The sequence below is a fragment of the Janthinobacterium sp. genome (assembly GCF_009923995.1).
Classification (GTDB): domain Bacteria; phylum Pseudomonadota; class Gammaproteobacteria; order Burkholderiales; family Burkholderiaceae_D; genus Janthinobacterium.
In genome coordinates this window covers 1-57,220 of record NZ_RFSK01000025.1, presented here as the reverse complement: position 1 = coordinate 57,220, position 57,220 = coordinate 1, and the positions used below count along the sequence as shown (strand labels likewise).

General features: G+C 63.0%; 51 protein-coding genes, 1 tRNA gene and 1 pseudogene (1 of these 53 cut by a window edge). 36 read left to right on the top strand and 17 right to left on the bottom strand.

Going from position 1 to position 57,220, the window contains the following annotated elements:
- From EBS11_RS14310 to EBS11_RS14295, 4 genes are all read right to left on the bottom strand, one after another.
- Positions 1 to 972, bottom strand: partial view of a dipeptidase gene (locus EBS11_RS14310; RefSeq protein WP_290603652.1) — the 5' portion only. The gene continues 192 nt to the left of window position 1, outside the view; 972 of the gene's 1,164 nt are visible here — the first part of the coding sequence; it begins with the start codon at positions 970 to 972; its stop codon lies off the left edge, out of view.
- A gap of 11 nt (positions 973 to 983) precedes the next feature.
- Positions 984 to 1,406 (bottom strand): VOC family protein, encoded by a 423-nt coding sequence (locus tag EBS11_RS14305; protein WP_290603650.1) that lies wholly within the window; start codon positions 1,404 to 1,406, stop codon positions 984 to 986.
- A gap of 144 nt (positions 1,407 to 1,550) precedes the next feature.
- On the bottom strand, positions 1,551 to 1,823 hold the full coding sequence (locus EBS11_RS14300; RefSeq protein WP_290603648.1) for a hypothetical protein: 273 nt from the start codon (positions 1,821 to 1,823) through the stop codon (positions 1,551 to 1,553).
- 146 nt (positions 1,824 to 1,969) lie between these two features.
- Positions 1,970 to 2,452 carry a hypothetical protein gene (locus tag EBS11_RS14295; RefSeq protein WP_290603646.1) on the bottom strand — a complete coding sequence of 161 codons (483 nt, stop codon included), beginning with the start codon at positions 2,450 to 2,452 and terminating at the stop codon, positions 1,970 to 1,972.
- A gap of 285 nt (positions 2,453 to 2,737) precedes the next feature.
- Here EBS11_RS14295 and EBS11_RS14290 point away from each other — a divergent pair, with 285 nt between their 5' ends.
- Positions 2,738 to 3,673 carry an FxDxF family PEP-CTERM protein gene (locus EBS11_RS14290; RefSeq protein ID WP_290603644.1) on the top strand — a complete coding sequence of 312 codons (936 nt, stop codon included), beginning with the start codon at positions 2,738 to 2,740 and terminating at the stop codon, positions 3,671 to 3,673.
- 51 nt (positions 3,674 to 3,724) lie between these two features.
- Here the strand turns inward: EBS11_RS14290 and EBS11_RS14285 are convergent, their stop codons facing one another.
- Entirely contained in the window at positions 3,725 to 4,381 is a 657-nt protein-coding gene (locus tag EBS11_RS14285) for a TetR/AcrR family transcriptional regulator (protein ID WP_290603642.1), read from the bottom strand.
- Between the two features lie 10 nt (positions 4,382 to 4,391).
- Positions 4,392 to 5,849: a PLP-dependent aminotransferase family protein gene (locus EBS11_RS14280; RefSeq protein ID WP_290603640.1), complete on the bottom strand. Its 1,458-nt coding sequence runs from the start codon at positions 5,847 to 5,849 to the stop codon at positions 4,392 to 4,394.
- 200 nt (positions 5,850 to 6,049) lie between these two features.
- Between EBS11_RS14280 and EBS11_RS14275 the strand changes: the two genes are divergently transcribed.
- The 7 genes from EBS11_RS14275 to EBS11_RS14245 all read left to right on the top strand — a co-directional run bounded on the left by EBS11_RS14275 (position 6,050) and on the right by EBS11_RS14245 (position 15,954).
- On the top strand, positions 6,050 to 7,366 hold the full coding sequence (locus tag EBS11_RS14275) for an aspartate aminotransferase family protein (protein ID WP_290603638.1): 1,317 nt from the start codon (positions 6,050 to 6,052) through the stop codon (positions 7,364 to 7,366).
- A gap of 99 nt (positions 7,367 to 7,465) precedes the next feature.
- Complete coding sequence (locus EBS11_RS14270; protein WP_290603636.1) at positions 7,466 to 8,968, top strand: CoA-acylating methylmalonate-semialdehyde dehydrogenase; 1,503 nt, start codon at positions 7,466 to 7,468, stop codon at positions 8,966 to 8,968.
- A gap of 47 nt (positions 8,969 to 9,015) precedes the next feature.
- The gene (locus EBS11_RS14265; RefSeq protein ID WP_290603634.1) at positions 9,016 to 10,383 is read left to right on the top strand and encodes an NAD(P)-dependent oxidoreductase; all 1,368 of its coding nucleotides are present in this window, start codon (positions 9,016 to 9,018) and stop codon (positions 10,381 to 10,383) included.
- Complete coding sequence (gene preA / locus EBS11_RS14260) at positions 10,383 to 11,663, top strand: NAD-dependent dihydropyrimidine dehydrogenase subunit PreA (protein ID WP_290603632.1); 1,281 nt, start codon at positions 10,383 to 10,385, stop codon at positions 11,661 to 11,663. Before EBS11_RS14265 ends, preA begins: the two co-directional genes overlap by 1 nt.
- Positions 11,664 to 11,806: 143 nt before the next feature.
- Positions 11,807 to 13,291 (top strand): NCS1 family nucleobase:cation symporter-1, encoded by a 1,485-nt coding sequence (locus EBS11_RS14255; RefSeq protein ID WP_290603630.1) that lies wholly within the window; start codon positions 11,807 to 11,809, stop codon positions 13,289 to 13,291.
- Positions 13,292 to 13,316: 25 nt separating this feature from the next.
- Positions 13,317 to 14,708 (top strand): dihydropyrimidinase, encoded by a 1,392-nt coding sequence (gene hydA / locus EBS11_RS14250; RefSeq protein ID WP_290603628.1) that lies wholly within the window; start codon positions 13,317 to 13,319, stop codon positions 14,706 to 14,708.
- Between the two features lie 10 nt (positions 14,709 to 14,718).
- Positions 14,719 to 15,954 carry a Zn-dependent hydrolase gene (locus tag EBS11_RS14245; RefSeq protein WP_290603626.1) on the top strand — a complete coding sequence of 412 codons (1,236 nt, stop codon included), beginning with the start codon at positions 14,719 to 14,721 and terminating at the stop codon, positions 15,952 to 15,954.
- Between the two features lie 3 nt (positions 15,955 to 15,957).
- On the opposite strand, the gene EBS11_RS14240 is transcribed toward EBS11_RS14245, so the two are convergent.
- The 3 genes from EBS11_RS14240 to EBS11_RS14230 form a co-directional block, all read right to left on the bottom strand.
- Complete coding sequence (locus EBS11_RS14240; protein WP_290603624.1) at positions 15,958 to 17,232, bottom strand: DUF445 domain-containing protein; 1,275 nt, start codon at positions 17,230 to 17,232, stop codon at positions 15,958 to 15,960.
- 4 nt (positions 17,233 to 17,236) lie between these two features.
- Complete coding sequence (locus EBS11_RS14235) at positions 17,237 to 19,000, bottom strand: allantoate amidohydrolase (RefSeq protein ID WP_290603622.1); 1,764 nt, start codon at positions 18,998 to 19,000, stop codon at positions 17,237 to 17,239.
- Between the two features lie 72 nt (positions 19,001 to 19,072).
- A complete protein-coding gene (locus tag EBS11_RS14230; protein WP_034754583.1) occupies positions 19,073 to 20,011 on the bottom strand; it encodes a LysR family transcriptional regulator in 939 nt (312 codons plus the stop codon).
- 131 nt (positions 20,012 to 20,142) lie between these two features.
- Between EBS11_RS14230 and EBS11_RS14225 the strand changes: the two genes are divergently transcribed.
- The 13 genes from EBS11_RS14225 (at position 20,143) to EBS11_RS14165 (ending at position 35,572) form a co-directional block, all read left to right on the top strand.
- Positions 20,143 to 21,375, top strand: a complete 1,233-nt coding sequence (locus tag EBS11_RS14225) for a urate hydroxylase PuuD (RefSeq protein ID WP_290603615.1) — start codon at positions 20,143 to 20,145, stop codon at positions 21,373 to 21,375.
- Positions 21,372 to 22,607, top strand: a complete 1,236-nt coding sequence (locus EBS11_RS14220) for a M20/M25/M40 family metallo-hydrolase (protein ID WP_290603614.1) — start codon at positions 21,372 to 21,374, stop codon at positions 22,605 to 22,607. Before EBS11_RS14225 ends, EBS11_RS14220 begins: the two co-directional genes overlap by 4 nt.
- Positions 22,608 to 22,676: 69 nt before the next feature.
- Positions 22,677 to 23,603, top strand: coding sequence for a LysR family transcriptional regulator (locus EBS11_RS14215; RefSeq protein ID WP_290603613.1), 927 nt, complete (start codon positions 22,677 to 22,679; stop codon positions 23,601 to 23,603).
- A 146-nt stretch (positions 23,604 to 23,749) separates the two neighbouring features.
- Positions 23,750 to 24,424: a DUF4286 family protein gene (locus tag EBS11_RS14210; RefSeq protein ID WP_290603612.1), complete on the top strand. Its 675-nt coding sequence runs from the start codon at positions 23,750 to 23,752 to the stop codon at positions 24,422 to 24,424.
- A gap of 108 nt (positions 24,425 to 24,532) precedes the next feature.
- On the top strand, positions 24,533 to 25,879 hold the full coding sequence (locus tag EBS11_RS14205; RefSeq protein WP_290603611.1) for an MFS transporter: 1,347 nt from the start codon (positions 24,533 to 24,535) through the stop codon (positions 25,877 to 25,879).
- Between the two features lie 8 nt (positions 25,880 to 25,887).
- Positions 25,888 to 26,565, top strand: a complete 678-nt coding sequence (locus EBS11_RS14200; RefSeq protein ID WP_290603610.1) for a DUF2848 domain-containing protein — start codon at positions 25,888 to 25,890, stop codon at positions 26,563 to 26,565.
- Positions 26,566 to 26,569: 4 nt separating this feature from the next.
- On the top strand, positions 26,570 to 27,913 hold the full coding sequence (locus EBS11_RS14195; protein WP_290603609.1) for an amidase: 1,344 nt from the start codon (positions 26,570 to 26,572) through the stop codon (positions 27,911 to 27,913).
- 94 nt (positions 27,914 to 28,007) lie between these two features.
- Entirely contained in the window at positions 28,008 to 29,354 is a 1,347-nt protein-coding gene (locus EBS11_RS14190; RefSeq protein WP_290603608.1) for a paraquat-inducible protein A, read from the top strand.
- Positions 29,347 to 30,978: an MlaD family protein gene (locus EBS11_RS14185; RefSeq protein WP_290603606.1), complete on the top strand. Its 1,632-nt coding sequence runs from the start codon at positions 29,347 to 29,349 to the stop codon at positions 30,976 to 30,978. The genes EBS11_RS14190 and EBS11_RS14185 overlap by 8 nt, the downstream gene beginning before the upstream one ends.
- On the top strand, positions 30,975 to 31,571 hold the full coding sequence (locus tag EBS11_RS14180; protein WP_290603604.1) for a PqiC family protein: 597 nt from the start codon (positions 30,975 to 30,977) through the stop codon (positions 31,569 to 31,571). Before EBS11_RS14185 ends, EBS11_RS14180 begins: the two co-directional genes overlap by 4 nt.
- Before the next feature lie 47 nt (positions 31,572 to 31,618).
- The gene (locus tag EBS11_RS14175; RefSeq protein ID WP_290603602.1) at positions 31,619 to 32,017 is read left to right on the top strand and encodes a DUF2946 domain-containing protein; all 399 of its coding nucleotides are present in this window, start codon (positions 31,619 to 31,621) and stop codon (positions 32,015 to 32,017) included.
- Between the two features lie 76 nt (positions 32,018 to 32,093).
- A complete protein-coding gene (locus tag EBS11_RS14170; protein ID WP_290603600.1) occupies positions 32,094 to 34,217 on the top strand; it encodes a TonB-dependent receptor in 2,124 nt (707 codons plus the stop codon).
- An 8-nt stretch (positions 34,218 to 34,225) separates the two neighbouring features.
- Complete coding sequence (locus tag EBS11_RS14165) at positions 34,226 to 35,572, top strand: PepSY-associated TM helix domain-containing protein (RefSeq protein ID WP_290603599.1); 1,347 nt, start codon at positions 34,226 to 34,228, stop codon at positions 35,570 to 35,572.
- Here EBS11_RS14165 and EBS11_RS14160 read toward each other — a convergent pair.
- Together EBS11_RS14160 and EBS11_RS14155 are read right to left on the bottom strand one after the other, a co-directional pair.
- Positions 35,556 to 36,953 carry a hypothetical protein gene (locus EBS11_RS14160; protein ID WP_290603598.1) on the bottom strand — a complete coding sequence of 466 codons (1,398 nt, stop codon included), beginning with the start codon at positions 36,951 to 36,953 and terminating at the stop codon, positions 35,556 to 35,558. The two genes, EBS11_RS14165 and EBS11_RS14160, sit on opposite strands and share 17 nt — an antisense overlap.
- Complete coding sequence (locus EBS11_RS14155) at positions 36,950 to 37,369, bottom strand: hypothetical protein (protein WP_290603596.1); 420 nt, start codon at positions 37,367 to 37,369, stop codon at positions 36,950 to 36,952. Before EBS11_RS14155 ends, EBS11_RS14160 begins: the two co-directional genes overlap by 4 nt.
- A gap of 150 nt (positions 37,370 to 37,519) precedes the next feature.
- Between EBS11_RS14155 and EBS11_RS14150 the strand changes: the two genes are divergently transcribed.
- Both EBS11_RS14150 and EBS11_RS14145 read left to right on the top strand, forming a co-directional pair.
- Complete coding sequence (locus tag EBS11_RS14150) at positions 37,520 to 38,698, top strand: hypothetical protein (RefSeq protein ID WP_290603594.1); 1,179 nt, start codon at positions 37,520 to 37,522, stop codon at positions 38,696 to 38,698.
- A gap of 74 nt (positions 38,699 to 38,772) precedes the next feature.
- A complete protein-coding gene (locus EBS11_RS14145) occupies positions 38,773 to 39,159 on the top strand; it encodes a hypothetical protein (protein ID WP_290603593.1) in 387 nt (128 codons plus the stop codon).
- 11 nt (positions 39,160 to 39,170) lie between these two features.
- Here EBS11_RS14145 and EBS11_RS14140 read toward each other — a convergent pair whose 3' ends face one another.
- Positions 39,171 to 40,085, bottom strand: coding sequence for a LysR family transcriptional regulator (locus EBS11_RS14140; RefSeq protein WP_290603591.1), 915 nt, complete (start codon positions 40,083 to 40,085; stop codon positions 39,171 to 39,173).
- Positions 40,086 to 40,187: 102 nt separating this feature from the next.
- Between EBS11_RS14140 and EBS11_RS14135 the strand changes: the two genes are divergently transcribed.
- From EBS11_RS14135 to EBS11_RS14120, 4 genes are all read left to right on the top strand, one after another.
- A complete protein-coding gene (locus tag EBS11_RS14135; RefSeq protein WP_290603589.1) occupies positions 40,188 to 41,297 on the top strand; it encodes a muconate/chloromuconate family cycloisomerase in 1,110 nt (369 codons plus the stop codon).
- Between the two features lie 11 nt (positions 41,298 to 41,308).
- On the top strand, positions 41,309 to 41,599 hold the full coding sequence (catC, locus tag EBS11_RS14130; RefSeq protein WP_290603588.1) for a muconolactone Delta-isomerase: 291 nt from the start codon (positions 41,309 to 41,311) through the stop codon (positions 41,597 to 41,599).
- Positions 41,600 to 41,632: 33 nt separating this feature from the next.
- Positions 41,633 to 42,436, top strand: coding sequence for a 3-oxoadipate enol-lactonase (gene pcaD, locus EBS11_RS14125; protein ID WP_290603586.1), 804 nt, complete (start codon positions 41,633 to 41,635; stop codon positions 42,434 to 42,436).
- 137 nt (positions 42,437 to 42,573) lie between these two features.
- The gene (locus EBS11_RS14120) at positions 42,574 to 43,977 is read left to right on the top strand and encodes a sodium:solute symporter family protein (RefSeq protein ID WP_290603584.1); all 1,404 of its coding nucleotides are present in this window, start codon (positions 42,574 to 42,576) and stop codon (positions 43,975 to 43,977) included.
- A 174-nt stretch (positions 43,978 to 44,151) separates the two neighbouring features.
- Here EBS11_RS14120 and EBS11_RS14115 read toward each other — a convergent pair whose 3' ends face one another.
- On the bottom strand, positions 44,152 to 45,546 hold the full coding sequence (locus EBS11_RS14115; RefSeq protein ID WP_290603582.1) for a GntP family permease: 1,395 nt from the start codon (positions 45,544 to 45,546) through the stop codon (positions 44,152 to 44,154).
- A gap of 595 nt (positions 45,547 to 46,141) precedes the next feature.
- On the opposite strand from EBS11_RS14115, the gene EBS11_RS14110 reads away from it, so the two are divergent.
- Positions 46,142 to 48,184, top strand: a complete 2,043-nt coding sequence (locus EBS11_RS14110) for a hypothetical protein (RefSeq protein ID WP_290603581.1) — start codon at positions 46,142 to 46,144, stop codon at positions 48,182 to 48,184.
- 204 nt (positions 48,185 to 48,388) lie between these two features.
- Here the strand turns inward: EBS11_RS14110 and EBS11_RS14105 are convergent.
- A tRNA-Pro gene (locus tag EBS11_RS14105) sits at positions 48,389 to 48,465 on the bottom strand.
- A 54-nt stretch (positions 48,466 to 48,519) separates the two neighbouring features.
- Complete coding sequence (locus EBS11_RS14100; protein WP_290603580.1) at positions 48,520 to 50,613, bottom strand: AsmA family protein; 2,094 nt, start codon at positions 50,611 to 50,613, stop codon at positions 48,520 to 48,522.
- Positions 50,614 to 50,776: 163 nt separating this feature from the next.
- Here EBS11_RS14100 and EBS11_RS14095 point away from each other — a divergent pair, with 163 nt between their 5' ends.
- Genes EBS11_RS14095 through arsH form a run of 3 tightly spaced genes read left to right on the top strand, consistent with a single transcriptional unit; the run spans position 50,777 to position 52,269 of the window.
- Positions 50,777 to 51,112, top strand: a complete 336-nt coding sequence (locus tag EBS11_RS14095; RefSeq protein ID WP_290603678.1) for a metalloregulator ArsR/SmtB family transcription factor — start codon at positions 50,777 to 50,779, stop codon at positions 51,110 to 51,112.
- A complete protein-coding gene (gene arsC / locus EBS11_RS14090) occupies positions 51,109 to 51,531 on the top strand; it encodes an arsenate reductase (glutaredoxin) (RefSeq protein ID WP_290603579.1) in 423 nt (140 codons plus the stop codon). Before EBS11_RS14095 ends, arsC begins: the two co-directional genes overlap by 4 nt.
- Positions 51,532 to 52,269: an arsenical resistance protein ArsH gene (arsH, locus tag EBS11_RS14085; RefSeq protein ID WP_290603578.1), complete on the top strand. Its 738-nt coding sequence runs from the start codon at positions 51,532 to 51,534 to the stop codon at positions 52,267 to 52,269.
- Positions 52,270 to 52,335: 66 nt separating this feature from the next.
- Here arsH and ispB read toward each other — a convergent pair whose 3' ends face one another.
- Entirely contained in the window at positions 52,336 to 53,325 is a 990-nt protein-coding gene (ispB, locus tag EBS11_RS14080) for an octaprenyl diphosphate synthase (RefSeq protein WP_365955432.1), read from the bottom strand.
- Positions 53,326 to 53,629: 304 nt separating this feature from the next.
- Here ispB and rplU point away from each other — a divergent pair, with 304 nt between their 5' ends.
- The 5 genes from rplU to proB all read left to right on the top strand — a co-directional run bounded on the left by rplU (position 53,630) and on the right by proB (position 57,041).
- Entirely contained in the window at positions 53,630 to 53,941 is a 312-nt protein-coding gene (gene rplU, locus EBS11_RS14075; RefSeq protein WP_038500602.1) for a 50S ribosomal protein L21, read from the top strand.
- Between the two features lie 40 nt (positions 53,942 to 53,981).
- Positions 53,982 to 54,254, top strand: a complete 273-nt coding sequence (rpmA, locus tag EBS11_RS14070; RefSeq protein WP_070219281.1) for a 50S ribosomal protein L27 — start codon at positions 53,982 to 53,984, stop codon at positions 54,252 to 54,254.
- A gap of 108 nt (positions 54,255 to 54,362) precedes the next feature.
- Positions 54,363 to 55,472 (top strand): GTPase ObgE, encoded by a 1,110-nt coding sequence (gene obgE / locus EBS11_RS14065; protein ID WP_290603574.1) that lies wholly within the window; start codon positions 54,363 to 54,365, stop codon positions 55,470 to 55,472.
- 12 nt (positions 55,473 to 55,484) lie between these two features.
- Entirely contained in the window at positions 55,485 to 55,895 is a 411-nt protein-coding gene (locus tag EBS11_RS14060) for a DUF4345 family protein (RefSeq protein ID WP_290603572.1), read from the top strand.
- 27 nt (positions 55,896 to 55,922) lie between these two features.
- On the top strand, positions 55,923 to 57,041 hold the full coding sequence (gene proB / locus EBS11_RS14055) for a glutamate 5-kinase (RefSeq protein ID WP_290603570.1): 1,119 nt from the start codon (positions 55,923 to 55,925) through the stop codon (positions 57,039 to 57,041).
- Positions 57,042 to 57,094: 53 nt separating this feature from the next.
- On the opposite strand, the pseudogene EBS11_RS14050 reads toward proB, so the two are convergent.
- Positions 57,095 to 57,220: pseudogene (locus EBS11_RS14050) on the bottom strand (IS1595 family transposase); the annotation flags it as partial.

Sequence of the window (57,220 nt, the reverse complement as noted above, 5' to 3'; positions counted from 1 at the left end):
CAGCTTGACCGTGTAGGCGATGGCACGCGCGATGGACGCCACGTCCTTGCCGCAAACGGCCGTGTTCCAGAAACCGATGCCCACGAGGCCACCCTGGGCGGCGATGCGTTTCAATTGTGCGTCGCTGAGGTTGCGCCCGTTGGCGCAGGTGCCGCGCACGCCCGTGTGCGACACCATCACGGGGCGTGTCGCCAGGCTCAGGACGTCGTCGATGGTGGCCGGCGAGGCATGCGCCAGGTCGACGATCATCTTGCGCTGCTCCATGGCGCGCAGCCATTGCCTGCCCAGCGGTGTCAGGCCGCCTTTGTTCAGGCCATGCTGGGAGCCGGAGAGTTCCGTATCGAAGAAATGCGTGGGCGCGGCCATGCGGAAGCCGGCCCGGTACAAGGTATCGAGGTTGTCCAGCTTGCCTTCGAGCGCATGCGCGCCTTCCAGCGTCAGCCAGCCGGCCACCAGGCGGTGATCCTTGTCGCGCGCGGCGATGAAGCTGCGCAGCTGTGCGCGGCTGCCGATGACGCGTACCTTGCCATGGCTGCCGGCCGCTTGCTGGCGCAGCTCGTCGGCCTGGTAGGTGGCGCGCGCCAGCAGGCTGTTCCAGGTGGCGGGCGGCAAGCCTTGCGCCACGACCAGGGGCGTGATGTTGTCCGTGTCGCTGCCATTGCGCTCGATATTCATCTTGCGCGGCGTCTTCGTGACGACGGAAAAGGCTTGCAGTGCCACATTGCCCCGTTGCAGGCGGGGAAAGTCCACGTGGCCGCGCTGGCTGTCGCGGTTCAGCTTGCGCTGCCACAGCAGGCTGTCCGCATGCAGGTCGGCGATCCACAGGCTCTCGTGTAGGGCCATGGTGGCCGCCGCCGGCGTCTTGCCTGACGGGGGATGGACGCGGTTGAGGTGCTCGTCGACGAGGATGGGAGCGGACAGGAAGCCGCCAACCAGCGCGAGGCTGGCGGCGGCAACGGTACTGATGATCATTGTTCTCCGTTTCACCATGGGTCGTAGGTGCCCAGGCTCCAGATGTGGCCTTCCGGATCGCGGCACGTGAAGCCGCGTCCGCCGTATTCTTCATCCTTGATATCGAGCACGATGTCGGCGCCAGCCTCGCGCGCGCTACGGTAGACGGCATCGGCGTCGTGGACGACCAGGTAGCAGCTTTGCGTGTTGGCATTGCCTATGTCGCCCGGCTGCTTCATCAGGCGGCCATACTCGCTGTCGACCACGGAGCCGAGCATGATCATGCCGTTGCCATAACTGAGCTGGGCATGGGCGATGCCGCCGTCGCTGTCGGGGACGACCAGCTGTTTTTCGAACCCGAATGCCTTGCATAGCCAGTCGATGGCCGCCGGTGCATCGTGATAACGCAGGCAGGGAATGGTGGTGGCCCTGGTGTCTTTTGCTGTCGTGGTCATATGGAAACTCCTGTAGGGGGATGGAGTAGTTTCGATCATGAATGGTGCGCAGCGTTCACCAGGACGGGTATTCAAGGTTGTGGTGTTGATACCTGTCATGGCCGCGCTTCACTATAGGCCACTCCCGTCCCCCCTACAAGGGCGTCACGCCTGAGGGGGCTGTTCCGGTTGGGCTGCTTTTTTTTCCCAGCTGAAGCCGCCCGCATTGCCCGCCCACTTCAGCAGCACGAAGATGACGAACAGGGTGATCGCCAGCGGCAGGATGGTGATGACGAAGGCCAGGCCGATGGCACAGGCCAGCAGCATGGGCCAGGACATGGCCGACAGGGCTTCCAGGCCCTGGCGCGCATACGCGCACAGTTCGCTCCAGAAGGCGGTAAAGGATGTGTTGCCCGGGGCCGAATTGATGTCTTTCATGGTGCTCTCCTGTCGTCGTTGAGTGCCGTTGCCGTCGTGATGGCCTGGCGATGACTGCACTATAGCCAGGCGCTTGCAGGCGTGCATCGGCTCTGCGACGAACGGCAGGAATGGCAGGCCGAACGGCGACATGCCTGGACGAACGGCTAGTCGAAGACCTTGAGTTTCAACTGGAAGCTGAGGGCGCCATACAGCCGGTCCTTGTAGGATGGCACGATGGCGAGATTCACGCCCACGCGCTGGTATTCATAGCTGATGGTGGGCACGAGGGCGGGGAACCAGCCGCCGTCACGCATCTTTGGATAGCCGCTGAAGCCGCCGACGACGGCACCTACGCGGAACGGCCCCATCTGGATAGGCTGGTAGTACACGCCCAGGTAGTTCGAATAGGCGCGGTCGCTATTGTAGAAACGGCCGGCCGTGGCCGAGGCGACGGTGGAAAAGCGGTACTCGGCGCCTAGGCCAGGGTTGCTGTCGTTCAGGCCCTTGTCGCGCTGAAAATGATACGAATAAAAGCCGGCATTGAGCCAGGTCTCGCTGAGCGGCTGGTTCTCGATCATGTTGAAGACATCGGCTTGCGCGCCGCAGGCATACGCCAGCATCAGTGCGCCTAATGACAATCGTTTCATGCGTGCATCATCCTTTAACTTGTGAGCTGTTCTTGCCTGGTCTGGCGCAGCCGCGATCGTATCACCAAGTTGGCATGGGCTATAAGCACTATTACAAGGCGGCGCTGCCGCCGCCCAACCCGGAGGATGGAGACAGGTGGCGGATCGCGGCTGTTGAATAATTCCAAATTGGAAACTATGTTTTCATTATTGTTATAAAAGTTGTTGGTTTGCGACATCTCAAGATCAATGAATGTGATAACCTGTCGTCAAGTTAATTTTCTTTTTGGAAATAAAATGTCAAGCATGCCTAAATTGCCACTCCTCTTCGTTCTGTCAACCGTGTTGACTGCCGGCGCCGCGCAAGCCGGTGTGGTCGATCTGGGGATCGGCGGCGCCAATTTATATTCGCTGAGCAACTTCAGCGCGTCCGGCAGCGATGTCGAAGGCGGCGTGTTGGTTGCCGGCAACCTCAACGCATCGAGCTATTCGATCAATGAGAAGAACAAGGATGCCTACGTTACGCATGGCAATACGGGGTATGCACTGGTCGTCGGCGGCAACCTGAACTACAGCTCCGGTTCGATCAAGAACGGCAATTACTACGTGGGCGGCACGACGACGACGAGCAGCGTGGGCCTGAATACGGCCACCAAGACCACGACGTCGCCCGTATCGTTCGCCGCGACGTCGGCGCAGCTGAAAAATACCTCGACCTCGCTGGCGAAAGTGGCGGCCACGGGCAGCAGCTCGGTAGCCTACGGCGGCATGACCCTCACGGGCGGCACGGGCAATGTGCAAGTGTTCGACCTGACGGCGGCTGCGCTGGGTTCGGTGAACAATTTTAAATTCAGCAACCTGCACACGAACGACACCCTGATCCTCAATATCAGCGGCACGAATGTGAATCTGTCCGGCGGCTATGGCGATTTCAGCAAGTACAACGTGCTGTATAACTTCTATGAGGCGCAGAACGTGACGCTGAACGGCGTAGGCCTGTACGGCAGCGTGCTGGCGCCCCTGGCGACCCTGGCGGGCGGCAATGGCCAGATCAACGGCAACGTGGTGGTGGGGAGCTGGGCCTCGAACATCCAGGTCAATGCCAACCATTATTTCAGCGCCACCAACGTGGCCGGTTATGTGTCGGCCGTGCCGGAACCGGAAACCTATGCGATGCTGCTGGCAGGCCTGGGCCTGGTCGGCTTCATGGCGCGCCGCCGCAAGGGCAAGACCGTGGCCTGAGCGCCGTGAGCATGCAAGAAACCGCCAGCACGGCGGTTTTTTTTCGTCTCCTTACACCTTGACGGCGGCCAGCACCATTTGCACGACCATTGTGTCGGCGTCCTCGTAGTCCTTGCGCGTAAGCTCCTTGCGGTCCAGCACCAGCGCCATCTGCGCTGAAAAATCCGCATACGATTGCGTCATGGCCCAGATGGCGAACATCAGGTGCGTGGCGTTCACGGGAGCGATCCTGCCGGCCGCGATCCACTGCTCAAATACGGCGATATCCTTGCGCAGCAGGGGCACGACCCGGTCGCGTATCTGCGCGCCATACAGGGGCGCACCGTTGATCACTTCCAGCGCATAGACGCGCGACGCCCACGGCTGTTCGCGCGAAAAGCGCAACTTGGCGCCGATATACGCGCGCAGCACGTCGCGCGGTTCATCGTGCTCATTGGCCAGCATGTCCATGCGCGCCAGCCAGTCGTCGAGCACGTCGTCGAGCACGCGCTGGTACAGCAGCTGCTTGGACGGGAAGTAGTACATCAGGTTCTGCTTCGACAGGCCCGCCCGCTCGGCGATGGTGGCGATCGATGCGCCCTCGTAGCCGTTTTCCGCGAACACGCGCACGGCCTGCTCGAGAATGTCCGCTTCCAGGCGGTCGCGGTTCTGCAAACGCCGTCCACTGGCATTCTTCATGGACGGGGGGGAGGATTTGTCGCTGGCCATGGTGGGTTCTTTAGCGTGGACGGATCGATTGCAGGAAGGCTTGCAGCACCGGGGTATCGGTGTAGGCCACGTTGAAGCGGAACCATACCGTCTCTGGCGCGCGCAGCATGAAGAATTCGTTGGGCGACAGCAGGATGCCGGCCTTCAATGCCATGTCGGCGACGAACTTGCCGTTCCATTCCGGCGTCTGGATATCGGGCCAGCCGGCGCTGACGAACATGCCGCCACGGGGACGCGCCACGGGCGCCATGCCCGCCTGCCCCAGGCAGTCGATGCTGCGCTCGCGGGCCGCGTCAAGCTGCGCCACCAGCCGCTCGACCATGCGCTTGTAGGGCCGCGCGGAGATGGCGTGGTAGACGGCGCGCTCGTTGATTTCCGACGTCGTCAGCCCCGCCAGCATCTTCACGCGCACCAGCTCGGCCACCAGCGATGGCGAGGCGCAGATCGAGCCCACGCGCAGCACGGGCGACAGGGTCTTGGAAAAGCTGCCCACGCGGATCACGCGGCGCAAGCCATCCATGGCGGCGAGCGACGCTTCGCCGCGCGCCGCCAGTTCGCGGTAGATATCGTCTTCCACCAGCCAGAAATCGAACTGTTCGGCCAGTGCGAGCAGGCGGTGGGTCTGCGCCTGGCTGAGCGAGGTGCCCAGCGGATTTTGCAGCACCGTGTTGACGAACATCAGCTTCGGTTGCGTGCGGGCCGCTTCGAAGGCCAGCGCCTCGAGATCGAGGCCTGCCTCGCCGCGCGCTATGCCCACGGGGATGCAGCCGTGGTGGCGTATCAGCGACTGCAAATTGCTGTAGCCGGGGTCTTCCACCAGCACCGTGTCGCCCGGCTTGGTCAGGCTGCGCAGGATCAAGTCAAACGCGTGCGTGGCGCCATGCGTCAGCAGGACCTGGTCCGGCTCGACCTGGAACAGGTCTTCCGACAGGCTGGCCGCCAGGTGCTGGCGCAGCGAAGGAAAGCCCAGCGGGTGGCCATAGCCGCGCAGGCGGCTGGCGGGAATGCGCATGGCCTGGCGCACGGCCTCGAGCACCGTCGCTTCGCCATACATTTCCGGCGGCAGCCAGCCCGCGCCCACGGGCAACGCCTCCGAGACGCCCGAATACAGGTCCGGCGTGAGGGCGTCGATGGCCGTGGGACTGGCGTGGATGGCAGCCTGCGGCGAGGCGGCGACATCATGGCGCGCGACGAAATAGCCGGAGCCGCGCCGCGAGGACAGCAGGCCGAGATTGACCAGGCGGTCATACGATTCGACGACGGTAAAGGTCGATACGCCATTGCACCTGGCAAACTGGCGCACGGACGGCATCCGCGTGCCGATGCGTAGGGCGCGGCTGCCCACCATGACGCTGATGGCGATGACGATCTGCTCGACCAGGCCGCCCTTTTTCTGGCGGTCAATGTCCAGCACGGGCCAGCCACTGGCGTTACCTTCGCCTTCGTCCTGCTTCACGCTGTGCGTCACCGGTGGCTCCTTATGCTGCCTTGCACAAAACTGTAGTGTTTTTTCGACCTGTACGGTTGGGATACTTTGCCGTTTGTGTATCTGTGCCATTGGGGATGGCCTGTCTATTATTACATCAGCTTTTTGCCAACTGGTAAATTATTTTGCGCTTCGTCAAAAACGATCTTGGCGCCGCGGCAGCCCATTCCAAGGAGAAGGTCATGAACGAAACAAGGCCGGAATCGATGTCGGCATTCTGGATGCCGTTTACGAACAACCGCGATTTCAAGGCCCATCCGCGCCTGCTGGTGTCGGCCGAAGGCATGTACTACAAGGATGTCGATGGCAATGCCATCCTCGATGGCACGGCCGGCCTGTGGTGCGTGCCGTGCGGCCATGCGCAGCCGAAGATCGTCGGTGCCATCCGCGAAATGGTGGGCCAGCTCGACTTCGCGCCCACCTTCCAGATGGGCCATCCGGCCGCCTTCGATCTGGCGGAAAAACTGATGGACTACACGGGCCACAAGTTCGGCCACGTCTTCTACACCAACTCCGGTTCCGAAGCCGTCGACACGGCCCTGAAGATCGCTCTGGCCTATCACCGGGCGCGCGGCGAGGGGGCGCGCACGCGGCTGATCGGCCGCGAACGCGGCTACCACGGCGTGGGTTTCGGCGGCATTTCCGTAGGCGGCATCGGCGGCAACCGCAAGACCTTCGGCCCCTTGCTGCCGGGCGTGGACCACCTGCCGCACACGCATAACCTCGACAAGAACGCCTACACGGTGGGCGAGCCGGAATACGGCACGCACCTGGCCGATGAACTGGAGCGCATCGTCGCCCTGCACGATGCCTCCACCATTGCCGCCGTCATCGTCGAACCCGTGGCCGGTTCCACGGGCGTGCTGATCCCGCCGAAAGGCTACCTGAAACGCTTGCGCGACCTGTGCACCAAGCACGGCATCCTGCTCATCTTCGATGAAGTCATCACGGGTTTCGGCCGCATGACGACGCCGTTCGCGGCCGACTATTTCGACGTCGAGCCGGACCTGATGACGACGGCTAAGGGCCTGACCAATGGCATGGTGCCGATGGGCGCCGTGTTCAGCAAACAGTACATCCACGACGCCTTCATGGATGCGCCGGCCGGCATCGAACTGTTCCACGGCTATACGTATTCCGGCCACCCGCTCGCTTGCGCCGCCTCGCTGGCCACCCTGCAAGTATTCGAGGAACAGGACATCCTGGGCCACGCCAAAGCGATGCAGGCATATTGGAGCGACGCCGTGCACTCGCTGAAAGGCTTGCCGCACGTGATAGACCTGCGCAGCATCGGCCTGATCGCCGGCATCGAGCTCGATCCCATCGCGGGCAAGCCGGGGACGCGCGCCTTCAATGCCTTCAAACAGGCTTTCGCCGACGGCGTGCTGATACGCACGACGGGCGACATCATCGCCCTGTCGCCGCCGCTGGTGCTGGAAAAACAGCATGTCGATGAGCTGTTTGGCAAGCTGGCCAAGGTATTAAAGAATCTCGATTGAACTGCGACCCCAAGAAAAACCTGGGGTCGGACCCTGAGGGACTCGGCGTCTCCGTCCTACCCCGGCGGTTGATTCGGGTTTAACAATAGAAAGCGCATCATGAACACTCTCGACACCATCACCCACTACATCAACGGCAGCAAAGTCGACACCACCAGCGGCCGCTACGGCGATGTCTACAACCCCGCCCTGGGCGAGCCGGTAGCACGCGTGGCCCTGGGCACGGCGGAAGAGGTCGACGCGGCCGTGCAGGCGGCCGCCGCCGCGTTTCCTTCCTGGTCCGCCACGCCGCCCTTGACGCGTGCGCGCGTGCTGTTCCGCTACCTGCAGTTGTGCCAGCAGCACACGGACGACTTTGCCGCCATGCTCACGCGCGAGCATGGCAAGACCTTTGCCGATGCACAGGGCGAGGTGGCGCGGGGCATCGAGATGGTGGAGTTTGCCGTCGGCATCCCGCAATTACTGAAAGGCGAATTCACGGACCAGATTTCGCGCGGCATCGATGCCTGGTCCATGCGCCAGGCGCTGGGCGTGGTGGCCGGTATCACGCCATTTAATTTTCCCGTGATGGTACCGATGTGGATGTTCCCCGTGGCCATCGCCTGCGGCAATACCTTCGTATTGAAACCGTCCGAGCGAGATCCGTCCGCCTCCCTGTTGCACGCCAAACTGCTGAAGGATGCGGGATTGCCCGACGGCGTCTTCAACGTGGTGCAGGGCGACAAGGTGACGGTCGATGCCTTGCTCGACCATCCCGTGGTACAGGCCATCAGCTTCGTCGGTTCCACGCCGATCGCCGAATACATCTATGCGCGCGGCAGCGCCAGCGGCAAGCGCGTGCAGGCGCTGGGCGGCGCGAAGAACCACATGGTGGTGATGCCCGATGCGGACATGGACATGACGGTCGACGCGCTGATCGGCGCGGCCTACGGTTCGGCGGGCGAGCGCTGCATGGCCATTTCCGTCGTCGTGGCCGTGGGCGACGCGGGCGACAAATTGATCGATGCACTGGCAACGCGCACGGCCGCACTGAAAGTGCGCGACGGCATGGCCGATGGCGCGGAAATGGGGCCAGTGGTGTCCGGCGCGGCGAAGCAGCGCATTGAAAAGCTGATCGGAGAAGGCGTGGAGCAGGGCGCCACCCTGGTCGTCGATGGCCGCAACCATGTGGTGGCCGGGCGCGAGAACGGCTTCTTCGTCGGCGGCACCCTGTTCGACCACGTAACGCCCGACATGAGCATCTACAAGGAAGAGATTTTCGGTCCCGTGCTGTGCGTGATGCGTTCGCCCGACGTGGTGCATGCGGTGAACCTGATCAACGCCAATGAGTATGGCAACGGCGTGGCCATCTACACGCGCGACGGCGGCGTGGCACGCGAATTCGTGCGCCAGATCCAGGTCGGCATGGTGGGCGTCAACGTGCCCTTGCCCGTGCCGATGGCCTTCAACAGTTTCGGCGGCTGGAAGCGCAGCCTGTTTGGCGACCACCACGCCTACGGTCCCGAAGGCGTGCGCTTTTACACGCGCCACAAGGCCGTGATGCAGCGTTGGCCCAACACGGCCAGTGCTGGTGTGGAATTTGCTTTTCCCCAGATGAAGTAAGGGTCTCAAGCTTAAACATCCGCAGTACATAACAAGAGGAAAACGCGATGATCGAGTCTTTGAACTATTTGCCGCATCCCGCCCTGCCCAGCGAAGAACTGGCGGGCCACTTCACGGACCTGGCGCCGCCCTTGAGCGCGCGCCAGGCGGCCATCGAAAGCGCCCGCTGTCTGTATTGCTACGACGCGCCGTGCAGCCGCATCTGTCCTTCGGAAATCGACGTGGCCAGCTTCATCCGCAATATCCACGACAAGAACATCAACGGCGCTGCCGCCGGCATCCTGAAGCAGAATATCCTGGGCGGCAGCTGCGCCCGCGTCTGTCCGACGGAAATCCTGTGCGAGGACGTCTGCGTGCGCAACCACGACGCGGAAGGCCAGCCCGTGAAAATCGGCCTGTTGCAGCGCTACGCCGTCGACCATATGCATTTCGCTGCGCACCCGTTCAAACGGGCGGCAAGCACGGGCAAGATGATCGCCATCGTCGGCGCGGGGCCTGCCGGCCTGTCGTGCGCGCACCGCCTGGCCATGCTGGGACACGACGTGGTGATCTTTGAAAAGGAAGGCAAGGCGGGCGGCCTGAATGAATACGGCATCGCCAAGTACAAGCTGACGGACGATTTCGCGCAAAAGGAAATCGACTTCCTGCTGGACATCGGCGGAATCGAGATTCGATGTCGCCAGGTGCTGGGCGAGAATGTGCACCTGCGCGACCTGCACGCGCAGTACGACGCCGTGTTCCTCGGTCTGGGCCTGGGCGCGAGCCGCAAGCTGGGTCTGACGGGCGAAGAGGCACCGGGTCTCCTGGCCGCCGTCGATTACATCGCCGCGCTGCGCCAGGCGGACGACCTGGCCGCGCTGCCCGTGCCGAAACGCGCCATCGTCATCGGTGCCGGCAATACGGCCATCGACATGGCCGTGCAGATCCAGCGCCTGGGCGCCGAGGAAGTCACCCTGGTCTACCGGCGCGGTTTCGACGCCATGACGGCCACGCATCACGAACAGGAGATCGCCAAGGCCAACCAGGTACGCATGCTGACGTGGGCCCAGCCGCAGCAGGTGCTGCTCGATAGCGAGGGCAAGGTGGCCGGCATGCGCTTCGAGAAGACGTCCATGCAGGGCACGCGCCTGGCCGGGACGGGCGCGACCTTCGACGTGGCGGCCGACGCCATCTTCAAGGCCATCGGCCAGAGCCTCGACACCGGGGTGCTGCATGACCCGATGGCGTCGCTCCTGAAGCGTGAGGGTGACAAGATCGCCGTCGATGGGGGCTTTCGCACGGTGCTGCCGGGAATTTACGCGGGCGGTGACTGCGTGGCACCGGGGCAGGACTTGACGGTGCAGGCCGTCCAGCATGGCAAGCTGGCCGCACTGGCCATCCACGCCGATTTACTGACCAAACTGGAGGCTGCATAATGGCTGATCTCAGCATCGAATTTTGCGGCATCAAGTCGCCAAACCCCTTCTGGCTGGCCTCCGCGCCGCCCACCGACAAGGCCTATAACGTGGTGCGGGCATTTGAAGCGGGGTGGGGCGGTGTCGTGTGGAAAACCCTGGGTGAAGACCCGGCCGCCGTCAACGTCTCCTCGCGCTATTCCGCCCTGTATGGCAAGAACCGCGAAGTGGTGGGCTTCAATAACATCGAGCTGATCACCGATCGCTCGCTGGACATCAACCTGCGCGAAATCACGCAGGTGAAAAAGGACTGGCCCGACCGCGCCATCGTCGTCTCGCTGATGCTGCCGTGTGAAGAGCACTACTGGGCCGACATCCTGCCCAAGGTGGAAGCGACGGGTGCCGACGGTATCGAGCTCAATTTCGGCTGCCCGCACGGCATGCCGGAGCGGGGCATGGGCGCGGCCGTGGGCCAGGTGCCCGAATACGTGCAGATGGTAACCGCCTGGTGCAAGAAGCACAGCCGCCTGCCCGTCATCGTCAAGCTGACGCCCAACATCACGGACGTGCGCATGCCGGCGCGCGCGGCCAAGGCGGGCGGCGCCGACGCCGTCTCGCTGATCAACACCATCAATTCCATTACTTCGCTGGACCTGGACCGCATGGTGGCCTTGCCCATCGTGGGCGGCGCCAGCACGCACGGCGGCTATTGCGGCGCGGCCGTCAAACCCATCGCCCTGAACATGGTGGCGGAAATCGCCCGCGATCCGCAGACGCGGGGCCTGCCCATTTCCGGCATCGGCGGCATCGGCAACTGGCGCGACGCGGCCGAATTCATCGCCCTCGGCGCCGGCTGCGTGCAGGTGTGCACGGCCGCCATGCTGCATGGCTTCCGCATCGTCGAAGAGATGAAGGATGGCCTGTCGCGCTGGATGGACGAGAAGGGTTATGAACGTATCAGCGACTTTTCCGGCAAGGCCGTGGCCAACACGACGGACTGGAAATACCTGGACATGAATTACCAGGTCATCGCGCAGATCAACCAGGACGACTGCATCAAGTGCGGCAAGTGCTATGTGGCTTGCGAAGATACCTCGCACCAGGCCATTGCGCAGCTGATCGATGCTGCTGGCACGCGCAGCTATGAAGTCATCAAGGACGAATGCGTGGGCTGCAACCTGTGTGAAATCACCTGTCCGGTGCAGGGTTGCATCACGATGGTGCCGCAAACCACGGGCAAGCCGTACATGAACTGGGCGCAGGATCCCAGGAATCCACGGGCGTTGGCGGAGACGGCATAGGGCACGGTTATTGCGTGCGTTTATTTTATAAACAGCGGCGCGTCTTTGCAGTAAGCTAGATTACTTAAAAGCCGAGCCGTTTCCATATTGCCGTATCCCTGGCGTCTTCGCGACGCCAGCGGTCTAACCGATGGAGCAACCCTGTGAACCACGACTACTCAGGTAACACGCAACTCTGGAATGAAGACCTTGCGCCCACTACGGCGGCGCAGCGCACGTGGCGCTGGTATCACTTCGCCGCGCTGTGGGTCGGCATGGTGATGTGCATCCCCGCCTACACCTTGTCGGCCAGTCTGATCGACAGCGGCATGTCCGGCTACCAGGCCGTGCTCACGGTATTTCTCGCCAACGCCATCGTCCTCCTGCCCATGCTGCTGATCGGCCATGCCGGCACCAAGTACGGCATTCCGTATGCGGTGCTGGCGCGCGCCTCGTTCGGCACCATGGGCGCGCGCCTGCCGGCGCTGATGCGCGCCATTGTCGCCTGCGGCTGGTACGGCATCCAGACCTGGTTCGGCGGCCAGATGATCTACACCCTCATGGGTGTGTTAATGGGCCATGAACTGGGCGGCGAAAAGATCGCGGGCCTGGGTATCAACGGCAGCCAGCTGCTGTGCTTCCTGGCTTTCTGGGCCATCCAGTTCTATTACATTCTGCATGGCATGGAGTCGATTCGCAAGCTGGAAACCTACACGGCGCCCCTGAAAATCCTCATCTGCTTCGTGCTGCTGTACTGGGTACACAGCAAGGCTGGCGGCGTGAGCGCGCTGCTGGACCAGCCGTCGCAATTCATCCCCGGCGGTAAAAAAGCGGGCCAGTTCTGGAGCGTCTTCTGGCCATCGCTGACGGCCATGGTGGGTTTCTGGGCCACGCTGGCGCTGAACATTCCCGATTTCACGCGCTTCGCCAAGACGCAGCGCGACCAGGTGATCGGCCAGTCGATCGGCCTCCCCGTACCCATGGGATTGCTCGCCATGCTGGCCGTCATCGTCACGGCAGGCTCCGTCGTCATGTACGGCAAGGCCATCTGGGACCCCGTCGACCTGGCCAGCCGCATGACGGGCGCCGCCGTGCTGATCGCTCTGATCATCCTGCTGATCGACACCGTCAGCGTCAACCTGGCCGCCAACCTGGTGGGGCCGGCCTACGATTTTTCCTCGCTGGCGCCGAAGCAGATTTCGTACAAGATGGGCGGCTACATCACGGCCTTCATCGCCATCGTCATGATGCCGTGGAAGGTGCTCGAATCGACACAGGGCTACATTTTTACCTGGCTGATCGGCTATTCGGCCCTGCTGGGCCCCATCGCCGGCATTCTCATCGTCGACTATTATTTTGTGCGCAAGACGCAGCTGGACGTGAAGCAGCTGTACCGCGATGACGGTGTCTATTCCTATGGCAGCGGCTGGAACATGGCGGCCCTGATCGCCTTTGTCATCGCCGTGCTGCCGAATATCCCGGGCTTTTTGAACGCGGCCTTTCCCGCGTCATTCCCCGACGTGGCCGAAGGCTTCAAGACCGTCTATACCTACGCCTGGTTCGTGGGCGTGGCCATCGCCGCTGTCGTCTACGGCGTCATGATGAAGGGCAAGGTGGCGGCGCACGTGCAGCAGGCGCCGCAATCCTGATCTTTTCGCATAAAAAGGAGACAAGATGACTACACTGATACGTGGCGGCACCGTCGTCAACGCCGACCGCGCCTTTCGCGCCGATGTGCTGATCGAGGGCGATACCATCGCCGCCGTCGGCGAGAATCTGGCGCTGCCGGCCGGTGCCACCGTGATCGACGCGGGCGGCCTGTACGTGATGCCGGGCGGGATCGACACGCACACGCACATGAATCTGCCCTTCATGGGCACCGTGACGTCCGACGATTTTTTCACGGGCACGGCGGCGGGGCTGGCGGGCGGCACCACCACCATCATGGATTTCGTCATCCCCGCGCCCAAGCAGTCGCTGATCGAGGCCTATCACCAGTGGCGCGAGTGGTCGGCCAAGGCGGCCGGCGACTACACTTTCCACGTGGCGATTACCTGGTGGAGCGAGCAGGTACATGAAGAGATGGGCACCCTCGTGCGCGAGCATGGCGTCAACAGCTTCAAGCACTTCATGGCGTATAAAAATGCGATCATGGCCGACGATGAAACGCTGGTAAAAAGCTTTACCCGCTCGCTGGAGCTGGGGGCGCTGCCCACCGTGCATGCGGAAAATGGCGAGCTGGTTTTTCAGCTGCAGCAAGCCTTGCTGAAAAAGGGCATTACGGGGCCGCAGGCGCATCCCTTGTCGCGCCCGCCGGCCGTGGAGGCGGAAGCGGCCAACCGCGCCATCGCCATCGCCAATGTCCTCAATACCCCCGTGTACATCGTGCACGTCTCGTGCGCGGAATCGCTCGACGCCATCACGCGGGCGCGTGCGAATGGCCAGCGCGTGTACGGCGAGGCGCTGGCGGGCCACCTGGTGATCGACGACAGCGTCTACCGGAGCGATGATTTTGACTACGTGGCGGGCCACGTCATGAGTCCGCCGTTCCGCGGCAAGCACCACCAGGCGGCGCTGTGGCATGGCCTGCAAAGCGGCAATCTGCACACGACGGCCACCGATCACTGCACCTTTTGCGCGGAACAGAAGGCGGCGGGCAAGGACGACTTCACGCGCATCCCGAACGGCTGCGGCGGCGTCGAGGAACGCATGGCCGTGGTGTGGGATGCGGGCGTCAATTCCGGCATGCTGACACCGTCCGAATTCGTCAAGGTGTCGTCCACCAATGCGGCGCAGATCTTCAATATGTATCCGCGCAAGGGCGTCATCGCCGCAGGCAGCGACGCCGACATCGTGCTGTGGGACCCGCAAGGCACGCGCACCATTTCCGCCGCCACGCAGTTCGCCAGGGGAGGCTTCAATGTCTTCGAAGGACGCACCGTGCGCGGCATCCCCAGCACCACGATTGCCGCCGGCAAGGTGGTATTCCACCAGGGCGAGCTCATGGCGGTGGAAGGCGCTGGTCGCTATGTCGAGCGCCCGGCGTTTTCGGCCACCACCGCATAAGGAGTTGACGATGGATGAATTGCGTATCAATGGCGAGCGCCTGTGGGCAGCCCTGATGGAACTGGCAAAAATTGGCGCCACGCCCAAGGGTGGCGTCAAGCGCCTGGCCCTGACGGATCTGGACAAGCAGGGGCGCGACCTGGTGGTGGGTTGGGGCAGGGAGGCGGGCATGAGCATTACCGTCGACCAGATCGGCAATGTCTTCATGCGCCGCGACGGCACGGACAATAGCCTGCCGCCCGTGATGACGGGCAGCCATATCGACACGCAGCCGACGGGCGGCAAGTTCGATGGCAATTACGGCGTGCTGGCCGGCCTGGAAGTGGTGCGCACCTTGAACGATTTGAAAATCAAGACGCAGGCCCCCATCGAGGTGGCCTTCTGGACCAACGAGGAAGGCTCGCGCTTCGTGCCCGTGATGATGGGCTCCGGCGTATTTTGCGGCGCCTTCTCGCTGGAGACGGCGTATGCGGCGAAAGACACGGAAGGCAAAACGGTGGGCGAAGAGCTGGCGCGCATCGGATACAAGGGCGAACAGGTGCCGGGTGATCACCCCATCGGCGCCTACTTCGAGACGCACATCGAGCAGGGCCCGGTGCTGGAAGACGCGGATAAAATCATCGGCGTGGTGCCGGCCGTGATGGGCCTGTCGTGGTACGACTGCGTGGTGACGGGCATGGAAGCGCATGCGGGACCGACGCCCATGGGCTTGCGCAAGGATGCGCTGCAGGTGGCCACCACCATCATGCAGGAAGTCGTCGCCATCGCCAACCGCTATCCGCCGTACGGCCGTGGCACGGTGGGCATGGTGCAGGTCTTCCCGAACAGCCGCAACGTGATTCCCGGCGAAGTCAAATTCAGCATCGACCTGCGCAATGTGAACGACGAACTGCTCAACACCATGCATGGCGAGATCACGGCCTTCATCGATGCCACGCGCGAAAGAACAGGGCTGGGCATTGCGCTGGAGCGCGTGTCCTACTACCCGCCATGTCCGTTCCACCCGGACTGCGTGGGCGCCGTGCGCAACGCCACGGCCAAGCTGGGCTACTCCGTAATGGATGTCGTGTCCGGCGCCGGCCATGACGCCATCTATGCGGCCAGGCTGGCGCCGGCCGGCATGATCTTCGTGCCCTGCAAGGACGGCATCAGTCACAATGAAATCGAGGACGCCAAGCCCGAGCACCTGGAAGCGGGCTGCAATGTGCTGCTGCACGCCATGCTGGAACGGGCCGTGGCCGTGTAATCGTCACATGGCGCGCAGCAGCGCGATCAGCTGCGAGCTGCCAAACAGCAGCAGGCCGATGGCGCCGCCTACGATGGTGCCGTTGATGCGGATGTATTGCAGGTCCTTGCCGATCTGCAGCTCGATCTGGCGGGACATGTCTTGCGGGTCCCAGTTCTTCACGGTGTCGCCGATGTGGCGGGTGAGGAACTGGGCAAAGTCGGGGGCCATGTTGCGGGCCGCATCCTGCATGCGTTCATTGAGCGAGGCGCGCAGCTGCGCGTTGTGTGCCAGCTCCTTGCCGATCCATGCGCCCATGCCGGCGACCCGCGCATGCAGCACGGAGTCGCTGGCCTCGAGATCCCGTTTCAGCCAGGAGCGCAATTGTTCCCACAGGCCGTACAGGTATTGCGTCAGCAGCGTGTCGTCCTGCAGCTGTGCGCGGATCGCTTCACCCCGCGCCAGAAAGGCAGGATCGGTTTTCAGGCGCATGACCAGCCGCTGCATGGCTTCGTCGAGCTTGTGCCGCAACTGGTGGGCGGGATCCTGGGCGATGCGGCGCAAGGTGGTGTCGAGTGCACTGGCGATGAGCTCCGCGCCATTCTCTCCCAGCCATGATGTCGGCAAGACCTTTTCCTTGCGCGGGTGTTCGGTCTTGAGCCAGTTGACGATGCTGTCGGCGATCAGTTCCCGGCTGTGCGGTTCGCGCATCACGCTCACCAGCTTGTCGATGACGTCGTCGAGCAAGGCCTGGTGGCGTCCATCGGCGGTCAGCGTCTCCAGCAGCGCCGCTGCCGATTGCGACAGGTCCACCTTGTCCAGCGCCGCGTCAAACGCCTTTTTCATGAAAGGGCGTATGCGCTCATCGTCCGTCATGTCCAGGGCGGTGCCCAGCAGCTTAGTCAGGTAGCTGCCCAGCAGGCTGGTATTGGCCGGCGCCGTGAGCCATTCGCCTATCATCCTGGCGGGATCGTGTTTCTCGATCAAGGCCAGCAGCGATGTCGTGTCGAGGAACTTGTCCTTGACGAAGGCGGCCAGGTTGACGGCGATCCTGTCCTTTTCCTTGGGGATGATGTTCGTATGGCGCGAGATGAAGGGAATGGGAATCTTGCGGAACAGGGCGGTGACGGCGAACCAGTCGGCCAGCGCCCCGACCATGGCCGCTTCCGATACCGCTTTCAACGCATCGACCCACAGGCTGCGCGGCAGGAAGGCCGTGACGACAAACAGGGCGCTGGCGGCCAGCAGGAAGGCCAGTGCCAGGCGCTTGCTGCGCCGTAGTTCGGTGGCCTTGTCCATGGCCTTAGGCCAGTGCCGGTTTGGGCTGGAAATGCCGGAGGAACGCCAGCAGCGCCTGCGCCGCGATATCGGCGTCGTCGGCCGTCATGGTCTCGAGCGGATTGTGGCTGATGCCCCCGTTGCCGCAGCGCGTAAACAGCATGGCCACGTCGGTGATGGCGGCCATGGCCATGGCGTCGTGGCCGGCACCTGACAGCAGCGCGTACGGTGTAATGCCGACCGATGCCACGGCTTGCGCCAGCTGGGACATCAGCCATGGTGCGCAGGGTGCTGCGGGCGCGGACAGCAGCAGCTCGATCTGGTAGTCGATCTGGCGCCGCGCGCAAATGGCAGCGATGCCCTCCAGAATATCGTCGACGGCGGCCAGGCGCACGGCATCCACGGCGGCGCGGATGTCGAGCGACAGGGTGCAGGCGCCGGCGATCACGTTGACGGAACCGTTGGGCACGTGCAGCTGGCCCACGGTACCCACCAGCGCCTCGCCCAGGTTACAACGCTGTTCCACCAGCAGGATGATTTCCGCGGCCGCGCCGGCCGCATCCTTGCGCATGGTCATGGGAGTCGTACCCGCATGGCTGGCCACGCCGCCCAGGCTGACCAGGTAGCGCGAGCTGCCGGCAATGGCCGTGACGATCCCCAGCGGCAGGTCGCGTTCGAGCAGCACGGGGCCTTGTTCGATATGCACTTCCACGTAGCCCAGCAAGTCGGCCGGATCGCGCGCGATGGCACCGATGGCGCTCGCTTCGTGGCCGGCGGCGGCCAGCGCCTCGCGCATGCTCACGCCATCGGCATCGACCTTGTCGAGCAGCGAGACGTCGAACTTGCCCGTGACGGCCGTGCTGCCCAGGAAAGTGCTCTTGAAGCGCACGCCTTCTTCCTCGGCGAAGCCGACGATCTCGAGGTGGAAGGGCAGCTTCTCGCCCCGTTCGTGCAGGTGGCGCACGACGGCAATCGGCAGCACGATGCCCAGCCGGCCGTCGTACTTGCCGCCATTGCGCACCGTGTCGTAATGCGAACCCGTCATCAGGGTCTTTGCGCCGGGAACGTCGGAGAGGTAGCGGCCGACCACATTGCCGACGGCGTCGATGTGCACCTGCATGCCCGCCTCCCGCATCCATTCGGCCAGCTGCGCGGCCGTGTTCCGGTGCGCTGGGGTCAGGTAGGCGCAGGTGAGGTTGTAATCGCTGTCGCTCCAGCCGGCCAGGGTTTCCGCATGCTGCATGATGGCGGGGCCGAAGTCGAGGCGCACGTCGAACAGGTCGTTCAGGCGCAGCTCGGCAATGCGCTTGATCTGCCGCAGCGATTCGGCCAGTTCATCGGCCGGCCGGTTTTTCAGGCGGCGCGCAAAGGTAGCGATGATGTCCTGGCGCGTCAAGCCTTCGCCCGTCGGGCCCTTGACGGCCAGGATGAAGGGGAAGCCGAATTTGGCGTTGTACTCGCTGTTGAGGCGCTGCAGGGTGGCAAATTCCTCGGGACTGCACAGGTTCAGGCCGGACTTGGCCTGCTCGCGCGTCGACTCTGCCGTCAGCTGGCCCGCGATGGCCGCCTTGCCTGCCAACTCGGGATGGGCACGGATCAGTCCCAGCTGCTCTTGAGGCGAGGCCAGGGCCAGCACGCGCTGCAGTTCCGTCTTGAGGGCCGTCAGGCTGGCAAACGGCATGGCCGCTGCCGCCCGCTGGGGTATCCAGGGCGAGTGTTCATAAATGCCGTGCAGGTGCTTGATGAAGTCTGCCTGGCTGCTGGTGTTCAGGTCTGAAAGGGTGGTCATGGTTATCCGATCATGCAAGCGGTGATGATAGCGCCCTGTCCTGCGCCCATTATATGCGCGCGCTGATAGCGGCTATCGCTGTACCAGCGCCTTGGCCGCCGCGCTGACCTGGTCGCGCAGCCATTTGTGCTCGGGCGCCTGGTGCACGCGCTGGTGCCACAACTGGTAAAAACGCATGGGCGGGAATTTCAAGGGCACGGTATATGTTTTCAGCGGCAGGGTCTTTTCATAGAAGCGCATGAACTGGCGGCCCGTGGTGAGGACCAGGTCCGTCTGCGTCAGCATGTAGGGAATCAGGCCGAAATACGCCGATTCCACCACCACGTTGCGCTGCAGGTTTTGCCGCTCCAGGAAGGAATCGATGACGCCATGGTAGCCTGGCATCATCTGTGACGGCGCCACGTGAGGCAGGCTCAGATAGTCGTCCAGGGTCATGGCGTCGCTGGCCGTGCGCCGCGCATAGGCGTTTTCCGCATGCATGGCGCAGATGATGGGATCCTCGAACAGCTTCGAGATGTGCAGGTGCGCCGGCGGCTCGTCCCAGTTGGCGATCACCAGGTCCAGGCCCCCATCGGAGAGCTGGCGGATATGGTCGATGCCCGGTCCCAGGCTGTGCAGCACCACGCGGCTTTTCGGCGAACCGCGGCGCAGCAGCGCCACCACGTTGGGCAGGAATTGGCTGTCCAGGTAGTCGGGCGCGGCGATGTGGAAGGTGCGCGCCTCTTCCTGTGCCACGAACGGTGTCTTCTTGACGAACAGGCTCTCTGTCTGGTCGAGGATGCGCTTGGCAGGGTTGAGCAGGCTTTCGCCATGCTGCGTGGGCACCATGCCGCGCGCGCCGCGCACCAGCAGCGGATCGCCCGTCAGTTCGCGCAGCTTGCGCAGCGAGGCGGAAATCGAGGGCTGGGGCTGGTTGAGTTTCAGTGCCACGCGCGAGACATTTTTTTCCACCAGCAGCAGGTAGAGGATGCGGATCAGGTGCAAATCGAGGTGTTGCGGCAGGCTGGACATGGGGAGGTGGCTTTGTTGTATATCGAATTGAATATGTCAAATATACGATATTTTTCATGTGACGGGCGGTAAATCCGTTTATCTTGTGTAGATTGGCACGAATATTGGTTCGGTCTGACTAGAGGAAATTTATGGAAGTATTTGCCTACCTGATTCCGTATGGCCTTGAATGGCTGAACCTGATCGTCCGCTGGCTGCACGTCATCACGGGCATCGCCTGGATCGGCGCTTCCTTCTATTTTGTCTGGCTCGATAACTCCATCCGTCCGCCCGCGCCCGGTTCCGAGCTGGCGAAGAAGGGCGTGTCGGGCGAACTGTGGGCCGTGCACGGCGGCGGCTTCTATAACCCGCAAAAATACCTGGTGGCGCCCGCCGAACTGCCGAAGGAACTGCATTGGTTCAAGTGGGAAGCGTATTCCACCTGGCTGTCCGGTTTTGCCCTGCTGACCATCGCCTATTACTTCAACGCCCAGGCCATGATGATCGACAAATCCGTCGCCGACATTAGCAGCGGCCAGGCCATCGGCATCGGCATCGCCACCCTCGTCATCGGCTGGACCGTGTACGACCTGCTGTGCCGCTCCCCGTTGGCGAAGCATGAACTGTGGTTCGGCGTGACGGTGTTTGCGCTGATCGTCGGCGCCGCGTATGTGCTCACGCACTTGCTGAGCGGACGGGCCGCCTACATCCACGTGGGTGCCATGATCGGCACCATCATGGTGGCCAATGTGCTGATGCTGATCATTCCCGGCCAGCGCAAGATGGTCGAGGCCATGGCCGCCGGCAAGCTGCCCGATCCCAAACATGGCCTGAAGGCCAAGCAGCGCAGCGTGCATAACAATTATTTTACGTTGCCGGTGCTGTTCATCATGATCAGCAACCACTACGCGATGACCTACCGCAACGACCACGCCTGGCTGGTGCTGGCGCTGATCATGGCGGCCGGCGTCTTCATCCGCCATTTCTTCAACCTGCGCCACAAGGGGCGCGTCGAGTGGCGCTATCCGGCCCTCGGCGTGGCCTTGCTGGTGGCGGTGGCCGTGGCCATCGCGCCGAAAGCGCCCGTGGCCGTGGCGGCCGCACCGGCCGTGGACCCGGTAGCGCAATTCAAGGCCGTGCATGCCATCATCGCCCAGCGCTGCGCCACCTGCCATTCGGCCCAGCCCACGCAGCCGGGCTTTGCCACGGCGCCAGCCGGCATGATGCTGGATAATGAAACGGAAATCCGCCAGCACGTGGCGCAGATTTACAAACAGGCCATCGAGCTGAAAGCCATGCCGATCGGGAATCTAACCAATATGACGGACGCCGAGCGCAGCGAATTGGGCGCCTGGCTACAACAGACCATGCAAGGAAAAAAATGACGACGCACACGGAACAGATCACGGCCTGGATCGACAGCCATTTCGACGAGGAAGTCGCCTTTTTGCAAAAGGTGGTGCAGCAGCCGACGGATACGCCGCCCGGTAACAACGCGCCGCATGCGGACCTGGTGGCGCAGCTGCTGCAGACCTATGGCTGGCAGGCGGAAAAGCACGCCGTACCAAGGGACCAGGTGGAGGCGTACGGCATGCAGAGCATCACCAACCTGATCGTGCGCCGGCCGTATGCTGCCGGCGGTCCGACCGTGGCTTTGAATGCGCACGGCGACGTGGTGCCACCGGGTGACAACTGGACCTATCCGCCATATGGCGGGCAGATCGACGGCGGCTATATGTATGGCCGCGCGACGGCCGTCTCAAAAGGCGACTTCGCCACCTATGTATTTGCCGCGCGCGCGCTCGAAGCACTGGGCATACCGCTCAAGGGCCAGCTGGAACTTCACTTCACGTACGACGAGGAATTCGGCGGCTTGCTGGGGCCGGGCTGGCTGCTGGAGCAAAATCTGACGAAGCCCGATTTCGTCATTGCGGCCGGCTTCAGCTACGGCATCGTCACTGCGCACAACGCCTGCCTGCAGCTGGAAATCACCGTGCACGGCAAGTCGGGCCATGGCTCCATGCCGGAAACGGGCCATGACGCGCTGCAGGCGGCCAACAAGATCCTCAACGCCATCTATGGCCAGCTGCCCGAACTGAAAAAGATCAAATCGACAGTGGCTGGCATCGATTCGCCCACCATGCTGGTGGGACGCATCGACGGCGGCACGAATACCAATGTGGTGCCAGGAAAAGTCGTCATGAAGATGGACCGGCGCATGATCCCGGAAGAAGACCCGGTGGCGGTGGAAGCGCAGGTGCGGGCGCTGATCGAGGACGCCGTGCGGGGCGAGCCTGGCATCCGCATCGAGATCCGCCGCCTGCTGCTGTCGCACGCGCTGCGCCCCTTGCCAGGCTCCGAGCAGCTGGTGGGCAGCCTGCAAAAGAATGCGCAGGTCATCCTCGGCGAAAGCATCCCTGCCGTCGGCACGCCCCTGTATGCGGATGCGCGCCTGTATGGCGAGCGTGGCATCCCGGCCGTGCTGTATGGCGCCGGTCCGCGCACGGTGCCCGAATCGAATGCGAAGAAGGCCGACGAGCGACTGGCGCTGGACGACTTGCGCAAGGCCAGCAAGATCGTCGCCCTCACCTTGCTCGATTTCCTGGGCAAGAAATAGGGCAGGAAATAAGGCAAGGCAGTTTGGCTTACAATGGGCCGACCACACTCTAGGTGAAGAAGAGCTCCATTGAATACCCGTTTTCTCGAAGCGTTTGTCTGGGCTGCGCGGCTGGGTAGCTTCCGCACGGCGGCCGACAAGCTGCACATCACGCAGGCAGCCATCTCGAACCGCATCGCCTCGCTGGAGCAGGACTTCGGTACGCGCCTGTTCGACCGCGACGCGCGTGAAATCCGCCTGACCTTCGCCGGGCGCAACCTGCTAGGCTATGCGGAGCGCATGCTGGAACTGTGCCGCGACATGTATGCGGCCAATTCCTCGCCCGCGCATATCACGGGCGAAGTGCGCATCGGCGTCATCGAAACCATCGTGCATACCTGGCTGATTCCGTTTTTGCAGCGCGTGCAGGAGCGCTATCCGGGCATCGAGATTCAATTGACGTCCGAATCGACGCGCCGCCTGCATGAGCAGCTGCAGCAGGGCGAGCTCGATATCGCGCTGCAGACGGACATGCTGACGGGCGACCATATCCGCAGCACGGGCAGCGGCGCCATTGCCATGGGCTGGGCTGGTAGGGCCGCCGACTGGCCCGACACGGGCACGCCATTCACGGTGGCGCAGCTGGCGCAACACCCGATCATCACCATGAACCGCGGCTCGCAGCCCCATTCCGCATTGAAAGCACTGTGCCAGGACGAGGGCGTGCAGCTGGGCAGGGTGCATTGCGTCAGCTCGATCTCGGCCATCGTGCGCCTCGTGAAGGCGGGCTTCGGCATCGCCGTGCTGCCGCTGGCGCCCCTGCGCGAGGAAATCGAGCAGGGCAACATCGCCCTGATCCCGTGTGCCAGCAGCCTGGCGCCGCAGCGCATCGTCATCAGCTACAGCGAAGACCTCACCACGGAAGCGATTCAATTGGTCGCCATGCTGGCGTGCGAGGAGGCTGCCAGGTTCACCCTGGGCCTGGGCGAGGACTATGGTGCCGGTGCACGGACGTGACAATTAACGTGACAATTGAGTTGCTGTAATCGCCTCGACCCACAAGAAAAACTTATCAGTCGCGTTCAGAATAACCCGTTTGCCAAGTGATGGCGTGCCGCCTATTCTGGGTTGGCACACCATTTACAACGCACAACGGAACCATCATGACGACGTCCACCACTACCTTGCCCGGCATCCTGTTCGTCTGGACCAGCGCCGACCCGGAACACGAACTTGATTTCAACCGCTGGTACGACCGCGAGCACGTGGAAGAGCGCGTGCGCATTCCCGGTTTCGTCAGCGGCACGCGCTACCAGAGCGTGCGCGGTCCCCGCAAATACCTGGGCCTGTACCGCACCGTCTCGCTCGACGCCTTCCAGACGCCGGACTACTTCAAGGCCTTCGGCCAGCAGACACCATGGTCGATGGCGAATTTGCAGCGCATGGTGGATCCCATGCGCCGCGTCTGCGCCATCGAGGCGGAAACGGGTATGGGCACGGGCGCCTGGTTGGCCGTGCTGCGCCTGGGCGCATCAGCCATCGGCCAGGATGCCGAAGCGAAGGCCGGCATGGCGGCGCTGGGAGAAAAACTGCTGCATATCGATGGCGTGATCGCCACGCGTTTGCTCACGCCCGACGCCAATTTGTCCGGTCCCCTGCCGGCGGAGCGGAAGGAAGGCCGCGTGCTCGATCCCATTTTCCTGATCGACGCGTCGTCGGAAAGCGCCGCCGTGGCGGCCGCCAGCGAAGCGAGCGCGGCGCTGGGCCTCGATGGCGCCGAGGCGGCCATCCTGCAACTGTCCTGGCAATTGCGCGAGAGCGATCTGCAGGCAGCCTGAGGCCGGCACGCACACCTTGCCGGCACCGATAACACGAGACACGGGCGACGGCGCGGGACAAAGCATCCTGCGCCGCACCTGCAATAAAACTGACGAGAGAGGTAGGCTATGACCACACACACCACGGCACACGCCACCGCGCAGGGCCGCCTGCGTCCCGATGCGCATGCCGCCGCGCCGGGCGAGAAACCCAGGACGGGCCGCCTGGCCACGGCCAGCATGGTCGGCACGACCCTGGAATGGTATGACTTCACCGTCTACAATACCATGGCCGCGCTGATCTTCAACCACCTGTTCTTTCCTTCATTCGACCCGCTGACGGGCACCATCCTGGCTTTTTCCACCTATGCGGTAGGCTATATCTCGCGCCCGATCGGCGGCGTGATCTTCGGCCACCTGGGCGACAAGCTGGGACGCCGCTGGGTGCTGGTGGTGACCCTGATGCTGATGGGCGTGACGACGGGCCTGATGGGCCTCCTGCCCACATACGCGACGGCCGGCATCTGGAGTCCCGTCCTGCTGGTGGCGCTGCGCTTCGTGCAGGGCATCGCGCTCGGTGGCGAATGGGCGGGCGCCGTGCTGATCTCCGTCGAACACGGAGCAGCGGACAAACGGGGCCGCAACGCTTCGTGGACGCAGGTGGGGCCGTCCTTCGGTACCTTGCTGGCGACGGGCTGCATCGGCCTGATCACGTATCTGCTGCCGCACGAAGCATTCATGGAGTGGGGCTGGCGCATGCCGTTCATCGCCAGCCTGCTGCTGGTGGCGTTTGGCATGTGGATACGCAGCGGCATCGATGAAACCCCGCTGTTCAAGGAACTCGACCAGAAAGACGCGAAGGCGGAAGCGCCGATCGGCGACGTGCTGCGGGTCTACTGGCGCCGTCTGCTGATCGCCGGCGGCGTGCGCATCGGCTCGGACGTGCTGTATGCGCTGGTGGTGGTATTTACCCTGACGTACGTGACGACGGTGCTGCACCTGTCGTCGACCCTCGCGCTCACCGCCATCATGATCGGCACGGCCTGCAATGCGCTGGCGGTGCCCATGTTTGGCGCGCTGTCGGACAAGATCGGCCGCCGCCCGGTGTATGCGCTGGGCGCGATCCTGGGACTCGTGTGGGCGTTTGCCTTCTTCACCTTGCTCGACACCGCCAGTCCGGCCGCCATCGTCATCGCCGTTGTCGTGGGCCTGGTCATCCACGCCGTCATGTATGGTCCGCAAGCGGCTTTCGTCATCGAGCAGTTTCCCACCAAGGTGCGCTATGCGGGTTCCTCGCTGGCTTATACCTTGGCCGGCGTCATCGGCGGCGGCTTCGCGCCCCTCGTCATCGCCAGCCTGTATCGCTCGTACAACAGCAGCATGGCCGTCTCGCTGTACGTGGCGGCGGCCTTGCTGATCACCGGCGTCGCTGTTTTTGCTGCACGCGAAACGGGCCGCGGCCCCCTCGAAGAATAAGGAAAATCATGACTACCCATACCTTCAACCTGGCCGGCCACGGCCCCGTCACTTTCGACATCGATCACCTCATCATCGCCGGCTGGACGGGGCGCGACATGGCGATGGTGGAACACCATATCGCCGAACTGGAAGCCATCGGCGTGGCGCGCCCGAAAAGCGTGCCGACCTTTTACCGCGTGGCGGCGGCGCTGCTGTCCAGCGATGCGGCCATCGAGGTGCCGGGAGGCGATTCGTCCGGCGAGGCGGAATTCGTGCTGTTCTCCACGGCATACGGCCTGCTGGTGGGCATCGGTTCCGACCATACGGACCGCAAGGTGGAAAGCTATGGCGTGACGGTGTCGAAGCAGATGTGCGGCAAGCCCGTGGGCGATACCCTGTGGCGCTATGCCGACGTGGCCGGCCACTGGGACCAGCTGCAGATGCGCTCCTGGCGCGAACGGGCCGGCGTGCCGGCCCTGTACCAGGACGGTCCCGTGACGCGCATGCTGTCGCCTGAAGACCTGATCGCGCGCTACACGGGGCAGGCCAGCCTGCCCGTGGGCAGTGCCATGTTCTGCGGCACGCAGCCGATCATCGGCGAGATGGGCCATGGCGACGCTTTCGAGCTGGAGCTGTATGATCCAGCCTTGCAGCGCCGCTTGCAGCACCGCTATGCCGTGCAAACCCTGCCCGTGGAAGGATAAGGCAATGAACAAGACCATCCGTGAACTGGCCGCCGACCTGGCCGCCGGCCGCATCACCAGCGTGGAACTGACGCAGCGCATGCTGGCGCGCGCCGAGGCACACCGGGCGCAGGGCGGCCACGCCTATGTCAGCCTCGATGGCGAACAGGCGCTGGCCGAAGCGCGTGCCAGCGACGCGGCGCGCGCCGCCGGTCTCGTGCCGTCGCCCCTGGCGGGCATCCCCTTGTCCATCAAGGACCTGTTCGACGTCAAGGGGCAAGTGAGCAGCGCGGCCTCGCTGGCGCTGGCCGACGCGCCGCCCGCCGCTGCCGATGCGCAAGCCGTGGCGCGTCTGCGCGCGGCCGGCGCCGTCCTGCTGGGACGCACCAATATGAGCGAATTCGCGTTTTCCGGCCTGGGCTTGAATCCCCATTACGGCACGCCGCGCAATCCGCTGGACCGCGACAGGGTGGCGGGTGGCTCCACCTCGGGCGGCGCCGTGACGGTGGCGCTGGACATGGCGGCCGGCGCGCTGGGGACGGACACGGGCGGCTCGATCCGCATCCCGTCCGCCTTTTGCGGCTTGACGGGTTTCAAGCCGACGGCAGCCAGCATTTCTCTGGAAGGCACGGTACCGCTGTCGCGCTCCCTCGATTCTGCCGGCCCCATCGCGCGCAGCGTCGATTGCTGCGCGATTCTGTACGCGGCGCTGTCCGGCCAGGAGATTGCCGACGGTGCGCCTTCGTTGCAGGGACTGCGCTTAGGCTTTACCACCGATTATGTCGGCACCCATGTCGAGCCGCAGGTGCGGCAGGCGTTTGAGCGCGCGCTGGACATGCTGCGCGCTGCCGGGGCGCAGGTTGAACAGTTCGATTTCCCTGAATTGCTGGAGCTGCCCGTGATCAATGGCGGCGGCGGGCTGGTAGCGGCCGAAGCGTGGCACTGGCACAGGGCGCTGCTGGAAGAGAAGGGCGGGCAGTACGACCAGCGCTTGGCGGCGCGCATCCGCCGCGGCCAGCAGCAGGGCGCGGCCGACTACATCGACCTGCTCGACGCGCGTGCGCGCCTGATCGCGGCGGCAGAGCGGCGCCTGGCGCCATTCGACGCCTGGCTGATGCCCAGCGTGGCGATCCTGGCGCCGCAAGTCGGGCCGCTGGAAGCGGATGACGCGAGCTTCTTCGCCACGAATGGCCTGGTGCTGCGCAATGCCAGCGTGATCAACTTCCTCGACGGCTGTGCGCTGTCCGTGCCTTGCCAGGCGCAAGGGGAGCTGCCCGTGGGACTGGGCATTTGCGCGCTGGCAGGCAAGGATGCGCGGGTGCTGCAGATTGGCCGGGCGGTGGAGGCCATGCTGGGCACGCGTGAATAGATAATGCTGTAGTGCAGGAAAATGCCAACTCTGTCATGATGGCTGGCATTGACAAGAGATCGGCGTGCCTTCCCGCGCCGGCAAATTTCACACTGTGCAACGATACGACCTGATTAGCTGTCATGACTGCGGCGTGCTGTACCGCAAACGTCCGCTGCGTCCACGCGAAAAGGCGCGCTGCATCCGTTGCCGCTCGGTGCTGTATCGGGCCGCGTCAGGCCGGGCCGCGTCAGGCCGCGGCGCGCCCGCCGGCCTGGACAAGGTGGTGGCGCTGACCCTGGGCGCCGCCCTGGTCTTCCTGATCGCCCAGTTTTTCCCCATCGTCGAACTCGAGGTCAATGGCCTGACGTCCAGCGCCACCTTGCTCGGTTCCATCCGCGTGCTGTGGTCCGAGCAGATGCAGGTGGTGGCGACGATGGTGTTCCTGTTTACCATACTGTTTCCCGCCATCGAACTGGGCTCCCTGCTGTACGTGGCGTTGGGCTTGCGCGGCGGCGTCAAGGTGCCCGGTTTTAACCGCGTGCTGCGCGCCGTGCAGACGTCTCGTGAGTGGGGCATGACGGAAGTGCTGATGATCGGCATCCTGATCACCGTCGTCAAGATGACCAGCCTGGCCACCGTGGTGCCGCAACCGGGGTTGTTCGCGTTTGGCGCGTTGACCTTGCTGCTGGCGATCGTTGTTTCCTTCGACCCGAAGGCACTGTGGAACCTGGGCGACGACCTGACCCGTCAGGCGTTGCCCGGCATGCGCTACAAGGCTTTCGCGCCCGGTGAAAAAGTCGTGCCCTGCCACGCCTGCGGCCTGGTGGCGCCTCCCTTGGGCAAGGGCAGGCATCTGGCGTGCGTGCGCTGCGGTTCGACCCTGCATGTGCGCAAACCAAACAGCATCAGCCGTACCTGGGCCCTGCTGATCGCCGCCATGATTCTCTATATTCCCGCCAACCTGTTGCCCGTGATGGTGACGTACACGCTGTTTGGCGCGCAGAACGACACCATCATGAGCGGCGTGGTGCTGTTCTGGACCAGCGGCTCGAAGGGCCTGGCCATCATCATTTTCATCGCCAGCGTGGTCGTGCCCATGCTGAAGCTGGGCGTGCTGGCGTTGCTGGCCTGGACGGTGCAGCGGCGTTCGCGCTGGCGGCCGCGCCAGCGCACCGTTTTGTACCGCATGGTCGAATTCATCGGCCGCTGGTCCATGCTCGACATCTTTGTCGTCACCCTGACGGTGGCGCTGGTGCGCTTCAAGTCGCTGGCGGTGATCACGGCAGGTCCCGGCGCGCTGGCCTTCGGCGCCGTGGTGGTGCTGACCATGCTGGCGGCGATGCAGTTCGACCCGCGTCTGATCTGGGATCCCGTCGACGAACAGGCTCCCGGCGAGGAAGAACCCGTGGTGATAGCAAATACCGGAAACAATACTGTGATTGGAGAACAGCATGTCTGACAAAGAAGCGGGCGACCTTGCCGAAACGGGCGGACGGTCATTGCCGGAACCGGAGGTGGAGCAGGGCAGCCGCTGGCTACCCTCTCTGGTGTGGCTCATTCCGCTGCTGGCCGCGCTGATCGGCGCCGGCCTGGCCGCCAAGTCCATCCTTGACCAGGGGCCCACGGTGACGGTCAGCTTCAAGAGCGCCGAAGGCCTGGAGCCGGGCAAGACCAAGGTCAAATACAAGGATGTCGACATTGGCCAGGTGCGTACCATCACCCTCGATGAGGACCTGACCAGGGTGCTGGTAACGATCGACATGAGCAAGGAAGCGCGCCGCTTCGCCACCAAGGATACGCGCTTCTGGGTGGTGCGTCCGCAGATCGGCGCCAGTGGCGTGACGGGATTGGGCACTTTGCTGTCCGGTGCCTACATCGGCGTCGACACGGGCAAGTCGGAAGAGAAAAAGGAGAGCTTCGTCGGCATGGAAGATCCGCCCGCCGTGGCAGGCGACCAGAAGGGCAAGCTGTACACCCTGCATGCGGACAGCCTCGGCTCCGTCGACGTGGGTTCGCCCCTGTTCTTCCACCGCCTGCGGGTGGGCAAGGTGGTCAGCTTCGCGCTGGACAAGGACGGCCACGGCATCACCATGTCGGTCTTCGTGAATGCGCCGTATGACCAGTTCGTCGGCAAGAACGCGCGCTGGTGGCATGCCAGCGGCGTCGACGTGCGCCTCGATTCCAATGGTTTCAAGCTGAATACGCAATCGCTGGCCGCCATGCTGGTGGGCGGTATCGCCTTCGAGGCGGAAAACGGCCGCAAGCCGGAGGAGCCGGCGCCGGCCGGCACCAGCTACCGTCTGGCGGCCGACGAGGCCAGCGCCATGCGCGAACCCGATGGCGAAGCCATTACCACGGTGTTCTATTTCGACCAGTCGCTGCGCGGCCTGCAGCCCGGCGCCACGGTGGATTTCCGGGGCATCGTGCTGGGCGAGGTGCGTTCGGTGGGTATCGAATTCGATCCCGTGAAGAAGAACTTCCGCATGCCCGTCACCGTCAACCTGTATCCGGCCCGACTGGGCATGCGTTTCAAGACGGCCGTCGACGATGCGGAAGGCTCGGCCGGGCACCAGTTGCTCGAACGCATGGTCAGCCGTGGCTTGCGGGCGCAGCTGCGCACAGGGAATTTGCTCACCAGCCAGTTGTACATCGCGCTGGACTTCTTCCCGAAAGCGCCGAAAGTGGCGCTGGAGCTGAACAAGTATCCGCTGGAAGTGCCGACCGTGCCCAATACCCTCGATGAATTGCAGACGCAGATCGCCAGCATCGCCAGGAAGCTCGACCAGGTGCCGTACGCGGAGATCGGCAACAACCTGAACGCCACCATCAAGCAGGCCAATACCCTGTTCAAGCAGCTCGATGGCCAGGTGGTGCCGGAGATGCGCGATACCCTGACGGCGGCGAAGCAGACCTTCGGCACGGCCGAGCAGGTGCTGCAAAAGGATTCGCCGCTGCAGTCGGACGTGCGCCAGGCCTTGCAACAGCTGACGCAAACCCTGCAATCGCTCAATGCCCTGTCGGACTACCTGGAACGCCATCCCGAGTCCCTGATCCGCGGCAAAAAAGGAGATGAACAAAAATGAAGAAGCCCATTTTCGCGCTACTGGCGGCCGCCATCCTGCTGGGCGGATGCTCCACGCCCCAACCCGAGCATTTTTATACGCTCTCGGGCGGCGCCGACGCGCAGCCGGCCAAGCCCGTGAAATACTATGTCGAGGTGCTGGCCGTCAGCGTGCCGCAGCAGGTGAGCCGCAACCAGTTCGTCGTGACGGCGCCATCGGGGCGCATCGAACTGCTGGAGCAGCAGCGCTGGGCGGGACCGCTGGCCGGCGAAATCGGCCAGTCCCTGTCCACGGCCGTGACCAACGACCTGGGCGCCATCGACGTGTTCCGCACGCCGCATCCGGACAACCTGCCCGTGTACCGCATCAGCACCAATGTGCAGCGCTTCGAATCGGTCATGGGGCAGTATGCGCTGATCGACGCCGTATGGAGCGTGCGCCAGCTCTCCAGCAACAAGGTGGTCACGTGCCGCACCATCGCCAATGAAAAGGTGGGCACCGGCTACGATGAACTGGTGCTGGGCCACCGTCGCGCCGTGAATCGCATCGCCGCCGACATGGCCGCTGTCGTGCGTTCCTTTGACAACGGCAGCGTCGCCTGCCCGGCTGCCTGAACGGCCTTGCGCTAGCCACGCCCCGCGGCCGCTGGTAAAATGCGGCCATGGGAATGACCTTGTTCACGCGCCGCTTTGCCGCCTGGATCGCCTGTTTCGCGATCCTGCTGGCGGCGCTCGCGCCATCGATTTCCCAGGCCGTCGCCAACGCCAAGCAGGAGTCTGGCTCCGGCTGGGCGGAAATCTGCTCGGTGGCCGGCATCCGTTTTGTCCAGGTCGATGCCGGCGCGACCGATGACGGCAAGTCCGCCGGCAAGGCCATGCAGATGGAGCATTGCGCCTTCTGCTCCACGCATGCGGGTTCCGTGGGCCTGCCACCCAGCCCGATAATGCCGCTGCCCGTGGCCAGCGGCACGGCCATCTTCCCCGCCCTGTACTACCAGTCCCCCGCACCGCTGTTCATCTGGAGCACCGCGCAGTCGCGCGCACCGCCCGCCCTCGTCTGAGTTTTTGCATTGTCAAGTTCGACCTGTCCGCCCACCGGCGTGACGGGCCGCATCCGCATATTTCAACGAGAATCACATGAACAACAAACTGTTGGTGCTGGCCGTGGCCATCACCCTGGCCTACCCCTGCGCGCAGGCGCAGCAACTTGACAAAACCGACCACGCCATCGACACCGTCGTCGTTTCCGGCTCGCGCGTGCAATCGTGGCTGTCCGAGACGCCGCAGGCCATCGGCGTGGTCAATACCCAGACGCTGGAGCGCGACAAGCCGAAGACCATGGGCGATATCCTCAACCGCATCGCCGGCGTGTACTGGAATGACCTGGGCAACGAGCAGCACAGCATGAGCATCCGCCAGCCCATCGGCACGAATGCCGTGTACCAGTACCTGGAGGACGGTATTCCCATCCGTCCGCTGGGCGTCTTCAACCACAACTCGCTCAACGAGATGAACATGGCCGGGGCCAGCGGCATGGAAGTGGTGAAGGGCGCCGCATCGTCGCTGTACGGCAGCAATGCCGTGGGCGGTGCCGTCAATTTCCTCACGGCCGGTGCCAGCGCCACGCCGACGGCCAAGGTGGGCGTGCGGCGCGACAATGTGGCCGGCTACACGCGCTACGACACCTCCGCCAGCGATACCTGGGGCCCGCTGGGCCTGCGCTTCTCCCATTACAGTTCGCGCCGTTCGCGCGACAACTGGCAAGAGTACAGCTATGGCGACAAGGATTCATTCTCGCTGCGCGCCGACTATGCGCTCAGTCCCACGTCGCAGCTGCGCGCCACCATCGTCCACACGGATCTCGATGCGGCCATGACGGGCAGCCTGTTCGAGAACGATTACCGCAATGATCCTGGCAAGAGCCTGAACACGTTCACTTATCGCAAGGACAAGACGACGCGCATGAACCTGGCGTGGGAAGGTGCGACGACGCAACGGGGCACGAGCACCGTTACCGTATTTACGCGCAAGAACGACCATGGGCAGATACCCGCGTATTCCATCGGCAGCTGCGCAGGCATGCTGTGCAAGGGCGTCATCAACAACAACCACGTCGATTCGCTGGGGCTGGACGTGAAACACCAGCAGGAATTCGCCTGGCTGCGCTCGCGCCTGGTCGCCGGGGTGTACGTGGACAAGAGCGACAATCCCTTTGTCAGCGACAACCTGTCCATCGTGCGCGATGCGGCCACGGGCCGGTATTTGCGCTACAGCGTGGCCAATGCGAGCAATCCGCAGGGCGTACGCGACTACCGGACGGATATCCTCAACACGGCCGTCTTCGCGCAGTGGGAATTTTCTCCGCTGGCCGGCACGCGCGTGGTGCTGGGCGGCCGTTCGGACGCCATCCGCTACGATTACCATAACCATCTGGCGCCCGGCGGCAGCGTTGATTACGGCGCGCCCGACGAGGCGCGCAGTTTTTCGCACGCCAGCCCGAAGCTGGGCGCCACCCATGCCATCGGCCATGCCGGCAGCGCGTATGCGAACGTCAGCCAGGGTTTTACCCCGCCCGAAGTGAGCCAGCTGTATGGCAAGACGGGCATCGCCGACTTGCGGCCGTCCGTGTACAACAACTATGAAATCGGCCTGCGCTGGGCCTTTTTGCAGGGGCGCTTGAAACTCGATACGGCCCTGTACCGCCTTGACGGGCGCGACACCATCGTCAGCTATACCGTCTCGCCGGGGAACAGCGAAAACCGCAATGCGGGCCGCACGCGCAGCGAAGGACTGGAGCTGGGCCTGAACTACGCCAGCGGCCCGTTCGACGCGCGCTTCGCCACGGCCGTCGCGCGCCACCGCTACCTGCGCTACCAGGTCTCCGCCAGCCTCGATTACAGCGGCCGCACCATGCCGCAGGCGCCGCGCGACATCACCTCGGTCGAGATCGGCTACCAGCCCGTGGCCGGCGCCAGGGTGGCGCTCGAAGCCGTGCACCAGGGCCGCTACTGGATGAACAACGCCAACACGGTGGAGTATGGCGGTCACGCGCTGCTGAACCTGCGCGCCAGCTACCGGATCGGCCGCGGCCTGGAAGCGTGGGCGCAGCTGCGCAATGTGGCAGACAAGCGCTACGCCGATTCGGCCAGCAGCAGCTATTCAGGCGTGGGCAGCTACGTGGCCAATACGCAGAACCAGTACACGCCAGGCGCGCCGCGCAGCGTGATGCTGGGCCTGTCCTACACCTACAGCGCACTGTGAGGCACAGCATGGACGATCACACCTTTCTCATCGCACGCCGCAAAAGCCTGTACTGGCGCATCCACTTCTGGGCCGCACTGATCGCTTCGCCGTTCGCCTTGCTGGCGACCTTGACGGGCATGCTGTACGTGTTCACGCCGCAGATTGAAACGGCGCTGTACGCCCACCTTGACCATGTGACGCCGCAGGGCGCCATGCTGCCGCTGGATGCCGCCGTGGCAGCGGCGGAACGGACGGCACCGCGTGGCTGGGAAGTGCAGCACGTGGTGCCGCCGTTTGAAAAGGATGACGCCGTGCAGGTGGCGTTTGCGCCGTCTGGCGGCGCGCAAGGTGAACATGCTGAACATGCGGGCCATGGCGGGCATGCCGCCGTCGTCAAGCCGAAATTCGGCCTGCCCGCGCAAGCCATCGTCGTGTACGTGAATCCGTATGACGCGCGCGTGCTGGGCAGCCTGGCCAGCAGCGAGCGTTTCGGCAACTGGGCGAAAAGACTGCATTCGCGGCTGCTGCAGAACGATGGCTGGCGCTGGATGATCGAGCTGGCGGCCAGCTGGCTGATGGTGATGCTGGTGACGGGCGTGATCCTGTGGTGGCCGCGCGGCGCGCAGGCGGCCGTGCCGAAGCGCGGTGCGCGGGGCCGCAATGCTTGGCGCCAGTGGCATGCCTTCCTCGGCGTGGCGCTGGGGCTGGTGAGTGTCGTGATCCTGACCACGGGGCTGACGTGGAGCCAGCAGGCGGGAGGGCGCATCCGCGCGCTGCGCGACATCAGCGGCCAGGCATCGCCGCCCGCGCCGCGCGGCCTGCATTCGAGCGAGGACGCGGCTGGCGGCCCGCTGGACTGGCAGGGCGCCTGGCAAGTGGCGCGCAGCCATGCGCCGGCCATTGCCGTGCAGCTGACGGCACCGGCCAGCCAGGACGATGTGTGGCGCGCCACCATGGCCGACCGCAGCCGGCCCACCTTGCGCTTCGACCTGCAATTCGACGCCTACAGCGGCAAGCCCCTGTACTACGCGGGGTGGGAGGCGCAAACGGCGTTCGGCAAGGCCACGGCCATCGGCATCCCTTTCCATCGCGGCGAATTCGGCTGGTGGAACCAGGCCTTGCTGCTGCTGTTTGGCGCCAGCGTGCTGTTTTCGCTGGTGTCGGGCTGGCTGATGTACTTCAAGCGGCGCCTGCCAGGCTCGCTGGGCTTGCCCAAGCTGCTGCCAGGCGCCTGGACTTCGCCCTCCGCGCTGGCCTGGCTGGTGGCGGCCATCATGTGCGCACTGATGCCGCTGCTGCTTATTTCCGGCAGCTTGCTGATGCTGGTGGAGCTGGCCCTGGCGCGGCGACAGCGGCTTAGCCGCCGACGATAGGCTGGGCGATGATCCAGAGGCTGAGCAAGGTGTAGGCGATCATCAGGGCCAGCATCGGATACTGGCTGCGCAGGGCGGCGCGGCGGCTGGCGTACAGGCGCAGCGCGCAGACGTGGGCCAGCCAGACGGCCGCCACGTGGCCGGCGATGATGGCAAACAGCGACACGTACCACACCACCTTGGCGTCGACGATGCCGAGGCGGATGAAGTACAGCTTCGTGCCGAACAAGTCCCAGCCCAGGCCCAGCGGGTCCGACGCCAGCGGAATCAGGTACTGGCCCGCCATCGCCAGGAAGGAAAGGTAATGGGCGAAATGGTAGGCGATGGCAATCGGCACCAGCGTCAGCACGAAGTGCCCGGCCACGCGCAGCAGGGGCAGGGCCGGCTGGCCATCGCCCGCGCCGCAGCGGGCGATCAGTGCGCAAAACAGCAGGAAGATGGCCAGGAACAGGGCCGGCATCAGCAGCAGGGCGGCCGTGGTGATCCACGCCAGCGCGCCCGGTGCCACGGCCAAGACGACGTCGACGATGTCGTACCATGCCTGCGTTTCCATCATGCCGTCGAAGCTGACGGAGGCCAGCATCAGGATCACCAGCACCAGACAGGCGGGGCGCACGGGCTCTGTCGCCAGCAGTCCCGCCGCATACGGGCGCACGTACAAGGCGCCGTCGCGCACTGTGAAAGGTGCGAAGCGCGCCAGCAGGCCGAAGACGACGTGGAACACTTCGCCGTGGCGCAGCCAGGTTTCACGGCCGAACAGGGCCATGGCTGTCCACGTGCAGGCGGAATACAGCAGCATGGTCCAGGCCAGGCTGGCCGGCTGTTCGCTGCCTTCCCAGTTCAGTTCCATCCAGATAAAGCAGAAAAACAGGACGGTGGCCGGCCAGCCGTCGAGCCAGCGCGGCCACGCCAGCGGTGCGCGCCAGCGGGGCCACAGCTGCGCCGCCGCGCGCGCCACGCTGTCGAGCGGATTGACGAGCGCCCACAGGTCCCCCACCAGTGCCGAGACATACGCCATGCCTACCCACCAGATGGCCCAGACCATGGCGGGGGCGATATTTTTCACGGGGTTCTGCACGCCCACCAGTCCGGCCACGATCACGAGGACATACAGCGCCAGCACCAGCAGGCGCAGCGCAAGGTTGATGGCACGCGCAGCGGGGAAGTGCCGCACGAGCAGGCGCGCATAGTCGCCCTGATAGGGCGCTGTATCGTCGCGGCGCCACAGGGCCAGGAAGGCAAACGACAGCGCCACCGTCAGCCCCGCGCCCAGCAGGTACATCCAGAGCGGCAGGGGCAGGTCGTAGCGCTGGCCGAAGCCGTGGGCGTGCCCAAGACCTGGCGCGGCCAGCAGGCCGAGAGCGGCGGCGCGCCGCATCATCGCGGCAGCACTTCCAGGTACATCAGCGGCGCTTCGCGGTGATGCTTGCCCTTGTGCTCCGTCTGCGCGCCGTAGCCGTGCGCGGAAACGGGGAAGCGGCCCGGCACGCTGGCGTCGATACGCATGGCTTGCGGGGCGCCCGGCTTGACCGTCAGCAGCTGGTCGTAGCCGTGCAAGTGGATACTGACTTCCTCGTCGGTAGTCCAATCCAGCGTGATGATGTCGTGCTGCCGCACCCGTATCGTCGGCGGCCTTGGCGCGATTTTGCGCTGCGCGATGGCCAGCGCCACATGCCGTTCCGGTTGCCGCTGGCTGGCCGCCGGGCCGCCCTGCGCCTGGCTTTGCGCCGATGCGCACAGCAGAAAAATGGCCAGACCCAGGCTGGCAAGGGGAAGGTGAAATGGAGTATTTTTCATCCTTAAATTTTAGGAAAGATTTCCAGCATTGGCCATCTGAAAAAAAACGCCAGTTTGAAAAAGTGCCGCCGTAGAATGATCGGCGCGCACTGGCGACAAGCGCCGCCGGTCTGGCCTATCCAATGACACTTGAAAGAGGCAGGGGAGACGATGAAGAATAAAAAAATGCTGTTTGCACTGGCGCTGGCCTGCCTGGCCGCGCCGCCCGCACGGGCCGAAATCCTGGCCATGGTCAATTACGAAAGCAAGTCGCCCGAATCACTGAAGTCGCTGAAAAGCCCCGTCGCGCCGCCCTCGCGCAAGGAGGGCATCGCCATCATCGACGTCGATCCGGAGTCGAAACACTTCGGCAGGATCGTGCGCGATATTCCCCTGCCGCCGGACCTGGTGGCGCACCACATTTTCTACAACCATGACATGAGCAAGGCCTACATCACGGCGCTGGGCAAGACGCAGCTGCGCGTGATGGACATGCGCCACAAGGACTTGCCCATCAAGGTGATCGAGGTGCCCACCTGTCAGGTAGGGGAGGACATCGTCTTTTCGGATGACCACAAGCGCTGGTATTTGAGCTGCATGGGCTCGCAGGCCGTGCTGGAAGGCGATGCCGTGCACGACAAGCCGGGGCGCACCGTCAAATTGCCGGCGCCGTATCCGCACGGCCTGGCGGTCCACGATGGCATCGACCGCACGCTGCTGACGAGCACCATCCGCCCCACGGACCTGGGCGATGCGGGTGAAGTGATCAGCGTGCTGGAAACGAGCACGGGGAAGGTGCTGGGCACGCACAAGCTGTCGAAAAAGCCATCACCGTCGGGCGAGGCGCCAGTGGAGGTGCTGTTCGTCCCGGGCAGCCATCCGCCCGTGGCGTACATCGCCAATATGTACGGCGGCACCGTGTGGACGGCCACGTGGAACCCGGCAACGAAGGATTTTGTCACGGCCCAGGTGCATGATTTTGCCGAACAAAAGGCGGGCGTGCCGCTGGAACTGTATTTCAACAAGGGCGCCACGCGGCTGTACCTGACGACGGCCAAGCCGGGCCACCTGCATATCTTCGACCTGACGGACGGCATCGGCAAGCCGAGGCTGGTGAAATCGATACCCGCCGCCGAAGGCGCGCACCACGTGGCGTTCACGAAGGATGGCCGCTATGCCTTCGTGCAGAATGCGCTGCTCAATCTGCCCGGCATGAGCGATGGCAGCATCACCGTCATCGACCTGAAAAAGGAGGCGGTGGTACGCAGCGTCGATACCCTGAAAGACAGGGGCCTCAATCCGAACAGCATCGTGCTGCTGCCGCAGTGGAACGACTTCATGGGGCACTGAAAGACGCATTCCGCTAGAATGCCAAGGCGCGGCCAGGCTCGTTGCCAAGGGCCGCACCTTTGCACTGGCTGAACATGAAATTCATCGATTTCCCCGCCTTGTCCACCCTGGCCGCCGCGTCGGCCGCGGTTACCCAGAAATGCAGCTGCTGCGCCGTCCCGCTCGATGCCTGGCAGCGCCTTCCCACCTCGCTGGAGCTGGACCGCTTTGCAGAAATCGGCACCCTGCGCGAAGATCCGTACGAGGAACCGACCTTCGCCGAGTATCACCCGCAGGGAACGCGCTATGACAGTGCCGACGCGCCCATCGCGCCGCGCTACTATCCTGCCAACCTGAGCCAGGTGGCCCGCTGCCTGGGTTGCGGCCGCCACTACCTGCGCTACAACGAGGCGGGCGGCTATTTCACGGAACTGCGCATCCGCGCGCTGCGCCCCGAACTGCTGGCCGACGCGCCGCTGTAGCCGGATTTCCGCTACAGGCTTTCCTTGACGTGCGCGATGCCGTGTTCATCGTAGATCGAGTACACGGCGGCGAGGATGTTTTCCAGCTCGGGCGCGCGGTCCATGTGGCGCACGCTGAAGAAGATGGGGGAAAACGCATGAGTGTCGTCCAGCTTGCGGTACACGACGTTCCGGTGATGCATGGCTTGCACGCTTTCCGGCACGATGGAAATCCCCTGGCCGGCCGCCACCAGTCCCATGGAAATCTGCAGCTCGCGCACCTCGGTGACGAGGCCCGGCGTGACATTGCCATCGCTGAACATGGCCAGTACCTGGTCGGCAAAGCTGGGGCGGGGCGCCTTCGGGTAGACCAGCAGGGTTTCATGCGTGAGGTTCGTCAGGCGCAGGCCGCCCTCGCCATGGGCCAGCCGATGCCCGGGCGGCAGGGCCACGACCAGGCGCTCTTCGCGCAGCAGGATGCGACGGATGCTGGGGTCCTCGCTTTTCAGGCGTCCGAAGCCCACGTCGATGCGGCCTTCCTTGAGCGCCTTGATCTGCTCCACCGTCGTCATCTCGTGCAGGGTCACGTCCACTGCGGGGTGGCGCTCGCAGTAGCGGTGCACCACATCGGGCAATTCCCCGTACAGGGTCGAGGCGACGAAGCCGATCGACAGGGTGCGTTCCAGCTTGCCGATGCGCTGCGTCATCGCCTTCAGGTCGCGCACCTGGTCGAGCAGCGGGCGCGCGTGGGCGAGGAAAAACTCGCCCGCTTCCGTCAGCCGCAGGGGCCGCGATCCTTTCTCGATCAGCGCCACGCCCAGGGTTTCTTCCAGCTGCTGCATCTGCCGGCTCAGCGGCGGCTGCGCGATATGCAGGCGCTCGGCAGCACGCGTAAAGTTCCTTTCTTCGGCGACCGCGACGAAGTAGCGCAAGTGGCGTAATTCCATCTTCATACCTTTCAGGTATAGGTTCGATACCAACTCGGTGTTGGACGTGGGGACTTTGGGGGCATATCGTGTCACCACTCCACAGAATTATACGGAATAAATATGATTCAAAATATCGAGACCTTCCTGGTCGATGTGCCAACCATTCGTCCGCACAAGCTGTCCGTCGCCACCATGAATACGCAAACCCTGGTGCTGGTGCGCGTGCGCTGCGCCGATGGCATCACGGGCTGGGGCGAAGCCACGACCATCGGCGGCTTGAGCTACGGCGGCGAAAGCCCGGAAAGCATCAAGACGAATATCGACACCTATATCGCGCCCCTGCTGGCCGGCATGGACGCGAGCCAGGTGGCGAAGGCCATGGCCAAAGTACGCAAGGTTATCCAGGGTAACCGCTTCGCCAAGTGCGCGATCGAGACGGCGCTGCTGGACGCGCAGGCGCGCCGCCTGGGCGTGCCGCTGTCGGAACTGCTGGGCGGCCGGGTGCGCGACGCGCTGCCCGTGGCCTGGGTGCTGGCCAGCGGCGACACCGTGCGCGATATCGCCGAAGGCGAAAAGATGCTGGAGCTGCGGCGCCACCGCATCTTCAAGCTGAAGATCGGCTTGCGCGACGTGATGGACGACGTGGCCCACGTGCTGGAGATCAAGCGGGCGCTGGGCGACCGGGCCAGCGTGCGCGTCGACGTCAACCAGGCCTGGAGCGAGACGGACGCCGTGCGCGGCATCGCCGCGCTGGAAGCGGGCGGCATCGACCTGATCGAGCAGCCCGTCAAGGCGGGCAACCGCGCCGCGCTGGCGCGCCTGAAGCAGCGCTTCGACGTGGCTATCATGGCCGACGAAGCCTTGCACGGTCCCGCCGATGCGCTGGCGCTGGCGCAGGCCGACGCGGCCGACGTGTACGCGGTGAAGATCACCCAGTCCGGCGGCTTGCTGCCGGCGCTGGAGGTGGCCACCGTGGCGCGTCTGGCCGGCGTGGGCCTGTACGGCGGCACCATGCTCGAAGGCGGCGTTGGCACGGCCGCCACGGCCCATGTCTGCTCTACGTTTGCGGAACTGGCCTGGGGCACGGAACTGTTCGGGCCACTGCTGCTGACGCAGGAAGTGCTGCGCGAACCGCTCGTGTACCGCGACTTCATGCTGCAGGTGCCGACTGGCCCGGGCCTGGGCGTGGAGATCGATATGGACAAGCTGCGTTCCCTGCAGCGTCAATAAAGGAGAATGCAATGTTATTTCATGTACGCATGAACGTGAACCTGCCCGTCACCATGCCGGCGGAGCAGGCGGCCCAGTTGAAACAGACGGAAAAGGCACTGGCGCAGCGCCTGCAGCACGAGGGCAAGTGGCGCCACCTGTGGCGCATCGCCGGCCAGTACGCCAACATCAGCGTCTTTGACGTGGACAGCGTGGACGAACTGCATGATTTGCTCACCTCGCTGCCCTTGTTCCCCTACATGCAGATCGACGTGATGCCGCTGTGCCGCCATCCGTCGTCCGTGCGCGACGGCGATGCCTGAGCCGCGATACGGCGCGAGCCAAGGACCCATGCCATGAAACAGACGGACACCGGAATTGTCGTGACCACCTCGAACGGGAACGATACGCTCCTGCATTACCGCACCGATGGCCAGCGCGGCAATCCCTGCCTGGTGCTGTCGAATTCCCTGGGCACGGACTTGTCCATGTGGGACGCCCAGGCCGCTGCGCTGGCATCCCGATTTTTTGTCGTGCGCTATGACACGCGGGGCCATGGCCTGTCCGCCGGCGGCGGCGCGCCATTCGGCATCGAACGCCTGGGCCTGGACGTGGTGGCGCTGCTCGACCACCTGGAGATCGCCCGCGCCGCGTTCTGCGGCATCTCCATGGGCGGCTTGACGGGGCAGTGGCTGGGCATCCACCAGCCGCAGCGCCTGCACAAGCTGGTGTTGGCGAACACGGCGGCGCGCATCGGCGGCGCCGAGGCCTGGCTGGCGCGGGCGGCGCTGGTGCGCCGCGACGGCATGGCCGCGGTGGCCGATGGCGCCGCCGGGCGCTGGTTCACGCCGCAGTTCATCGGGCGGGAGCCGGACACGGTAGCGCGCATGGTGGCCATCCTGCGCGGACAGGATGCGGGCGGCTATGCGGCCTGCTGCGAGGCGCTGGCGCAGGCTGACTTGCGTGCCTGCGTCGGCACGCTGGGCGTACCGACCCTGGTTATTGCTGGTGAGCAAGATCCAGTCACCACGCTGGACGATGCGCGCTGGCTGCAGCAGCAGGTCGGGGGGAGCCGCCTGGCAAGCCTGCCGGCCTCGCACATCTCGAACGTCGAGGCGGCGGACTTGTTCACGGCGCAACTGCGGGCATTTTTATTGTAAGGGTAAGGCTTGCTGTACCGTATCGGTGCGGCGAGAATTTGCTTTGCCCCTGGACACCGCCATCGGCAAGACCGGTATGCGGCAGGGGAAGCTTTTTTAAAAAATAATAATAAGAAAAGCAGACTTGGAGTAGACAGATGGAAAACAGATTGATGATTATCGCCGGGGTCACGGTGGGCTATTTTGCCCTCATGAGCTACATCACGTACAGCGTGCGCAAGCATGCCAACAGCAGCGAAGGCATGACGGCGGGCGGGCGCAATTATCCCGCCTTCCTGATCGGCGCCTTGCTGCTGTCGGAATTCATCGGCAGTTCCGTCAGCATCGGCACGGCGCAGAAGGGCTATGAGTTGGGCATTTCCGCCGCCTGGAACCTGGTGGCGCTGTCGCTGGGCTTTTTGCTGCTGGCCCTCGTGCTGGTCAAAAAATACAAGGAAAGCGGGCAGTCGACGATTTCCGGCATCCTGGCGCAAACGTATGGCGAGCCCGTGCGTTATGCGGCATCCATCCTCACCATCGTCGCGCTGGGCATCGTCGCCGTCGCCCTGTATGCGAGCGGCGGCGCCGTGCTGGCCGCCGTGTTGCACATCAATAAAACCGTGGCTATTTTGCTGGTGGGCGCCATTACCGTGATCTATGTCAGCCTGGGCGGCATGCGCTCGGTGGTGTACACGAATTTCGCCCATTCCATCGTCAAGTACCTGGGCGTGATCCTGGCGCTGGCGTATGCGCTGGAAGCGACGGGCGGCATCGGCGCGCTGCAGGCGCAGCTGCCGGCCAAGATGTTCAACTGGGTGGAAATCGGCTGGGGCCAGATCATCGCCTGGATGATCGGCGGCATCGGTTCCATCTTCGCCACGCAATATGTGATCCAGGCGCTGGTGAGCACGGACAATCCAGCCGTCGCCAAGCGCGCCTGCTACTACGTGTCGTCCTTGATGATCCCGTTCGGCCTGATGGCGGCCCTGATCGGCATGTGCAGTTCCGTGTTGTATCCCGGCATGAAATCCATCGATGCCTTCCCGACACTGATCGCCCACATGCCTGCGTTTTCCGCCAGCATCATGGTGGTCGGCCTGGCCGGCGCCCTGTTCGGCGGCATTTCCGCCACCACTCTGGCATCGGCCACTCTGGCCATGAAGGATTTTTACGATCCGTGGTTCAACAAGGCAAAAAACGACGCGAAATCGATGCTGTTCCTGCGCATCGCCATCGTCGTGGCGGGCCTGCTGCCGCTGGTGCTGGCCCTGTATGCGGAAAAACTGCTGATGATCGCCTTCCTCGGCAAGGCCTTGCGCGCCACCCTGGCCGTGCTGGTGCTGATGGCCTTCTATGCGCCGAAGTTCGGTACGCCGCGCGGCGCCTTCATCGGCGTGATCGTGTCCGTGATCGCCACCATCGGCTGGTTCCTGGCAGGTAATCCGTACGGCGTCGACAGTTCCTATCTGGCGCTGGCCGGCCCGCTGCTGACCATGGGCATCAGCCACCTGTTCAAGCCGGCGCACGCCATGGTGGAACCGGCACCGTCCCCGCGGCAGTAGGCTAAGCAGGTCGCAATAAATTATGGTGATTTCTGAGTTCCATAACCGGCGCCCTGCAAGGTGGCCGACGAGGCTTGCCCGCTGCTAGCAGTGCCCGCACTGCATCGCAACGGGCGCCTTGCAGCGCATCCGGCTCTGTTCGTCATAACTTCACAATCATTTCCCACGACCTACTTAGACCAGGCCCGTCATGTAATAGATGCCGATCACGAAAAACACGATGACGGTCTTGATGATGGTGATGCCGAAGATGTCGCGGTAGGACTGGCGGTGCGTCAGGCCCGTGACGGCCAGCAGGGTGATCACGGCGCCGTTGTGCGGCAGGGTATCCATGCCGCCGCTGGCCATGGCCACCACGCGGTGCATCACTTCCAGCGGGATGTGCGCCTGCCGGGCCGCCTGGATGAAACTGTCGGACATGGCGGCCAACGCGATGCTCATGCCGCCCGAGGCCGATCCCGTGATGCCGGCCAGGGTCGTCACGGACACGGCGGCGTTGACGAGCGGGTCGGGCACGCTGCGCAAGGTATTGCTGACGGCGAGGAAGCCGGGCAGGGCGGCGATGACGCCGCCGAAGCCATATTCGGATGCCGTATTCATGGCCGCCAGCAAGGCGCCGCCCACGGCCGCCTTGGTGCCTTCGGCAAAGGCGGCGCGGATGCGTCCGAAGGCCGTCACGCACACGAGCAGGATGCCCAGCAGCAAGGCGCCTTCCACGGCCCAGATGCCGGTCACGGAAGCGATGGCCGTCGACACGGGCGCATGCAGGCCCGGCAGCGCGTCGGCGGAGAGCACATAGCTGTCGCCATACCAGTGGGGAATCAGCTTGGTCAGCGCAAAGTTGGCCACGCCCACCAGCACCAGGGGCGCCACCGACAGCAGCGGATGGGGCAGGTCGCCCGCGTCGGCCGTGGACTGCTCGGCCTCGGCCCCATAGCCTTCGCCTGTCGCCATGACGGAGCGGCGCCGCCATTCGAGGAAAGCCAGGCCAGACACTACCGTCAGGATGGCGCCGATGGTGCCCAGCCACGGTGCGGCCCAGCCCGTGGTATTGAAAAAGGTGGTGGGGATGATGTTCTGGATCTGCGGCGTGCCCGGCAAGGTATCCATGGTGAACGAAAACGCGCCCAGGGCGATGGCACCCGGCATCAGCCGCTTGGGGATATTGCTTTGCCGATACAGTTCCGCCGCGAACGGATACACGGCAAACACCACCACAAACAGCGACACGCCGCCATAGGTGAGGGCACCGCACACGGCCACGATGACGGCATTCGCCCGCGCGCTGCCGATATAGCGGATGGCGGCTACGACGATGGAGCGGGAAAAACCGGACAGTTCGATGAGTTTGCCGAACACGGCACCGAGCAAAAAGACGGGGAAATACAGCTTGATGAAGCCCACCATCTTTTCCATGAAGATGCCGCTGAACACGGCCGGCACGGCGGACGGATCGGTCAGCAGCACGGCGCCCAGTGCGGCCACGGGCGCAAACAGGATCACGCTGTAGCCGCGGTAGGCGGCCAGCATGAGGAAGGCCAGAGCGGCCAGAACTATCAGGAAAGACATATGACCAGGCCCTCGCGCGAGAAGTGTACAGGATATTAATTGCTCAATTAATATCATACTTCTCAGCAACACACCAACGCACAGGTCAAGGTATCAGCAGTCGATGTTGGCCGGACCAGGCGGAAGGGGCTGGTCGGGGTGAGAGGATTCGAACCTCCGGCCTCTGCGTCCCGAATAACGAGCTCATATTCTATGAGCCAGTACTCGTACGGATCTTGGCCATTTTGATTAAAATTTCGACACTCTACACTTTGCTGATAAATCGATAAGCGAAGACAATTAGCCTGCAGAATGTCTTTATTGTCATAGCGCTATTTTTAGTGGTGATTTAAATTACTATTTTCAAAGGAGCGCGCAAGACTATAGCCAGCCTTCATCTGATGTGTATTAGCGTAAAATCTTCGCTCTCTTGCCAATTGATTAATTTCGAATTTGTATAGATACTTCATCGTAAATTTTCTCAAGAATTTAATGTTGAAAATAACAATGGATTGGGCAATTATTTGGCGGTTCACGTAGTTAAGTTAGTAGGTTACTCCACCTCACTACAGAATTAAGCTGTGCGTCCTTATTTCTCTTTAGAAAGGCCTATCTCATGAAACTAAATTTTGCTGAAACTCTCAGGAAGGCGCCTACTTCCTTACCTAATCCTACCGGCTACGGTTTCGACCGAGATGTCTGGCATCAAGCCTATCTGGCGCAACATGATAGTAGCCCGGCAGATTATCACGTCTATCTACTAGGGCTTGTGCTAGCTCATCAGACTGAGCGCGTGCAGGGGAGTGTTGAGCACCTTGCATCAAACCTTCACTTTCGAAAAATTGACGAACTTTCCCCGTTTTTCTCCACACGTATAAACGAAGTACAGCTAACTGTATTCAATAGTTTTAAAAAAGCTCTGGAGGGGGTAGAAGCTATTTCCAGTGAGCGAATGCATGAAATGCGGTGCTTTACCGATGGAGCCGGTAACTCTCACTCTTTACAAGTGCCTATGGAAGCAATTGTGGACGCCATCGGTAGTGCATTGAAACTGCTGGGGCGGACAGGTGGGCTGGGAAATCTGGGGGGCGAACGGCGAGAGGAGTTCCCCTTAGACGATACAATGAACCAACTTATGGCCCTCGCCCAGCACAGTTTGTCGATCCAGAGGGTTTGGAACTCGGTGGTTTGGTGGAGAGCGGCTGTTGTGGTCACCCCGGATGGTCGAAGCTACGTTGTTGATGAACGTGACAGTGATTTGGTATCGCGTGCTACTGTCGATCTTGCGCGACGCCCAGCCTTGATGGCACGAGCCTTCGAGAACTCCCAAGGTGCCAATTCGGTTACTCCCAACAACAACGTTTTAATTCCATACATACGCCTGTGTGATGGCCGCTTGACCTTGCAGGCTCTGCCCGCTTTTCTGGTACCGGAGGAGGAGCGTGAGGTTTTACTGGAAGCACGTCGCTCGCACGGTATTCTGCAAGACGCCACGCTGGGAAACTTTATCCAAGAGATTCATCCTCAAGTGGGACTGTGTGTCAGCGAGATCATGGTTATTTGGGGTGAGCTGGCGACGATAGCTGGCCAACTTCACACCTTGGCACAGTCGCTAGATATACTCGCGGATAAGAAGAAACTATCGATGATAGTCGCAAGCCGCATCTCGAAACATGAATTAATCAACACACTTAGAGAATGTGTGGTGTTATCTTCAGATAAGCTAAGGGAATGTATTGATTTTCTCTGCTTCACATCCGCCAAAGGCGTTACGTTGTGGGACAAGCCGTTGCTGTCTGCAGGGGATGATGTGATGTTACTTTGGTGGCCCCTGCAAGGAGTGCACCATGCTCGCCTGCTGAGCGCCTGGGCCAAAAATCATAAAAAACTCGCGATTGCCTTTGATAGCAAAGGTCCCGCTAACGAAGCGATATTGGCAGAGGCGATACGTAGCGCAATCGTAAAAAGTTTGCATCAGAGTCACATGCATTTTGTCGGGATGGCATTAAGTCCGCGCCACAAACCGGACGAGGATATCGACTTGCTGATCGTAATCGATGACACTGCGTTTGTTATTGAAACGGCCTCGATTCCTTCTCCAGCTGAGGCTTATGAGTTTCATGAGACCGAAGCACGGCTAGAGAAAAAAGCTGGGCAATGCCGTAAGCAATGTATCGCCCTAAAGCATGACCTAAACCAAATTGCCGAATGGGCGAACGATGAAAGCTTGCGTGGGAAAGTGACTAGAGTATTTGGTTTGGTTGTCACTAATTCATATTTGCGCGATGGTCTGTACAGCGATGATATATGCTACTGCCACTGGGATACGCTAATTAATGTGATTTCTGGGGCGATGTATTTTGGTCTGACGCGCGGAGTGGAAGATTTCACCCTGATGGCACCAATTCAAATAGGTTCGCATGGCAACGTGGCGGACGGTGTTATTGCTGCTCTAAGGAAGTCGCCCAAGGCAGAGTTTTTTGCGCGATGTATAGTCTCTGTCGACTATCGAGTGAAGGGATTCGATGACACGGACGTTGAAGGTTATTATCGCGCTTTGGAAATGGACTTTCCTCCTCAGGAGATGCTCGAAAAACGCTTGAGGGAATGCAGTTTCGCGGCAACGTTGGAGGAGGTAGACAGGCCTCAGTTCGACTGATTGAGGCCTTTCACAGCCCGAAGTTACGTGAAGTTATTAGTGGCGGATTTTGTGATATTTCGGGCGCGTTATTTAGCGTCGGCCAAACCGACAATGGGAGAAAAAATCTCGGCTCGGAAGTATTATGAGATATCGTAGGCTATTGCTTCGGCAGTAGCCAAACTTGACCATTAGTTCCCTCGGCCCTGATTTTCAACAAAATCTTGGTCGGGGTGAGAGGATTCGAACCTCCGGCCTCTGCGTCCCGAACGCAGCGCTCTACCAGGCTGAGCCACACCCCGCTTACTGGTATTACAGCAGATGGCGGGACGGGTTTCAAGCGGCTGCGTCAAGGTCTATTTCTTTTCTTGCTGCGCTTTCTTGATGTCCGCCTCGCTGACCTTTTTCGCGGGTGCATTTGTCGCCGGCGAAGTGGGGGCCTTGCGTGTGGCGTTCGCTTGGGCCATGACGGCGGCGCAGTCCGTGTCGGGGGCCTTGTCGACGTTGACCAGGGGCAGCAGGGCCGCCAGCGGCGTGACGACGGTGGCCAGGGCCACGGCGGCGCCCGCCTTCAAGGCCAGCGGGCCTTTTTGCGGGCCCACGTCCGGGTTCTTGAACGTGCCTTTCGCGTACAGCGGCGTGCGCAGGGTGATGATACGCGCGCCCTTGGTACGGGGCCGCACGTCCAGGTCCAGGGTTTCATGGGCCAGGTTGACGTTGCCCGTGACGTTGACGACGGCCGTGTCCGTATCGAGCACGAAGCGGCGCACGTCGGCCTGGCCATTCGTCACGGCGAAGTCGCTGGCCAGGCAGTTCAGGTGCACCTGCTTGTCGCCGAAGATTTTCACGAAGACGGCGTTGGCCAGGTTCAGGCCCGCCAGTTCCAGCATGAACTGGCTGACGGAGCCTTCGCTGACGGTGGCGGCCAGTTCGCCATTCGCGCTGGCCAGCATGGCGGAGACGGAATTGCCATGGCCCGTGAGCGCCGCGTCGCCATACACTTCGCCGAAGCTGGCTTGCATCGATTGCAGCTTGGGAAACAGTTCGCGAATTTTGAGGTGGCGCGCCGCCACCTTGGCTTGCGCGGCGATGGTTTTCTGGCGGCCGTCGAGGGTGATGTTCGAGGTGATGTCGCCGCCCGCCATGCCGAAGTTGAGCGGCGTCAAACTGAGCACCTTGTCTTTCATGTGGATATGCGCAACGATGTCGTTGAAGGGAATGTCGTGCGTGCGCACGAGTTTCTTGCCCGTAAATTTCACATCGGCGTCAAGCGCATTCCATTTGGCCGTGTTGAACTGTTCCACGGGCAAGGCCTTGTCATCGGGCTGCACGGGTGCCTTGCCGCGCGCCTGTTTCTGCGCATTGCTGTCGGCGCCGATGGTGGGGCCCAGGTCTTCCAGGCGCAGTTGCTGCGACGTCACTTCGCCGCGCAGCAGGGGACGCGGCTGGCGCGGCAGGTATTGCAGGGTGCCGGCCAGATCGCTCTGTCCCACCGTGCCCTTGAAGTCTTGATAGGTCCAGTTCCAGGCGTCGCCATCCTTCTTGCCCAGCAGGCGGCCCTTGGTGGCATAGTCCGGCGTTTCCGGCAGCAGCACGCCCGTCAGCGGATACAGGTCGGCCATGCTGGCGCCTGCCAGGCTCAGCTGCAGATCGATACCGGACAGCGAGCGCGGGTCCGTCAGGGTGCCGGCGATGCTGGCCTTGTTCTTGCCCAGCACGGCGTGCGCCTGCACGGGGTAGACAGTGTTGTTGTCGGTCAGGGACAGCACGGCACCGGCCTTGCCGCCGCCCGTCACGGGCGCCTTGCGGTAGCTGCCACCCAGGGTGAATTCAATGCCGTATTTTTGCACGGGGGTATTGCCTTGCGCGTCGCCCGGCGTGGCGTCGGGTGCCGTCGAGCTGACCTTGGCGTGCACGTCCAGGGCGATGCCTTCGTCGAGGTAGCGGATGGTCCCGTCGCCGAAGGCCATGCGCTGGATTTCCACCTCCCATGGCGACGGGCCATTGTCCTTCAAGGTCCAGCTGTTGCTGCCGTCGGCGCGCCGCTGCAGGGCGATCTGCGGCGCGTCCAGCGCCAGGTCCGTCAGCACCACCTTGTGCTGCAGCAGGGGCAGCGGGTGGAGGGCCACGTCGATGCGCCTGGCGCTGGCCATCTGCGGGCCGGCCGTGGCCCAGTCCGGGTTGCTCATGCGGACATCCTCGGCGCTGATGCGGGGGCGGGGCACGTAGCGGCGCCAGCCCGGTTCCGTCTTCAGTCCCTGCTGCCATTGCACTTTCAGGTCGCCGGCGATGACGAAACTGCGTCCCGTGCTGTCCGACACCTTCTGGTTGATGTAGGGGCGGGCGCGGTTCCAGTCGAAGGTCAACACGAGGATGACGAGGATGACGAGGAGGGCGAGCAGGGCGGCCAGGCTCCAGCCGAGGATTTTCAGGGGTGTCGAGCGTGTCATGGGTAGCCAATCGCAATGATTTTTTTATCAAGGTAGGCCGATTGGCCATGCCGGTCGGTGCGCTGGGTTACGTAGGCGCAGATGAAGTCTGGTATTAATTCCATAATTCGATTATTATTGAAATATGGAAAATGAAAAGACAAGCGCTGTGCCGTCAGCGCCGCTGACCAGCACGGCAGCCATTGCGGCCCTGGCCGCGCTGGCGCAGGAATCGCGGCTGGCCGTGTTCCGCCTGCTGGTGCAGGCGGGGCCGGAAGGCATGGCCGCCACGAAAATCGCCGAGGCGCTGGCCATTGCACCGTCGTCCCTGTCGTTTCACTTGAAAGAGTTGGCGCATGCCAATCTGGTGACGGCGAGCAAGGCGGGGCGTTCCATCATCTACGCGGCCAATTACGCGGGCATGAACGGCTTGCTGGCCTTCCTGACCGAGAACTGCTGCGCGGGCGCGTCGTGCTGCCTGCCGGGCACCACCACTTTACCGAAGGAAACCACGACATGAGCATCACCATTTATCACAACACGGCCTGCGGCACGTCGCGCAACACCCTGGCCCTGATCCGCAACACGGGCGTCGAGCCCGTCATCATCGATTACGTCAAGCATCCGCCTTCGCGCGAGGAACTGCTGGACCTGATCGCCCGCGCGGGCCTGTCCGTGCGCGCCGTCATGCGCGACAAGGGCGCCCTGTACGAGGAACTGGGCCTGGCCAATCCGGACTTGTCCGACGCGGCTCTGCTGGACGCCATGCAAGCCCATCCGATCCTGATCAATCGCCCCATCGTCGTCACGGAACTGGGCGTGCGCCTGTGCCGGCCGTCGGAAAAGGTGCTGGAGATCCTGCCGCTGCCGCAACGGGGTGCATTTGCCAAGGAAGATGGCCAGCCCGTGGTGGGCGCCGACGGCAAGCCGGTGGCCTGAATGAGTGATTTACCCAATGAGTTGCCCAACATCAGCGCCGCGCACCTGGACGTGCCGGATCTGGACAAGCTGGCGCCGGCGCAGTTGTCCACGCACGCGCCGCGCATCCTGCTGCTGTATGGCTCCTTGCGCGAACGCTCGTACAGCAAGCTGCTGACCTTGGAGGCGGAGCGCATCCTGCGCCATTTCGGCGCCGACACGCGCGTGTTCGACCCGCACGGCTTGCCTATGGTCGACAGCGTGTCGCCCGAGCATCCGAAAGTGCAGGAACTGCGCGAGCTGTCGCTGTGGTCGGAAGGGCAGGTGTGGTGCAGTCCCGAGCGCCATGGCGCCGTCACGGGCGTGTTCAAGTCGCAGATCGACTGGCTGCCGCTGGAGACGGGCAGCGTGCGCCCCACGCAGGGGCGAACTCTTGCAGTGATGCAAGTGTCGGGCGGCTCGCAATCGTTCAATGCCGTCAACGGCTTGCGCGTGCTGGGACGCTGGATGCGCATGGTGACGATCCCGAACCAGTCGTCCGTCGCCAAGGCCTACCAGGAGTTCGACGACGATGGCCGCATGAAGCCGTCGCCGTACTATGAGCGCCTGGTCGACGTGATGGAAGAGTTGTACAAATTCACCCTGCTGGTGCGCGACCGGCGCGATTATTTGGGCAGCCGCTACAGCGAGCGGCTGGAAGCGGAACCGGCCATCGTGCAGGAATTGGCGGGCGCGGCCATGGAGCATGAGCGCAAGTAGCTGTTCGGCAGTGCATGAAAAACGGCGCCATCGGCGCCGTTGTCTTTGCTGCAGCGCAAACCGCGATCAGTGATTGCGGTCCACGGCAAACGAGCACAGTTGCAGCATGGATTGCTTGTAGACGCTGTCCGGCCAGCCGGCAATGGCATCGGCGGCGCGCTGGCCGGCGATTTCCGCCTGCTGGCGCGTGTAGTCGAGGGCGCCGCTGTTGGTGATGGCGGCCAGGATGGCGTCGAAATGCTGCTCGTCGCCCTGCTCGATGCAGCTGCGCACCAGCTCGCGCTGTTCCGCCGTGCCGTTTTCCATCAGCCAGATCAGCGGCATCGTCGGTTTGCCTTCGCGCAAGTCGTCGCCCACGTTCTTGCCGATTTCGGCGGCGTCGCCGGCATAGTCGAGCACGTCGTCGATCAGCTGGAAGGCCGTGCCCAGCGAGCGGCCGTATTCGGCCGCCGCTTCGATGTCGGCTTCGCTGGCGCCGGCGATCAGGGCGCCCAGTTGCGCCGACGCTTCGAACAGCTTGGCCGTCTTCGAGCGGATGACGTTCAGGTAGCTTTCCTGCGTCACGTCCGGATCGTGCATGTTCAGCAACTGCAGCACTTCGCCTTCGGCGATCACGTTGGTGGCGTCGGAGAGGATTTGCATGACGCGCATATTGTTCAGCGAAACCATCAGCTGGAACGAGCGCGAGTGCAGGAAATCGCCCACCAGCACGGAGGCGGCATTGCCGAACAGGGCATTGGCCGTCTGGCGTCCGCGGCGCATCGACGATTCATCGACGACGTCGTCATGCAGCAAGGTGGCGGTATGGATGAATTCGACCACTGCAGCCAGTTCATGGTGGGCCGTGCCACGATACGCGTGGGCATTGGCCACCAGCAGGATCAGCACGGGGCGGATGCGTTTGCCGCCAGCGCTGATGATGTATTCGGCGATCTGGTTGATCAGAATCACATCGGAGTGCAGTTTTTGGCGGATCACCGTGTTGACTGCGTCCATATCGGCGGCAATCGTTTGCACGATGGTGTTTTGGTTAACGTGTTTGTTAGCGTCAGACAAGGCGAACCTGCAATAGATTGTGGGTGCCGCGATTATACGACATGGCTTGCACGCGCGTGATGTTTGGCTATGGCTGTCGAGCAATTGATTGTTCTTATTGTCATTGGCGCGCGTTTTCCTGTCTGCCCCGCGCAAGCCTGACATCGTGTCCAGGTTGTCGACATACCACGATCGTCAAGCTTTGTGAATACTTTTTGACGCAATTTCTCAGTCCGTGTATAATCGCTGGTTCCCCCTGTTGTGTACGGCTTGCTTTGCACGGCGTCGGGACAAATTCTTTCAACATTTGATGAGGTTTCAAATCATGTACGCGGTCATAAAAACCGGTGGCAAACAATACAAAGTTGTCGCTGGCGAAAAACTTAAAGTAGAACAGATACCGGCAGACATTGGTTCCGAAATCACCATCGATCAAGTTCTCGCAGTAGGCGCGGGCGACACCATTAAATTTGGTGCGCCATTGGTCGAAGGTGCAACGGTACTGGTTACGGTTGTGGCGCATGGTCGCCATGATAAGGTCAAAATTTTCAAGATGCGTCGTCGTAAGCACTACCAGAAGCATCAAGGCCATCGCCAGAATTTTACCGAAATCCAAATCGTTTCGATCAACGGCTAATCGCCGCTGTTTGAATTAATCAGCTATCAAGGAGTCTTAAATGGCACATAAAAAAGGCGGCGGCACAACGCGAAACGGCCGTGATTCAGAATCAAAACGTCTGGGCGTTAAAGTCTACGGCGGCCAAGCTATCAACGCTGGCGGCATCATCATTCGTCAACGCGGCACCCCAGTGCGCGCCGGCGAAGGCGTAGGCATGGGCAAGGACCACACTCTGTTCGCGTTGATCGCTGGCAAAGTGAAGTTCGTTGTCAAAGGTGCTGGCTCGAAGCAATTCGTGACCGTTGTACCAAACGAAGCAGTACCAGCGTAATTCATCGCGGAGCGCGTGCTCCGCATGATCGCATGATGTAAGGCGCAAGCCTTCAATCGAAAGGCTCTGCCCAAGGTAGAGCCTTTTTAGTTTTATGGCGGCAAAATTATGAAGTTTATCGACGAAGCAAAAATCGAAGTCATCGCGGGCGATGGCGGCAACGGCTGCGCATCTTTCTGCCGTGAAAAATTCCGGCCTTTCGGCGGCCCCGATGGCGGCGATGGCGGTAAGGGCGGGTCCATCTGGGCCGTGGCCGACCGCAATATCAACACGCTCGTCGATTTCCGCTTTTCCAAAATGCACAAGGCTCGCAATGGCGAGCCTGGCCGTGGCGCGGATTGCTATGGCAAGGGCGCGGATGACATCCACCTGCGCATGCCGGTCGGCACCTTGATCATCGACAACGCGAGCGGCGAAATCCTGGCCGACCTGACCGAACACGGCCAGATCGAACTGCTGGCCAAGGGCGGCGAAGGCGGCTGGGGCAATATTCACTTCAAGTCCTCGACCAACCGCGCGCCACGCCAAAAAGGCGAGGGCAAGGAAGGCGAACGCCGCGAATTGCGCCTGGAACTGAAGGTACTGGCCGACGTGGGCCTGCTGGGCATGCCGAACGCCGGCAAGTCGACCTTCATTTCGGCCGTGTCGAACGCGCGCCCGAAAATCGCCGACTACCCGTTCACCACCCTGCACCCGAACCTGGGCGTGGTGCGCGTGTCGCACGAGAAGAGTTTTGTGATCGCCGATATTCCCGGCTTGATCGAAGGCGCTTCCGAAGGCGCGGGCCTGGGCCACCAATTCCTGCGCCACTTGCAGCGCACGGGCTTGCTGTTGCACATCGTCGACCTGGCGCCGTTTGAAACCAACGTCGATCCTGTCAAGGAAGCCAAGGCGCTGGTCAAGGAGCTGAAAAAGTACGACGAGTCGCTGGTCGACAAGCCGCGCTGGCTGGTGTTGAACAAGCTCGACATGGTGCCGGAAGAAGAGCGCAAGAAGCTGGTGAAGGACTTCCTCAAGCGTTTTGCCTGGAAAGGTCCCGTGTTTGAGATTTCCGCGCTGAACCATCAAGGTTGCCCGGAACTGGTGAATGCGATTTACCAGCATCTGGAAGAGAAGAAACATAGCGAAAGCCGCGCCGAAGAAACGCAGATGACCGAAGAAGCACGCGGTATCTCGTCGATCGACCCGGATGATCCACGTTTCAAGATTTTCGACTAAGGCATTATCCTGATGTCGGTACAAGCGGCCGCTGTCGCGCCAGCGCGCAAGCAAGCGTGGCAGCGCCGTGTATTGCATCTGATCGCGTATGCTTACGGGCTGAGCGCGGTCGCCTGTTTGCTGTTCGCCGACGAGATGGCGGCCGGCATGGGCATCTTCCTCAATGGCGTCAACGGCTACAGCCAGTTCTACGCCTCCCATGTCGGCCTCTGGGGCGCCACCGCGCTCCTGGCGCTGTTCGCAGCACGGCAGGGCGAACCGCCCGTCTACAGCGATCTCACTGCAATGTTGGTCCTGGCGCAGCCCGCCGGCCGGTTGTTTTCGGCCATCAGCTTTGGCTTGCCCCAGGGTTTTGTGTTGTTCATGTGCGCAATGGAGTTGCTGGCAGGGCTGGCCTTGCTGCTGCTGCGTCCTGCGCGCTGACGTCTATCAAGTGAAGAGCGCCGCCCCATGGATTCCGTGATTCAAAAAGCAACCCGCATCATCATCAAAGTCGGCTCCTCGCTGGTCACCAACGATGGCCGCGGACTCGACCATGCCGCCATCGCCCGCTGGGCCGCGCAGATCGCCGGCTTGCGCGCCCTGGGCAAGCAAGTCGTGCTCGTCAGCTCCGGCGCCATCGCCGAAGGCATGCTGCGCCTCGGTTTCGAGCAGCGTCCCACCGATATCCACGAATTGCAGGCTTGCGCCGCCGTCGGACAGATGGGCCTGGCGCAAATCTATGAAAGCAGCTTCCGCGCCCACGGCCTGGGCACGGCGCAGGTGCTGCTGACGCACGCCGACCTGGCCGACCGCGAACGCTACCTGAACGCCCGCTCCACCCTGACGACCTTGCTGCGCCTGGGCGTGGTGCCGATCATCAATGAAAACGACACCGTCGTCACGGATGAAATCAAGTTCGGCGACAACGATACCCTGGGCGCCCTGGTGGCCAACCTGATCGAGGCCGACGCGCTCGTCATCCTGACGGACCAGCACGGCCTGTTCTCGGCCGACCCGCGCAAGGACCCCAGCGCCTACCTGATCACACAGGGCATCGCCGGCGACCCGGCCCTGGAAGCGATGGCCGGCGGCGCCGGGTCCAGCCTGGGCCGGGGCGGCATGCTGACGAAAATCCTCGCCGCCAGGCGCGCCGCCAAGTCCGGCGCCCATACCATCATCGCCTGGGGCCGCGACAGCGACGTGCTCAGCCGCCTCGCCAAGGGCGAAGCCATCGGCACGGAATTGCGGGCACAAACGGGGCAGTTGACGGCGCGTAAGCAGTGGATGGCCGATCATCTGCACACGGCCGGCGCCGTCGTGCTGGACGCGGGCGCCGTGCAAAAGCTGCGCCAGGAAGGCAAGTCCCTGCTGCCGATCGGCGTGACGGGCGTGAATGGCGAGTTCGGCCGCGGCGCCGTGATCACCTGCGTCGACGCCGACGGGCATCCGGTCGCGCGCGGTCTGTCCAACTACACGAGCGGCGAAGCGCGCCGCATCATGCGCAAGCCGTCCACTGAGATCGAGTCCATTCTCGGCTACATGGAAGGCCATGAGCTGATCCACCGCGACAATATGGTCTTGCTGTAGGCGTCCGCTTGCTGCGAATGACAAAAACGGCCCTTGCGGGCCGTTTTTTTTGGCTATGTCACCATCAAGTGTGGGAACGCTCCCAATGTTGCCTTCAATAAGGTTTCTGGCGAGCGGATGCGCCCGGCGTCGAGTATCCAGCGCCATCCCAGGTAGTTCGGCAGGTAGCGCGTGGCCAC

Coding starts and splice junctions, on each gene's coding strand:
- EBS11_RS14165 (WP_290603599.1), top strand. CDS start 34,226: ATGGACGATCACACCTTTCTCATCGCACGCCGCAAAAGCCTGTACTGG.
- rplU (WP_038500602.1), top strand. CDS start 53,630: ATGTACGCGGTCATAAAAACCGGTGGCAAACAATACAAAGTTGTCGCT.
- EBS11_RS14210 (WP_290603612.1), top strand. CDS start 23,750: ATGACGACGTCCACCACTACCTTGCCCGGCATCCTGTTCGTCTGGACC.
- EBS11_RS14135 (WP_290603589.1), top strand. CDS start 40,188: ATGATTCAAAATATCGAGACCTTCCTGGTCGATGTGCCAACCATTCGT.
- proB (WP_290603570.1), top strand. CDS start 55,923: ATGGATTCCGTGATTCAAAAAGCAACCCGCATCATCATCAAAGTCGGC.
- EBS11_RS14115 (WP_290603582.1), bottom strand. CDS start 45,546: ATGTCTTTCCTGATAGTTCTGGCCGCTCTGGCCTTCCTCATGCTGGCC.
- preA (WP_290603632.1), top strand. CDS start 10,383: ATGGCTGATCTCAGCATCGAATTTTGCGGCATCAAGTCGCCAAACCCC.
- EBS11_RS14290 (WP_290603644.1), top strand. CDS start 2,738: ATGCCTAAATTGCCACTCCTCTTCGTTCTGTCAACCGTGTTGACTGCC.
- EBS11_RS14175 (WP_290603602.1), top strand. CDS start 31,619: ATGGGAATGACCTTGTTCACGCGCCGCTTTGCCGCCTGGATCGCCTGT.
- EBS11_RS14225 (WP_290603615.1), top strand. CDS start 20,143: ATGGAAGTATTTGCCTACCTGATTCCGTATGGCCTTGAATGGCTGAAC.
- EBS11_RS14220 (WP_290603614.1), top strand. CDS start 21,372: ATGACGACGCACACGGAACAGATCACGGCCTGGATCGACAGCCATTTC.
- EBS11_RS14140 (WP_290603591.1), bottom strand. CDS start 40,085: ATGGAATTACGCCACTTGCGCTACTTCGTCGCGGTCGCCGAAGAAAGG.
- EBS11_RS14300 (WP_290603648.1), bottom strand. CDS start 1,823: ATGAAAGACATCAATTCGGCCCCGGGCAACACATCCTTTACCGCCTTC.
- obgE (WP_290603574.1), top strand. CDS start 54,363: ATGAAGTTTATCGACGAAGCAAAAATCGAAGTCATCGCGGGCGATGGC.
- pcaD (WP_290603586.1), top strand. CDS start 41,633: ATGAAACAGACGGACACCGGAATTGTCGTGACCACCTCGAACGGGAAC.
- EBS11_RS14270 (WP_290603636.1), top strand. CDS start 7,466: ATGAACACTCTCGACACCATCACCCACTACATCAACGGCAGCAAAGTC.
- arsH (WP_290603578.1), top strand. CDS start 51,532: ATGAGTGATTTACCCAATGAGTTGCCCAACATCAGCGCCGCGCACCTG.
- EBS11_RS14145 (WP_290603593.1), top strand. CDS start 38,773: ATGAAATTCATCGATTTCCCCGCCTTGTCCACCCTGGCCGCCGCGTCG.
- EBS11_RS14200 (WP_290603610.1), top strand. CDS start 25,888: ATGACTACCCATACCTTCAACCTGGCCGGCCACGGCCCCGTCACTTTC.
- EBS11_RS14205 (WP_290603611.1), top strand. CDS start 24,533: ATGACCACACACACCACGGCACACGCCACCGCGCAGGGCCGCCTGCGT.
- EBS11_RS14120 (WP_290603584.1), top strand. CDS start 42,574: ATGGAAAACAGATTGATGATTATCGCCGGGGTCACGGTGGGCTATTTT.
- EBS11_RS14245 (WP_290603626.1), top strand. CDS start 14,719: ATGGATGAATTGCGTATCAATGGCGAGCGCCTGTGGGCAGCCCTGATG.
- EBS11_RS14155 (WP_290603596.1), bottom strand. CDS start 37,369: ATGAAAAATACTCCATTTCACCTTCCCCTTGCCAGCCTGGGTCTGGCC.
- EBS11_RS14100 (WP_290603580.1), bottom strand. CDS start 50,613: ATGACACGCTCGACACCCCTGAAAATCCTCGGCTGGAGCCTGGCCGCC.
- rpmA (WP_070219281.1), top strand. CDS start 53,982: ATGGCACATAAAAAAGGCGGCGGCACAACGCGAAACGGCCGTGATTCA.
- catC (WP_290603588.1), top strand. CDS start 41,309: ATGTTATTTCATGTACGCATGAACGTGAACCTGCCCGTCACCATGCCG.
- EBS11_RS14285 (WP_290603642.1), bottom strand. CDS start 4,381: ATGGCCAGCGACAAATCCTCCCCCCCGTCCATGAAGAATGCCAGTGGA.
- EBS11_RS14275 (WP_290603638.1), top strand. CDS start 6,050: ATGAACGAAACAAGGCCGGAATCGATGTCGGCATTCTGGATGCCGTTT.
- EBS11_RS14295 (WP_290603646.1), bottom strand. CDS start 2,452: ATGAAACGATTGTCATTAGGCGCACTGATGCTGGCGTATGCCTGCGGC.
- EBS11_RS14110 (WP_290603581.1), top strand. CDS start 46,142: ATGAAACTAAATTTTGCTGAAACTCTCAGGAAGGCGCCTACTTCCTTA.
- arsC (WP_290603579.1), top strand. CDS start 51,109: ATGAGCATCACCATTTATCACAACACGGCCTGCGGCACGTCGCGCAAC.
- EBS11_RS14305 (WP_290603650.1), bottom strand. CDS start 1,406: ATGACCACGACAGCAAAAGACACCAGGGCCACCACCATTCCCTGCCTG.
- EBS11_RS14185 (WP_290603606.1), top strand. CDS start 29,347: ATGTCTGACAAAGAAGCGGGCGACCTTGCCGAAACGGGCGGACGGTCA.
- EBS11_RS14265 (WP_290603634.1), top strand. CDS start 9,016: ATGATCGAGTCTTTGAACTATTTGCCGCATCCCGCCCTGCCCAGCGAA.
- EBS11_RS14230 (WP_034754583.1), bottom strand. CDS start 20,011: ATGTCCAGCCTGCCGCAACACCTCGATTTGCACCTGATCCGCATCCTC.
- EBS11_RS14170 (WP_290603600.1), top strand. CDS start 32,094: ATGAACAACAAACTGTTGGTGCTGGCCGTGGCCATCACCCTGGCCTAC.
- EBS11_RS14160 (WP_290603598.1), bottom strand. CDS start 36,953: ATGATGCGGCGCGCCGCCGCTCTCGGCCTGCTGGCCGCGCCAGGTCTT.
- EBS11_RS14180 (WP_290603604.1), top strand. CDS start 30,975: ATGAAGAAGCCCATTTTCGCGCTACTGGCGGCCGCCATCCTGCTGGGC.
- EBS11_RS14195 (WP_290603609.1), top strand. CDS start 26,570: ATGAACAAGACCATCCGTGAACTGGCCGCCGACCTGGCCGCCGGCCGC.
- hydA (WP_290603628.1), top strand. CDS start 13,317: ATGACTACACTGATACGTGGCGGCACCGTCGTCAACGCCGACCGCGCC.
- EBS11_RS14150 (WP_290603594.1), top strand. CDS start 37,520: ATGAAGAATAAAAAAATGCTGTTTGCACTGGCGCTGGCCTGCCTGGCC.
- EBS11_RS14060 (WP_290603572.1), top strand. CDS start 55,485: ATGTCGGTACAAGCGGCCGCTGTCGCGCCAGCGCGCAAGCAAGCGTGG.
- EBS11_RS14235 (WP_290603622.1), bottom strand. CDS start 19,000: ATGACCACCCTTTCAGACCTGAACACCAGCAGCCAGGCAGACTTCATC.
- EBS11_RS14240 (WP_290603624.1), bottom strand. CDS start 17,232: ATGGACAAGGCCACCGAACTACGGCGCAGCAAGCGCCTGGCACTGGCC.